General features: G+C 68.1%; 60 protein-coding genes and 1 tRNA gene (1 of these 61 cut by a window edge). 17 read left to right on the top strand and 44 right to left on the bottom strand.

The window, feature by feature from the left end:
• Nucleotides 1-7: 7 nt before the first annotated feature.
• From ASC66_RS13815 to ubiE, 7 genes are all read right to left on the bottom strand, one after another.
• On the bottom strand, nucleotides 8-994 hold the full coding sequence (locus ASC66_RS13815) for a TadE/TadG family type IV pilus assembly protein (RefSeq protein ID WP_082492347.1): 987 nt from the start codon (nucleotides 992-994) through the stop codon (nucleotides 8-10).
• Nucleotides 982-1,368, bottom strand: a complete 387-nt coding sequence (locus ASC66_RS13820; RefSeq protein ID WP_055840658.1) for a TadE/TadG family type IV pilus assembly protein — start codon at nucleotides 1,366-1,368, stop codon at nucleotides 982-984. Before ASC66_RS13820 ends, ASC66_RS13815 begins: the two co-directional genes overlap by 13 nt.
• Before the next feature lie 123 nt (nucleotides 1,369-1,491).
• Nucleotides 1,492-1,683 carry a Flp family type IVb pilin gene (locus ASC66_RS13825; RefSeq protein ID WP_055840660.1) on the bottom strand — a complete coding sequence of 64 codons (192 nt, stop codon included), beginning with the start codon at nucleotides 1,681-1,683 and terminating at the stop codon, nucleotides 1,492-1,494.
• Nucleotides 1,684-2,207: 524 nt separating this feature from the next.
• Entirely contained in the window at nucleotides 2,208-2,876 is a 669-nt protein-coding gene (locus ASC66_RS13830) for a prepilin peptidase (protein ID WP_055840663.1), read from the bottom strand.
• 1 nt (nucleotide 2,877) lies between these two features.
• Complete coding sequence (locus ASC66_RS13835) at nucleotides 2,878-4,275, bottom strand: FAD-dependent oxidoreductase (protein ID WP_055840666.1); 1,398 nt, start codon at nucleotides 4,273-4,275, stop codon at nucleotides 2,878-2,880.
• 18 nt (nucleotides 4,276-4,293) lie between these two features.
• Complete coding sequence (locus ASC66_RS13840) at nucleotides 4,294-5,397, bottom strand: polyprenyl synthetase family protein (RefSeq protein WP_055840669.1); 1,104 nt, start codon at nucleotides 5,395-5,397, stop codon at nucleotides 4,294-4,296.
• Between the two features lie 27 nt (nucleotides 5,398-5,424).
• Nucleotides 5,425-6,459 (bottom strand): bifunctional demethylmenaquinone methyltransferase/2-methoxy-6-polyprenyl-1,4-benzoquinol methylase UbiE, encoded by a 1,035-nt coding sequence (gene ubiE / locus ASC66_RS18580; protein WP_055840671.1) that lies wholly within the window; start codon nucleotides 6,457-6,459, stop codon nucleotides 5,425-5,427.
• 110 nt (nucleotides 6,460-6,569) lie between these two features.
• Here ubiE and ASC66_RS13850 point away from each other — a divergent pair, with 110 nt between their 5' ends.
• Nucleotides 6,570-7,850 (top strand): isochorismate synthase, encoded by a 1,281-nt coding sequence (locus tag ASC66_RS13850; RefSeq protein ID WP_055840682.1) that lies wholly within the window; start codon nucleotides 6,570-6,572, stop codon nucleotides 7,848-7,850.
• A 257-nt stretch (nucleotides 7,851-8,107) separates the two neighbouring features.
• Here the strand turns inward: ASC66_RS13850 and ASC66_RS13855 are convergent, their stop codons facing one another.
• From ASC66_RS13855 to ASC66_RS13865, 3 genes are all read right to left on the bottom strand, one after another.
• Nucleotides 8,108-8,968 (bottom strand): polyphosphate kinase 2 family protein, encoded by an 861-nt coding sequence (locus ASC66_RS13855; RefSeq protein ID WP_055840688.1) that lies wholly within the window; start codon nucleotides 8,966-8,968, stop codon nucleotides 8,108-8,110.
• A gap of 247 nt (nucleotides 8,969-9,215) precedes the next feature.
• Complete coding sequence (menD, locus tag ASC66_RS13860) at nucleotides 9,216-11,120, bottom strand: 2-succinyl-5-enolpyruvyl-6-hydroxy-3-cyclohexene-1-carboxylic-acid synthase (protein ID WP_055840691.1); 1,905 nt, start codon at nucleotides 11,118-11,120, stop codon at nucleotides 9,216-9,218.
• The gene (locus ASC66_RS13865; protein ID WP_082492348.1) at nucleotides 11,113-11,556 is read right to left on the bottom strand and encodes a PLD nuclease N-terminal domain-containing protein; all 444 of its coding nucleotides are present in this window, start codon (nucleotides 11,554-11,556) and stop codon (nucleotides 11,113-11,115) included. Before ASC66_RS13865 ends, menD begins: the two co-directional genes overlap by 8 nt.
• 95 nt (nucleotides 11,557-11,651) lie before the next feature.
• Between ASC66_RS13865 and ASC66_RS13870 the strand changes: the two genes are divergently transcribed.
• Nucleotides 11,652-11,942 (top strand): DUF4229 domain-containing protein, encoded by a 291-nt coding sequence (locus tag ASC66_RS13870; protein WP_082492349.1) that lies wholly within the window; start codon nucleotides 11,652-11,654, stop codon nucleotides 11,940-11,942.
• 168 nt (nucleotides 11,943-12,110) lie between these two features.
• Here ASC66_RS13870 and ASC66_RS13875 read toward each other — a convergent pair whose 3' ends face one another.
• The 3 genes from ASC66_RS13875 to ASC66_RS13885 are packed head-to-tail and all read right to left on the bottom strand — an operon-like array spanning nucleotide 12,111 to nucleotide 15,353.
• Nucleotides 12,111-13,112 (bottom strand): 1,4-dihydroxy-2-naphthoate polyprenyltransferase, encoded by a 1,002-nt coding sequence (locus ASC66_RS13875; RefSeq protein ID WP_502691620.1) that lies wholly within the window; start codon nucleotides 13,110-13,112, stop codon nucleotides 12,111-12,113.
• Between the two features lie 40 nt (nucleotides 13,113-13,152).
• Nucleotides 13,153-14,415 (bottom strand): AMP-binding protein, encoded by a 1,263-nt coding sequence (locus ASC66_RS13880; protein WP_082492350.1) that lies wholly within the window; start codon nucleotides 14,413-14,415, stop codon nucleotides 13,153-13,155.
• 11 nt (nucleotides 14,416-14,426) lie between these two features.
• Complete coding sequence (locus ASC66_RS13885) at nucleotides 14,427-15,353, bottom strand: 1,4-dihydroxy-2-naphthoyl-CoA synthase (RefSeq protein ID WP_055840695.1); 927 nt, start codon at nucleotides 15,351-15,353, stop codon at nucleotides 14,427-14,429.
• A gap of 36 nt (nucleotides 15,354-15,389) precedes the next feature.
• On the opposite strand from ASC66_RS13885, the gene ASC66_RS13890 reads away from it, so the two are divergent.
• Nucleotides 15,390-16,394, top strand: coding sequence for an o-succinylbenzoate synthase (locus ASC66_RS13890; protein WP_157509806.1), 1,005 nt, complete (start codon nucleotides 15,390-15,392; stop codon nucleotides 16,392-16,394).
• Nucleotides 16,395-16,499: 105 nt separating this feature from the next.
• Here ASC66_RS13890 and ccsB read toward each other — a convergent pair whose 3' ends face one another.
• From ccsB to ASC66_RS13920, 6 genes are all read right to left on the bottom strand, one after another.
• Complete coding sequence (gene ccsB, locus ASC66_RS13895; RefSeq protein WP_082492401.1) at nucleotides 16,500-17,498, bottom strand: c-type cytochrome biogenesis protein CcsB; 999 nt, start codon at nucleotides 17,496-17,498, stop codon at nucleotides 16,500-16,502.
• A gap of 46 nt (nucleotides 17,499-17,544) precedes the next feature.
• Nucleotides 17,545-19,287, bottom strand: coding sequence for a cytochrome c biogenesis protein ResB (resB, locus tag ASC66_RS13900; protein ID WP_055840705.1), 1,743 nt, complete (start codon nucleotides 19,285-19,287; stop codon nucleotides 17,545-17,547).
• Nucleotides 19,271-20,017 (bottom strand): cytochrome c biogenesis CcdA family protein, encoded by a 747-nt coding sequence (locus tag ASC66_RS13905; RefSeq protein ID WP_055840708.1) that lies wholly within the window; start codon nucleotides 20,015-20,017, stop codon nucleotides 19,271-19,273. Before ASC66_RS13905 ends, resB begins: the two co-directional genes overlap by 17 nt.
• 3 nt (nucleotides 20,018-20,020) lie before the next feature.
• Nucleotides 20,021-20,692 carry a redoxin domain-containing protein gene (locus ASC66_RS13910; protein WP_055840710.1) on the bottom strand — a complete coding sequence of 224 codons (672 nt, stop codon included), beginning with the start codon at nucleotides 20,690-20,692 and terminating at the stop codon, nucleotides 20,021-20,023.
• Nucleotides 20,692-21,345 (bottom strand): histidine phosphatase family protein, encoded by a 654-nt coding sequence (locus ASC66_RS13915; protein WP_055840714.1) that lies wholly within the window; start codon nucleotides 21,343-21,345, stop codon nucleotides 20,692-20,694. Before ASC66_RS13915 ends, ASC66_RS13910 begins: the two co-directional genes overlap by 1 nt.
• A 75-nt stretch (nucleotides 21,346-21,420) precedes the next feature.
• Nucleotides 21,421-21,924, bottom strand: a complete 504-nt coding sequence (locus ASC66_RS13920) for a hypothetical protein (RefSeq protein WP_055840716.1) — start codon at nucleotides 21,922-21,924, stop codon at nucleotides 21,421-21,423.
• On the opposite strand from ASC66_RS13920, the gene ASC66_RS13925 reads away from it, so the two are divergent.
• Together ASC66_RS13925 and aspS are read left to right on the top strand one after the other, a co-directional pair.
• Nucleotides 21,902-22,144: a hypothetical protein gene (locus ASC66_RS13925; protein WP_157509807.1), complete on the top strand. Its 243-nt coding sequence runs from the start codon at nucleotides 21,902-21,904 to the stop codon at nucleotides 22,142-22,144. The genes ASC66_RS13920 and ASC66_RS13925 overlap by 23 nt on opposite strands.
• An 87-nt stretch (nucleotides 22,145-22,231) precedes the next feature.
• A complete protein-coding gene (aspS, locus tag ASC66_RS13930) occupies nucleotides 22,232-23,611 on the top strand; it encodes an aspartate--tRNA(Asn) ligase (RefSeq protein ID WP_082492351.1) in 1,380 nt (459 codons plus the stop codon).
• Nucleotides 23,612-23,902: 291 nt separating this feature from the next.
• Here aspS and ASC66_RS13935 read toward each other — a convergent pair whose 3' ends face one another.
• Nucleotides 23,903-24,151, bottom strand: a complete 249-nt coding sequence (locus ASC66_RS13935) for a heavy-metal-associated domain-containing protein (RefSeq protein WP_055840726.1) — start codon at nucleotides 24,149-24,151, stop codon at nucleotides 23,903-23,905.
• A 97-nt stretch (nucleotides 24,152-24,248) separates the two neighbouring features.
• Between ASC66_RS13935 and ASC66_RS13940 the strand changes: the two genes are divergently transcribed.
• A complete protein-coding gene (locus ASC66_RS13940; protein WP_055840729.1) occupies nucleotides 24,249-25,238 on the top strand; it encodes a formylglycine-generating enzyme family protein in 990 nt (329 codons plus the stop codon).
• A gap of 868 nt (nucleotides 25,239-26,106) precedes the next feature.
• Here ASC66_RS13940 and ASC66_RS13945 read toward each other — a convergent pair.
• From ASC66_RS13945 to ASC66_RS13970, 6 genes are all read right to left on the bottom strand, one after another.
• The gene (locus tag ASC66_RS13945; protein ID WP_162243514.1) at nucleotides 26,107-27,045 is read right to left on the bottom strand and encodes an AI-2E family transporter; all 939 of its coding nucleotides are present in this window, start codon (nucleotides 27,043-27,045) and stop codon (nucleotides 26,107-26,109) included.
• Nucleotides 27,046-27,159: 114 nt separating this feature from the next.
• Nucleotides 27,160-27,831 carry a GAP family protein gene (locus tag ASC66_RS13950; RefSeq protein ID WP_055840732.1) on the bottom strand — a complete coding sequence of 224 codons (672 nt, stop codon included), beginning with the start codon at nucleotides 27,829-27,831 and terminating at the stop codon, nucleotides 27,160-27,162.
• A gap of 130 nt (nucleotides 27,832-27,961) precedes the next feature.
• The gene (locus tag ASC66_RS13955) at nucleotides 27,962-29,641 is read right to left on the bottom strand and encodes a SulP family inorganic anion transporter (RefSeq protein WP_235496931.1); all 1,680 of its coding nucleotides are present in this window, start codon (nucleotides 29,639-29,641) and stop codon (nucleotides 27,962-27,964) included.
• Between the two features lie 158 nt (nucleotides 29,642-29,799).
• Complete coding sequence (locus tag ASC66_RS13960; RefSeq protein WP_055840736.1) at nucleotides 29,800-30,630, bottom strand: mechanosensitive ion channel family protein; 831 nt, start codon at nucleotides 30,628-30,630, stop codon at nucleotides 29,800-29,802.
• Nucleotides 30,631-30,634: 4 nt separating this feature from the next.
• The gene (locus tag ASC66_RS13965; protein ID WP_055840739.1) at nucleotides 30,635-32,248 is read right to left on the bottom strand and encodes a SulP family inorganic anion transporter; all 1,614 of its coding nucleotides are present in this window, start codon (nucleotides 32,246-32,248) and stop codon (nucleotides 30,635-30,637) included.
• A gap of 47 nt (nucleotides 32,249-32,295) precedes the next feature.
• On the bottom strand, nucleotides 32,296-33,243 hold the full coding sequence (locus ASC66_RS13970; protein WP_055840742.1) for an HAD family hydrolase: 948 nt from the start codon (nucleotides 33,241-33,243) through the stop codon (nucleotides 32,296-32,298).
• Between the two features lie 281 nt (nucleotides 33,244-33,524).
• Between ASC66_RS13970 and ASC66_RS13975 the strand changes: the two genes are divergently transcribed.
• A complete protein-coding gene (locus ASC66_RS13975; RefSeq protein ID WP_055840745.1) occupies nucleotides 33,525-33,914 on the top strand; it encodes an SHOCT domain-containing protein in 390 nt (129 codons plus the stop codon).
• 84 nt (nucleotides 33,915-33,998) lie between these two features.
• Here ASC66_RS13975 and ASC66_RS13980 read toward each other — a convergent pair whose 3' ends face one another.
• The 5 genes from ASC66_RS13980 to ASC66_RS13995 form a co-directional block, all read right to left on the bottom strand.
• Nucleotides 33,999-34,310: a Dabb family protein gene (locus tag ASC66_RS13980; protein WP_055840748.1), complete on the bottom strand. Its 312-nt coding sequence runs from the start codon at nucleotides 34,308-34,310 to the stop codon at nucleotides 33,999-34,001.
• Nucleotides 34,307-34,576 (bottom strand): glutaredoxin family protein, encoded by a 270-nt coding sequence (locus tag ASC66_RS13985; protein WP_055840751.1) that lies wholly within the window; start codon nucleotides 34,574-34,576, stop codon nucleotides 34,307-34,309. Before ASC66_RS13985 ends, ASC66_RS13980 begins: the two co-directional genes overlap by 4 nt.
• Nucleotides 34,577-34,746: 170 nt before the next feature.
• Nucleotides 34,747-34,845, bottom strand: coding sequence for a 30S ribosomal protein bS22 (locus tag ASC66_RS17885; RefSeq protein WP_003792170.1), 99 nt, complete (start codon nucleotides 34,843-34,845; stop codon nucleotides 34,747-34,749).
• Between the two features lie 90 nt (nucleotides 34,846-34,935).
• Nucleotides 34,936-35,130, bottom strand: a complete 195-nt coding sequence (locus tag ASC66_RS13990) for a helix-turn-helix domain-containing protein (protein WP_055840752.1) — start codon at nucleotides 35,128-35,130, stop codon at nucleotides 34,936-34,938.
• Nucleotides 35,131-35,530: 400 nt separating this feature from the next.
• A complete protein-coding gene (locus ASC66_RS13995) occupies nucleotides 35,531-35,977 on the bottom strand; it encodes an ArsR/SmtB family transcription factor (protein WP_055840756.1) in 447 nt (148 codons plus the stop codon).
• 75 nt (nucleotides 35,978-36,052) lie between these two features.
• Between ASC66_RS13995 and ASC66_RS14000 the strand changes: the two genes are divergently transcribed.
• Nucleotides 36,053-37,495: a TrkH family potassium uptake protein gene (locus tag ASC66_RS14000; protein WP_055840759.1), complete on the top strand. Its 1,443-nt coding sequence runs from the start codon at nucleotides 36,053-36,055 to the stop codon at nucleotides 37,493-37,495.
• Nucleotides 37,488-38,153 (top strand): potassium channel family protein, encoded by a 666-nt coding sequence (locus ASC66_RS14005; RefSeq protein WP_055840761.1) that lies wholly within the window; start codon nucleotides 37,488-37,490, stop codon nucleotides 38,151-38,153. Before ASC66_RS14000 ends, ASC66_RS14005 begins: the two co-directional genes overlap by 8 nt.
• Here ASC66_RS14005 and proC read toward each other — a convergent pair.
• Nucleotides 38,150-38,989 (bottom strand): pyrroline-5-carboxylate reductase, encoded by an 840-nt coding sequence (gene proC / locus ASC66_RS14010; RefSeq protein WP_286145598.1) that lies wholly within the window; start codon nucleotides 38,987-38,989, stop codon nucleotides 38,150-38,152. The genes ASC66_RS14005 and proC overlap by 4 nt on opposite strands.
• A 22-nt stretch (nucleotides 38,990-39,011) precedes the next feature.
• On the opposite strand from proC, the gene ASC66_RS14015 reads away from it, so the two are divergent.
• On the top strand, nucleotides 39,012-39,980 hold the full coding sequence (locus ASC66_RS14015) for a cation diffusion facilitator family transporter (protein ID WP_055840767.1): 969 nt from the start codon (nucleotides 39,012-39,014) through the stop codon (nucleotides 39,978-39,980).
• 3 nt (nucleotides 39,981-39,983) lie between these two features.
• Nucleotides 39,984-40,697 (top strand): glutamine amidotransferase-related protein, encoded by a 714-nt coding sequence (locus ASC66_RS14020; RefSeq protein ID WP_055840770.1) that lies wholly within the window; start codon nucleotides 39,984-39,986, stop codon nucleotides 40,695-40,697.
• A 272-nt stretch (nucleotides 40,698-40,969) separates the two neighbouring features.
• On the opposite strand, the gene tadA is transcribed toward ASC66_RS14020, so the two are convergent.
• On the bottom strand, nucleotides 40,970-41,440 hold the full coding sequence (tadA, locus tag ASC66_RS14025; protein WP_055841695.1) for a tRNA adenosine(34) deaminase TadA: 471 nt from the start codon (nucleotides 41,438-41,440) through the stop codon (nucleotides 40,970-40,972).
• Nucleotides 41,441-41,503: 63 nt separating this feature from the next.
• On the opposite strand from tadA, the gene upp reads away from it, so the two are divergent.
• Nucleotides 41,504-42,136, top strand: coding sequence for a uracil phosphoribosyltransferase (gene upp / locus ASC66_RS14030; protein WP_055840773.1), 633 nt, complete (start codon nucleotides 41,504-41,506; stop codon nucleotides 42,134-42,136).
• Nucleotides 42,137-42,783: 647 nt separating this feature from the next.
• Nucleotides 42,784-43,488 (top strand): winged helix-turn-helix domain-containing protein, encoded by a 705-nt coding sequence (locus ASC66_RS14035; RefSeq protein WP_055840776.1) that lies wholly within the window; start codon nucleotides 42,784-42,786, stop codon nucleotides 43,486-43,488.
• 39 nt (nucleotides 43,489-43,527) lie between these two features.
• Here the strand turns inward: ASC66_RS14035 and ASC66_RS14040 are convergent, their stop codons facing one another.
• A complete protein-coding gene (locus ASC66_RS14040) occupies nucleotides 43,528-43,788 on the bottom strand; it encodes a putative antibiotic biosynthesis monooxygenase (RefSeq protein ID WP_055840779.1) in 261 nt (86 codons plus the stop codon).
• 38 nt (nucleotides 43,789-43,826) lie between these two features.
• Entirely contained in the window at nucleotides 43,827-44,762 is a 936-nt protein-coding gene (locus ASC66_RS14045) for an NAD(P)/FAD-dependent oxidoreductase (protein WP_055841696.1), read from the bottom strand.
• Between the two features lie 90 nt (nucleotides 44,763-44,852).
• Between ASC66_RS14045 and ASC66_RS14050 the strand changes: the two genes are divergently transcribed.
• The gene (locus ASC66_RS14050; protein ID WP_055840782.1) at nucleotides 44,853-45,446 is read left to right on the top strand and encodes a helix-turn-helix domain-containing protein; all 594 of its coding nucleotides are present in this window, start codon (nucleotides 44,853-44,855) and stop codon (nucleotides 45,444-45,446) included.
• 256 nt (nucleotides 45,447-45,702) lie between these two features.
• Entirely contained in the window at nucleotides 45,703-46,146 is a 444-nt protein-coding gene (locus ASC66_RS14055; protein ID WP_055840785.1) for a MarR family winged helix-turn-helix transcriptional regulator, read from the top strand.
• Nucleotides 46,147-46,577: 431 nt separating this feature from the next.
• On the opposite strand, the gene ASC66_RS14060 is transcribed toward ASC66_RS14055, so the two are convergent.
• Complete coding sequence (locus ASC66_RS14060) at nucleotides 46,578-46,937, bottom strand: hypothetical protein (protein WP_055840789.1); 360 nt, start codon at nucleotides 46,935-46,937, stop codon at nucleotides 46,578-46,580.
• Nucleotides 46,938-47,080: 143 nt separating this feature from the next.
• Here ASC66_RS14060 and ASC66_RS18585 point away from each other — a divergent pair, with 143 nt between their 5' ends.
• Entirely contained in the window at nucleotides 47,081-47,209 is a 129-nt protein-coding gene (locus ASC66_RS18585; RefSeq protein ID WP_286145599.1) for a hypothetical protein, read from the top strand.
• A 60-nt stretch (nucleotides 47,210-47,269) separates the two neighbouring features.
• On the opposite strand, the gene ASC66_RS14065 is transcribed toward ASC66_RS18585, so the two are convergent.
• From ASC66_RS14065 to ASC66_RS14085, 5 genes are all read right to left on the bottom strand, one after another.
• Nucleotides 47,270-48,970 carry an MDR family MFS transporter gene (locus ASC66_RS14065; RefSeq protein ID WP_055840792.1) on the bottom strand — a complete coding sequence of 567 codons (1,701 nt, stop codon included), beginning with the start codon at nucleotides 48,968-48,970 and terminating at the stop codon, nucleotides 47,270-47,272.
• Between the two features lie 36 nt (nucleotides 48,971-49,006).
• Complete coding sequence (locus tag ASC66_RS14070) at nucleotides 49,007-49,660, bottom strand: TetR/AcrR family transcriptional regulator (protein WP_157509809.1); 654 nt, start codon at nucleotides 49,658-49,660, stop codon at nucleotides 49,007-49,009.
• 84 nt (nucleotides 49,661-49,744) lie between these two features.
• The gene (locus ASC66_RS14075) at nucleotides 49,745-50,596 is read right to left on the bottom strand and encodes an aggregation-promoting factor C-terminal-like domain-containing protein (protein WP_055840798.1); all 852 of its coding nucleotides are present in this window, start codon (nucleotides 50,594-50,596) and stop codon (nucleotides 49,745-49,747) included.
• A gap of 502 nt (nucleotides 50,597-51,098) precedes the next feature.
• Complete coding sequence (locus tag ASC66_RS14080) at nucleotides 51,099-52,853, bottom strand: AMP-binding protein (RefSeq protein WP_055840801.1); 1,755 nt, start codon at nucleotides 52,851-52,853, stop codon at nucleotides 51,099-51,101.
• Nucleotides 52,854-52,857: 4 nt separating this feature from the next.
• The gene (locus tag ASC66_RS14085) at nucleotides 52,858-53,421 is read right to left on the bottom strand and encodes a PadR family transcriptional regulator (RefSeq protein WP_082492352.1); all 564 of its coding nucleotides are present in this window, start codon (nucleotides 53,419-53,421) and stop codon (nucleotides 52,858-52,860) included.
• A gap of 38 nt (nucleotides 53,422-53,459) precedes the next feature.
• Between ASC66_RS14085 and ASC66_RS14090 the strand changes: the two genes are divergently transcribed.
• Entirely contained in the window at nucleotides 53,460-53,837 is a 378-nt protein-coding gene (locus ASC66_RS14090) for a hypothetical protein (RefSeq protein ID WP_055840804.1), read from the top strand.
• A 47-nt stretch (nucleotides 53,838-53,884) separates the two neighbouring features.
• Here ASC66_RS14090 and ASC66_RS14095 read toward each other — a convergent pair.
• The 3 genes from ASC66_RS14095 to ASC66_RS18345 form a co-directional block, all read right to left on the bottom strand.
• A tRNA-Arg gene (locus tag ASC66_RS14095) sits at nucleotides 53,885-53,957 on the bottom strand.
• A 39-nt stretch (nucleotides 53,958-53,996) separates the two neighbouring features.
• On the bottom strand, nucleotides 53,997-54,401 hold the full coding sequence (locus tag ASC66_RS14100) for an MmcQ/YjbR family DNA-binding protein (RefSeq protein WP_055840806.1): 405 nt from the start codon (nucleotides 54,399-54,401) through the stop codon (nucleotides 53,997-53,999).
• Nucleotides 54,402-54,483: 82 nt separating this feature from the next.
• Nucleotides 54,484-54,612: the 3' portion of a hypothetical protein gene (locus tag ASC66_RS18345; RefSeq protein WP_200944830.1), read on the bottom strand. Its footprint extends 9 nt past the window's final position; the window shows 129 of its 138 coding nt (coding positions 10-138); its start codon lies beyond the right edge, outside the window; its stop codon occupies nucleotides 54,484-54,486.

Below are 54,612 nucleotides of genomic sequence, written 5' to 3' on the forward strand. Positions count from 1 at the left end.
GCTGCGACTACTTGATGAGTTTGACGAGGCTGCTGTTGGTTTCCGGGCCGCCGAGTTCGAACGCGGTATCGATGGATACCCATTTCTCGAAGTAGCCCTGGATGCAGCGGGCGTTGCCACCGCCGCACGACGGCGCTGCGGGATCCAGCGAAGTCTTCCCGCTGAACTTCCATCCCGTGACATGGAACGCGGCAAATGCGTAGATGCGATATTCACCGTTCTGCCCAGTGCCACGAGACGCGTCGTAGATCGGAATGAGGACGGTTGTGCCCTTGATGAGATCGAGCTTTGCGGAGCAGAGGCTGGGAACACTGTTCCCCGGATCATTGCCCAACCACAACTCGCCGACCGCATTGAGGTTGACGTACGCCTCACATTTGCCCGGGATCTGGTCGATCCAGCCGAACCCACCGGGAATGTCCGCCCCTGTCGGGTCCTTCTTGCAGATCTTGTTGGTGTCTGTGCGAACGCTCATTCTGGTGCCGGGAACCAGGGGTAACGACTCCTGGAATTCGCAGAATGAGAGAGCGAGCGGGAGCACCGGGCCGGCTCCGGGCGGGCCCCATTCCGCCGTAGCCGAAGCACCGACTGTGGTGGAGGTTGTGCCGATGAGCGCCGCGAAGGGATGCGAGATCGCGGAATCGTTGCTGCCGGCTTCGCGGGTACTGTCGCTCACGATCACGGTGTGGTTGTTCGGAAACACCGGCGTGAGCACATTGGCAGCACCATCGTTGGCATTGCTGTTGGTGTAGCTGGCGGCCAGTGCCGCCGAGTCACCGCAGCCAGTGGCGTCGGCGCAGTCCTGAGCGATCGCCAGCGCTGCGGCATCCGCGCCGTTCTGAAGCTGCGCGCGTTCCCAGTACAGTGCCCCGACGTCCACTGCGATCGCCACAAAGCCGATGAGCGGCACGAGCAGGATCGCGACGATCACGGCGCTTGCGCCGCGTTCGGAGCGGAGGCGGTTGGCTCGCAACCGCGTGATCATCCACCGCATCGCATGACTCCAATACTCGTAAGCGTGAACGTGTCGTCGAAGAAGCCCGTGATCAGCTCGAGCGGGTAGGTGATGGTCACGGTTGCCGTGCCACCTGTCGTGCAGTTTGCGGGGCTGACGGCGATCTGACCGGCGCTGATCGCGGGGTTGACCGATGGTGCCGCGTCAATGGCTGCTGCCTTCGCGGCGGCGACGTCATTGTGGATCGCCATCTCCCTGGCGCCCTCGCGGGCCGCCTGGCTGAGCGAAATCTGCACGTTGTAGGCCCGGCCGAACTCGACGATGCCGAGAACGAGGATCAGAAGCACCGGGAGGATGAGCGCGAACTCCACGGCCGCTGCGCCGCGATCAGTGTGGAAGCGCAATCGCTTCATGGTTCGGGTCCCTTCGAAGAGCGGGTATCGAAGTGTGGGAATGTCACGGTGTGTGCGGCGGCGGCATCCGTGGGTGAGGATGCCGCCGCCGAGCCAGGCAGGGGGACCTGCGATCTGCGGCGACTACGGCGTCGTCTTGATCTTGGTGCCCACGTTGTCGAACATCGTGTCGAGGTTCGTGCCGATCAGTGCGACGGCGGTGATGATGACCACGGCGATGAGCGAGACCATGAGGCCGTACTCAACGGCGGTCGCGCCGTCGTCCGTGCTGCGCATGCTGTTGATTCGGGCCTGGATGTCGGTGATGAACTTCATGTGCTTTTCCGTTCTGTGTGTGGCCGGCCTCTGTCGGCCAAGCGGGTGTCGGCAAAGCTAGGCCGGTGTGAGATATCCTCACTACTCCCCATTTCGGGTGGCACCTGATTAGGGGGTTACGAGCATGTAAATTCCCAGATGGCAGCACGAAAACTCGCGAGTCGGGGTGGTCGCGAGTCGGGTGTGTGCGGTGCGCGGCGGCCGGCGAAATACGGGCTCACAAGCGAGCCCCCGGAGGGCGCAACCGAGGTGCGCGGCGACGCTCGCGGCGGCGGTTGAACGCCGAGGCGAGCACGGCTCCGCGGTCACCCGCGGGCGTCGCGCCACGCATGCCTGGGTAGGGCTGGGAAGTAGGGTAGCGATCTGTTCGGGTCAGAATGTTGCTCGGGTAGGTGTGGCCGCTGAGGGCCACGGGCCACGCTGCACTGGGTGCCTCGTGACGCGGGCGCCGGACTCAATGTCGGCGTGGAGGTGACCATACTCGCAGCGGCTGACGCCTCGCGACCCCCGAAAGTGGGGGCACCTCAGCGCGAGTCAATCACGGCGCTCAGCAGAAATGCGAGGTATACGCCCGCGAGCATCGACGGCCCGAACGGCAGAGCGCCGCTCAGGGTGACCCGGCGCATCAGCAATGCGACGAGCGCGACCACGCCACCGACGACGAATCCCGCCAGAGCGCCGGCCAGCCACACTCCCCAGCCCGCCGAGCCGAGCACGAGTCCAACGAGCGCCGCGAGCTTCACATCCCCCATGCCGATCCCGCTCGGAGAGAGCAGTGCGAGCAGGAAGTACAGCGCGAAGAGCGCCGCCGCGCCGAACACCGCCACCAGAAGCATGCCCCAGTCCCCCATGACCGCGGCGGCGACGGCCAGCAGCAGCACGGTCGCGACGAGAGCGGGGAGTACGACGGCATCCGGAAGCCGTCTCTCGATCAGATCGACGGATCCGAGCACGACTGCGGCCGCGGCGAAGACCAGGAACGCCGGGAGAACGGGGGTGATTCCCACGAGCCACACCGTCAGGGCGAACAGCACGGCCGTCGCCAGCGCCATGATCCAGCGGGCGCTACGCCCAAGGCTCCGCGGCGGTCGCAGCGTGCGCCCGGCGATGGCGCCGAGAGCCCAGCCAAGCGGTGCCCCGAGCAGCGCGGCCGCAACGATGAACGTCGGCGCTGTCTCGGGGCCCGGTGTCAACTCAGGCTCGAGCCTGCGTGCCCGTCGAGATGTCGACCATCTCCTCGCGGGGAACGACCTTGATCCGCTCGCGGCCCTGACCGGCGCCGAGCGCCTTCTCGTGCTCGTCGAGGTTGTGCCAGCCGTCGAGGTCGGTGTAGCGGATGCCGCGCTCATCGAGCATCGTGACGACGCTCTCTTCGCTGGGCTGCTCCGGGCTCCACCAGTTGCCGACGTCGTTGATCAGGTGCCGCACGGTCTCCATCGCGTCGGACTTCGTGTGCCCGATGAGGCCGACAGGCCCGCGCTTGATCCAGCCGGTGGCGTAGACGCCGTACATCTGCTGGCTCGTGCCGGTCTCCGGGTCCTTGACGAGCACCTGGCCCTCGCGGTTCGGGATGACGCCGCGTTTCTTGTCGAACGGCACGGCGGACAGCGGCGAGCCGAAGTAGCCGACGGCGCGGTAGATCGCCTGGATCGGGATCTCGCGGATCTCTCCGGTGCCGACGACGCCACCCTCGCCGTCTGGCGCAGTGCGCTCGAAGCGGAAGGCACCGACACGGCCGGTGGGCTGACCGTTCTCGATCGCCTCGACGACCTCGACCGGCTTGGCGAAGAAGTGCAGGTGCAGGCGGCGGCTGGCCTGCCCGACCTCGCGCTGGCGCCACTGGTTCAGCACCTTGTCGATCACGAAGACCTGCTTGTTGCCGGAGACGGCGGCTCGGGCGGCATCGTCGTAGTCGAAGTCCTCGTCGTAGACGATAATGTCGACGTCGCGCAGCTCACCGAGTTCGCGCAGCTCAAGCGGCGTGAACTTGACCGAGGTCGGCCCGCGGCGCCCGAAGACGTGCACATCGGTGACGGGCGATTCCTTGAGACCGGCGTAGACGTTGTCCGGGATCTCGGTGACGAGCAGGTCGTCCGCGTGCTTGGCGAGGATGCGCGAAACGTCGAGGGCGACGTTTCCGTTGCCGATGACGGCGACCTCACGGGCCTCGAGCGGCCAGCTGCGCGGGTAGTCGGGGTGCCCGTCGAACCAGCTGACGAATTCCGCGGCGCCGTAGCTGCCATCGAGCTCGATGCCGGGGATGGCCAGGTCGGCGTCCTTGACGGCGCCGGTGGCGAAGATCACGGCGTTGTAGTGCCTCTTCAGGTCATCGAGGGTGATGTCGGTGCCGAACTTGACGTTGCCGAAGATGCGGATGTCGCCGCGGTCGAGCACCTCGCGCAGGGCGTTGATGATGCCCTTGATGCGGGGGTGATCCGGTGCGACGCCGTAGCGGACGAGGCCGTACGGGGCAGGCAGCGCGTCGAAGAGGTCGATGGACACGTCGAAGGCCTTCTCGGCCTTCAACAGGATGTCGGCAGCGTAGATGCCGGCGGGGCCGGCTCCGACGATGGCCAAACGCAGCTTGGTCATAGGTTCGTCCTCACGGGTCTAACTGGAGCGCTCGACGATGGTGTCGGCAAAACGGGTCAGTGCTTTCTTGACGCTGCCGTCGGGCAGCGGGGCCAGTGCGGCCACGGCATTGCGGGCCCAGAGGTGGGCCTCGGCCAGGGTTGCGGTCGTCACGGCGTGCTCGCGCAGCTCGTCGACGAGCGCGGCGCTTCGGGCGATCGCCTCGGCGCGCACGACGGGGTCGGCGTCGAGTTCCGGCAGTGGGATGCCGAGCACGTGCTGCTGCAGGCGCTCGAGCAGATCGGCCGCCCCGGCATCCGTCAGCGCCATCTCGCGCAGGCGGAGCAGCGGCAGCGTGACGACGCCGGCGTGCAGGTCGGTTCCGGGAACCTTGCCGGTGGCCTCTGGCTGCTCTGAGAGGTCGATCACGTCGTCGATCAGCTGGAACGCGACGCCGATGCGCTCACCGAACTCAACGATGGGGCGCTCGAACTCGCTCGGGGCCTTCGAGAAGATGATGCCGGCCTGCGCGGCGGCGGCGATGAGCGAGCCGGTCTTGTCTGCGAGCACGTTGATGTAGTGCTCCACCGGGTCGTCCTCTGGATTCGGGCCGACCGTCTCGTGCAGCTGGCCGAGGACCAGGCGCTCGAATGTATCGGCCTGCAGCCGGATTGCATCCTCGCCGAGTCTGGCCATGAGCTGGCTGGCGCGGGCGAAGAGCAGGTCGCCGGCGAGGATGGCGACGGAGTTGCCCCATACGGCCTGCGCGCTCGGAACACCGCGGCGCATGTCGGCGTCGTCCATGACGTCGTCGTGGTAGAGCGAGGCGAGGTGGGTGATCTCGATGGCCTGGGCCGCCGTGACGACGTCCTCTGTGACGCCGTCGCCGAGGTGGGCCGTGAGCAGGGTGAGCATCGGCCGCACCCGCTTGCCGCCGGCGTTCAGCAGGTAGCGCGTCGTGACATCGGCGATCGCATCGGCAAAACCGACCTCGCGCAGGAGCCCGGCCTCGACGAGCTCAAGCCCTGCATCGATCGATTTGGCGAGGCTGCGGTCGGCTGCGCTCGCAAAGATGCGATCGCTCAGGCCGAGCTGCGATGCAAGGGCACTGCCGCGACGCACAACGGGGACACTCGGTTTCACTGTTCCAGCCTAACGATTGCGATGTGCTCAGGATGCCGCGAGATCGGGCGACGCCGATGCCTCGGCGGAGGGGGCCGGCTTCGAGGCCGCGGGCTTCTTCGCCGCGGCGGGCTTCGCGGCGGTCGACGTCTTCGCTGCGGCCGGCTTTGCTGCCGTCGGCTTCTTCGCCGCGGCCGGCTTTGCTGCCGCCGACTTTGCTGCCGCCGACTTCTTTTCGGCTTCGGGCTTCTCGGCGGCAGGCTTCTCTGTTGTAGCGGCTGCCGCCTTGTCGACCGGGGTCGTCGGCCGGGCCGCTGGCTTGTTCGCCGAGGCCGGCTCTTTCGCGGCCTCCGGCTGTGCGGCCGCGGGCGTAACCGCATCGAGCGGTTTCACGCCGCGGTGCAGCGCGACAACGCCGAGCGTCAGGTTGCGGTGCTCAACCTGCGTGAATCCGGCGCGCTTCAGCCAGCCGGCGAGGGTCTGCTGGTCGGGCCAATCGCGAATCGACTCATTGAGGTAGTCATAGGCCGAGTCGTTGGAGCTGGAGAGCTTGACCATGGCGGGCATCACGAAGCGCTGGTAGCAGCCGTAACCCCAGCGCACGAAGCCGGCTGGCGGGGTCGAGAACTCGCAGATGACGACGCGCCCACCCGGCTTGGTCACCCGGAAGAACTCGGCGAGTGCTTTCTCGGGCTCGACGACGTTGCGCAGGCCGAAGCTGATGGTGACCGCGTCGAACTCGTTGTCGGCGAAGGGCAGCGCCGTGGCATCCGCCTCGACGAACTCGACATTCGCGAGGTGGGCCTGACGCCGGCGGCCGACGTCGATCATGCCCGGCGAGAAGTCGGCGGCAACGACGTGGGCGCCGCTGGCGGCGAGACTCGCGCTCGAGGTGCCGGTTCCGGCGGCGACATCCAGGATGCGCTCGCCGCGACGGGGGGCGACGGCCTTGGTCGTGGCAACGCGCCACAGGGTGGCGTTGCCCATGCTCAGGACGGCATTCGTGCGGTCGTAGCCCTCTGCGACCTCATCGAACATGGCGGCGACTTGCGCCGGGCGCTTGCTCAGGTCTGCTTTGGTCACGTGCTCAAGTCTATCCAGCACGGAGGCCCCTGCCTGAGAGTTGCCGCAACCCTCGCTGGGAGCCGCCACGCCGCACCTGCACGCTGCGTCGCGAGTCGTAGGCTGGGGCAGTGACTGTTTCGGATGTCGGCCTCCCCTCGCTGCATGTGGAGACCACTCCGCTGCCCGCTCAGCTCGACGATCTGGCGCAACTCGTGGCCCTCGTCGACCCCAGCGATCCCCTGCTCTGGCAGCGTCGCGGCGACGGTCTCGCCGGAATCGGCGAGCTGGTGCGCCTCGAGTTCCACGGGCCCAACCGCTTCAGCGACGCTGCGGCCGCCTGGCGTGAAATCGTGCAGCGCTCGACCGTGCTTGACCCGCTCGGTGTTCCGGGCTCCGGCCTGCTCGCGTTCGGCGCCTTCGCGTTCTCGGCTCTCTCGGAGCAGAGCAGTGTGCTCATCGTTCCGGAACTCATCGTCGGCAAGCGCGACGGCCGCTGCTGGGTGACCCGGGTGAGCCACGAGGATGCCGCGGCATCCGGCTCCGCGTCCGACTCGACCGACCGGGTGCCCTCCGCGCGGCCGTTCGGCCCCGAGTTCAGCGTGACGCTCAGCCCCGGGGCGCTCGACCATGCCGGCTACCTGGCGCTGGTCCAGGAGGCGATCGCGCGCATCAACCGACACGAGGTCGGCAAGGTCGTGCTCGCCCGCGATCTGGTCGGGCGGCTCCCGGAGGGCGCCGACCTCCGGCGGGTGCTGCGCGAACTCGCCGCCGGCTACCCGGACTGCTGGACGTACGCCGTCGATGGCCTCATCGGCTCCAGCCCCGAGACTCTGATCCGCGCCCACCATGGCGATCTCAGCGCCCGCGTGCTCGCCGGCACGATCTCCCGCGGGCCGGACCCGGCCAGCGACCAGGCCGCCGCCGTCGCCCTCGCCACCTCCGAGAAAGACAACGACGAGCACGAGTTCGCCGTGCAAAGCCTCCTCGTCTCGCTTCGCCCGCACGCCAGCCACGTCGCGGCCGACGAGGTGCCGTTCACGCTCAAGCTGCCGAACCTCTGGCACCTTGCGACCGACATCGAGGGCACGCTCAGCGACGGCTCGACCTCGCTCGACTTGATCGCCGCACTGCACCCGACGGCCGCGGTCGCGGGCACCCCGACCGATGTCGCGCTCACCGTGATCGACGAGCTGGAGCCCTTCGACCGCGGCCGCTACGCCGGTCCCGTCGGGTGGGTGGACGCCGCGGGCGACGGCGAGTGGGCGATCGCCTTGCGCTGCGCCCAGATCGACGGGCGCGGTGGCATCCGGGCATATGCCGGTTGCGGCATAGTCGCGGAATCCCAGCCGGAGCAGGAGCTCGCGGAGTCCCGCATGAAGTTCCGCCCCATGGTCGAGGCGCTGCTCTAACCGCTGCCCGCGCTGGTTGAGTAGGCCGTCTACGGCCGTATCGAAACCGAGGCCGTATCGAAACCGAGGCCAGCGCGAAAACGCCAGCCCGTGAGGCCTCGATACGCTCGTTCCTCGCTACTCGACCAACAACCCGTGCGCGACAACCCCGCTGGTTGAGTAGGCCGTCTACGGCCGTATCGAAACCGAGGCCTGCGCGAAACGCCAGCCCGTGGGGCCTCGATACGCTCGTTCCTCGCTACTCGACCAACAAGCGGTCAGGACGCCGCGAGGCGCGCCTTCTCGGCGGCGACGTCGAAGTCGGCGACCGGCCAGCTCAGCTTCATGTCACGCAGGGCGTCGATCAACAGCTGCTGTACGGCGATTCTGGTGAACCACTTCTTGTCGGCCGGGATCACAAACCAGGGAGCGGCATCCGTCGAGGTCCGATCGAAGACAAGCTGATACGCCTCATGGTATTTCGGCAGGAGCAGGCGCTCATCGATGTCGCCGGGGTTGAACTTCCAGTGCTTCTCCGGCCGGTCGAGGCGCTCCTGCAGGCGCGCCTTCTGCTCATCCCGGCCGAGGTGCAACATCACCTTGATCACCGTGGTGTCGTCGTCGACGAGCTCCTGTTCGAAGGCGTTGATCGCCTCATAGCGGCGCTCGAGCTCCTCTGCCGGAGCCAGCTCACGCACCCGGGCGATCAGTACGTCTTCGTAGTGTGAGCGGTCGAAGACGCCGATCATCCCGGCGCTCGGGGCATGCGGGCGCACCCGCCACAGGAAGTCGTGCTCGAGTTCCTCCGCGGTCGGCTTCTTGAACGCCGCGAGCTCAACGCCCTGCGGGTCGACCGATCCGACGACGTGGCGCAGGATGCCGCCCTTTCCGGCCGTGTCCATGGCCTGCAGCACCAACAGGATCTTGCGGTTATCGCCGAGTCGGCTGTTGGCGAAGAGCATCTCCTGCAGGCCGTCGAGCTGCGCCGCACCGGCGGCGAGGTGCCCGACCGCGGTCTTCTTGTCGCCCGAGTACCCCGGGGTCGAGCCGGTGTCGACGTCGGCCAGCACGAAGCCGGGGCGCACGCGCAGGCCCTCGCTCGGATCGACATCCCAGATTCCCTGTGCTGCAGTGCCCACGGTGGCTCCCCTCACAACGCTGTACCCCCATACTGTCGTGCCGGGCGGGCCTGCGCACCCCCGATCTGCGGATGCCGCGGCGCCAGCCTCCGCAAGCCATCCCCCCGAACGGTCCCTGCCGCGTTCCTGGCGCGGGCGCTCCGCCGGGGTTTCGGTCGGCGCGCCGCCGATTCCGGCCACCGTTACGGCGTGTCGACGGAATCTCCGGCCGAGCGTACGGGGCAGGCGGCCGGTTCAGTCGGCCGGCTCAGCGGGGCAGCGGAATCTCGATGATCGACGGGCCGGTGGTGGGCGCTGTCAGAGCCTCGCTCAACCCGCCGCGGGTGCTCACCAGCGTGTGCTGCCAGCCGGCCGCGGCGGCGATCGACGCGAAGTCGGCGCTGTGCGGGGTGAACTGCACTCGGTCGAAGGCGTCGCGCGGAGCGCGCTGTGCGACCTCGAGCGTGTCGAAGATCGTCCCGCCACCGTCGTTGCCGATGATCAGCTGCACCCGGGGGCGCGTCTCGCCGACGCCGAAGAAGAGGGATGACACGTCATGGATGACGGCGAGATCACCGAGCAGCACGCGCACGGTGCCCGTGCCCGCGGGGGCGGCCAGCGCGATGCCGATGGCCGTGGCGATCGTGCCGTCGATCCCGGCGAGACCCCGGTTGGCGTGAACCGGGATCTTCTTGCCCGGCACGACGCGATCGGCCTCACGGATCAAGCGGCTCGCGCCGAACACGAGGCGGTCCATGGGCCAGCTCGCCGCCCAGACGGCCTGCACGAGGCTGCTGCGCGTGAGGGGCTCGCGGATGGCGCGGAACTCCGCCGCGACGTACTCCCGCTGCGCGGCGAAGTTCTCGACGTGCCCGCCGAGTGCGACGCCGCTGCGAAGAGGCCCATGCGCTGCACCGGGATCCGTCGCGGAATCGGCGGCCGCACTCGAGTCGGCCAATCCCCCTGCGTCTCGTATGCTTCTGCTGGCATGTACCCAGCGACCGACCCAGCGGCGCTCCTCGGCACTCGGCGCACCGGCCGTCGTGGTGACCCGCTCGGCGCGCTGTGCGCTGCGCGATGGGTCGAACCATTCACGGCCGACGGCGTCGACCACGATGGTCGCGACACCCGGGCGGGCGATGAGCGCCGGTACCTCGCGGCTGAGCGTCGGGTGGCCGAACACGACGACACGCTCGACCGTGTCGCCGAACTCGGGTGCCCACTCCGGGGAACCGAGGAGTTCGCGGGCCGCGACGACGAGGTTCGGGCCGAAGCGTGCCCCGCTCGACACCTCGGCCAGCAGCGGCCAGTGACCGGAACGGGCGAACGCCTCGGCGTCGGCTCCCGCGCCGGCACCGGCGACGACAATGGTGCCGGGTCCGCGCGGGATCTCGGTGACCTCCGCGGCGGCCGCCCTCGCGGCGCTGGCACCGTCGGGCTGCGGGGCCGCACTGTCTAGTGTCGCGTCGCCGCCAACGCCGGCGGCACCGGTGCCATGGGAAGAATCGGTGGCGGCAGCGGCACGCTCAGCCCATTCGGCCGCGAACTGGGCGAGCGCGGCATCCGGGATCGGTGCGGAGAGCGGCTCGCGGAGCGCCAGGTTGAGGTGAACGGGGCCGGGCTCCGGGGCCCCGAGCGCCGCCTCCCAGGCGGCTCGGGCGCGGTCCAGCGCATCCGAGCGCTCGGCCGGATGGCCTTCGGGTGCGGGAACGTCCGCGCTGAGACGAGCGGCTGGCCCGAAGAGGCCGGTCTGCACCGTGGTCTGATTCGCCCGGATGCCGCGCATCTCGTCTGGCCGGTCGGCCGAGAGCACCACGAGCGGCACCCGGCCGTGGCTGGCCTCAAGCACCGCTGGCAGCAGGTGCGCCGGCGCGCTGCCGGATGTGGTGACGACGAGGGCGGGGGTGCCGCTCTCGACGGCGAGGCCGAGGGCGGTGAAGCCGGCGCTGCGCTCGTCGATGCGCACGTGCAACCGCACCGCGCCGAGCCGTTCCAGCTCGGCCGAGGCCAGGGCGAGCGCCTGCGAGCGGGAGCCGGGGCTCACGACGATGTGGCGCACGCCGAGGCGCACGAATTCGCTCAAGAGCGCCCAGGCGTAGTCGCTGGCCGGGCTGCCACTGGGCGCGTGGCCGTCAACGCCGTCGGCCGGGCGGGAGTCGTCGGCCTCAGGCATCCCGCGAACCGGGTGCGCCGGGGGTATCGCCGGTGCCGTCGGCATCGCCGGTTGGATTCGGCTTCGCGTCGGGGGTCGCCCTGTCATCCGCAGGCTTCTCAGAGGCGGATGCCGGGCCGCCGTCGAGGTCTGCGAGCTCTTCCTCGAGCTTGCGGATGCGCAGCTCCTGCTCGGCGTCGCGGCCGAGCTGGCCGAGGAACTCGAGGTCGTCGTCCGGTGCCATGGTTCGCGGCTGCCGGGCGACGGAGCCGCGGCGACCGCGGCCAACGACGATCCAGAGCAGCGGACCGATGATCGGGACGAAGAGCACGACCAGGATCCACGCGAAACGCGGCAGGCCCCGGATGCGGTTGCGGTCGAACAGCGCGGCATCGACAAGCGCGTACACCGTGAGCACCACGGTCGCGACTGCGAGTCCAACAAGCAGGCGGGTCATGCCCCCAGTCTAGGCCGGAAGGGTGGGAGCGAGCTGGCGGTCACCGCGGTTCTCACACGGCTCCTGCACAGCGCGCGCCGCCGTAGACTGAAGGGGTGAATAAGCGCTCATGGATCACCTTCACCGTCGTGCGGCTGCTGGCATTCTTCGTGCCACTGCTCGCACTGCTGTTCATTCAGGTGAACCCGTGGATCGCCACACTGATCGCGGCCGTCATCGGGCTCTGCGTCTCATACATCTTCCTGCGCAGCCCGCGCGAAGAGGTCGCCCGCGAGCTCTATGAGGTGCGTCACGCTGAGAAGCCGACCGTGCGCGAGGACGACGAGGCCGAGGATGCCGCGCTCGACGCGCAGCACGTCACCGACTCCGGTTCGGACAAGAACTAGTTCGGACAAGAACTAGTCCGGCCAGGATCTAGCTGCATCCAGTCGGCGGATGCGAGCGCCGAATCAGGCGATTCAGTCGCCGCAGCAGCTGCCGGAGCCCGCCGCATCCGCGGACTGGCTACCGATACGCGGCGTCACACGCGCCCGGGTTCGCAGCGTGCAGGACGCTCAGAACGCGAACGCGGCCCCGAGCGCCAGACCGTAGCCCAGCGCGACGAGGCTGGTGAGCTTGAGCGCCAGGATCAGCTCCTTCGCTGTCTTCGCCGTGAGCGTGATGAGCGCGGCAGGCAGCGCCAGCAGCAGCATGAAGAAGGTCAGCGGCGCGAGCGGGTAGATCAGGGCGAAGAAGCCGGCGATCAGGAACGGCACGAGCAGGAACACGCAGAACAGCACGCGTCCGGCGGTCTTGCCCACCAGAACGGCGAGGGTGCGCTTGCCCGCCGCGGTGTCAGGTTCGACGTCGCGCAGGTTGTTGACCATCAGCACGGCGCAGGCGATGAGCCCGATCGCGACGCCCGAGAGCCAGCTCTCGGTGTTGACCGCTCCCGCCTGCACCCACGTGGTTCCGCAGGTGGCGACGAGGCCGAAGAACACGAAGACGAAGGCCTCGCCGAGTCCGTAGTAGCCGTATGGGTGCTTGCCGCCGGTGTAGAACCACGCCGCAGCGATGGCGGCTGCTCCGACCGCAAGCAGCCACCACTGCTGGGTGATGATGACGACGGCGAGCCCGGCCAGGGCCGCGAGACCGAAGAAGGCCAGTGAGACCGCGAGCACCTGCTTCGCCTGTGCGGCGCCGGAGCCGGTGAGGCGGGCAGGGCCGATGCGGTGATCATCGGTTCCGCGGATGCCGTCGGAGTAGTCGTTGGCGTAGTTGACGCCGATCTGCAGGCAGAGCGCAACAACGAGGCAGAGCACGGCGAGCACGGGTTCCCAGTGGCCGTTGCCGTTGGCGACGACGGCCGCCCCGGTTCCGAGTGCGACGGGGGCGATGGCCAGTGGGAGCGTGCGCAGGCGCGCGCCCGAGATCCAGTCGCCGGCTGCCGCACGCGGCGCCGCACCGGCCTTGCCGTTTGCGGCCTTGCCGGAACCCGGCTTACCGCTGGCCTTGCCGATGCCCGCAGGGTTGAGTCGCTGTTGTTTGGGCCGCGAGGGCCGGGAGGATGCTGCCACGACTCCATCGTAATCGCGGCCGAGGGGCATCACGGCGGGGCTAGTCCCCGCGCCCGCCGAACAGTGCTGCCAGGCTCACCCGGTCGGGCTTGCCGGAGGCGAGTCGGGGCAGCGCGGCGAGCGTGTGCACTGCGCGGGGCCTGGCGGCGTTGCCGAGCGCGGATGCCACGTGCTCGCGCACCGCATCGAGCTCGCTCGCGGCGGCATCCGCAGCAGCAGAGCGCTCGCACGCCACCACGATCGACTGGCCCCACTGCGCATCGTCGACGGCGACGGCCACGGCACTCTCGAAACCGGGCAGCGTGTGCAGCACACGCTCCACCGCGTCGAGCGAGACTTTCTCTCCCCCGCTGATGATCACGTTGTCTGACCGCCCGAGCACGCGGAGGCGTCCGTCGACGATGTCGCCGAGGTCTCCGGTGCGGTACCAGCGCCGACCCTCGCCCTCGACGAAGGCCGCCGCGGTGCGCTCCTCGTCGCCGAGGTAGCCCTCTGCGAGTGTCGGGCCGCCGAGTTCGATCAACCCGCCGGCAATCCGCATCTCGGCGCCGTGCAGCGGCACACCGTCGTAGACGCAGCCGCCCGCCGTTTCGGAGGACCCGTAGGTGCGCGTGACGCGGAGCGCCAGCGCTTCGGCTCGTGCGATCAGCGCGGGGGGTGTCGCCTGGCCGCCGACGAGGATGCGGTCGAATCGGCGTGCGGCGGCCAACACGGCATCGTCACTCTCCGCGGCCTCGATCACGCGGGCGAGCTGCACCGGAACGAGCGAGACGAAACGCAGCGGCGCATCGAGGCGTGCGGCGTATTCGGCGAACAGCCGCGGGTCGAAATGGCCGCCCGGCAGGATCACCGGCTCCGTCCCGGCGGCGATCGACCGCACGAGCACCTGAGCGCCGGCAATGTAGTGGGTGGGCAGGGCGAGCAGCCACTGTCCCGCCCCGCCGAGGGCCGCTGCGGATGCCGCGGCCGAGGCCAGCAGAGCATCCGTGCTGAGCGCCACCCGCTTCGGTGCTCCGGTGGAGCCGGAGGTCTCGATCACGAGGGCGACCCTCGTCGGCACCGTCTCGCCGCTGGTTTCGACAGGCTCAACCAACGGGTGCGGCTCAACCAGCGCGCCGCGAAGCGGTGCGAAAGGCGACAGCCCCAAGTCCGGAAGACTCGGCGACCCTGCGCGATGCTTGTCGGTGTCAGCGGATGTTCCGAGGGGCAGCACCGCCGGCCCCGCACCGGAGAGCGCGGCGCGCAGCGCCTGCAGCACCTCGAGCGCCGAACCGCCGTCGATCGCGCGCAGTGGCCTGGTCATCGGGTCGCCGCCTAGAACTGCCAGGGGTACGGTGACCAGTCGGGTTCCCGCTTCTCGAGGAATGAGTCCCGCCCCTCGACGGCCTCATCGGTTCCGTAGGCCAGGCGCGTGGCCTCGCCGGCGAAGACCTGCTGGCCGACAAGGCCGTCGTCGACCGCGTTGAACGCGAACTTCAGCATGCGAATGGCCGTCGGTGACTTGGTGAGGATCTCGCGCGCCCACTCGAGCGCGACGACCTCGAGCTCGGCGTGGGGAACGACGGCGTTCACCGCGCCCATCTCGTACGCGCGTTGCGCCGAGTACTCGCGGGCGAGGAAGAACACCTCGCGGGCCGCCTTCTGGCCGATCTGGCGGGCGAAGTACGCGCTGCCGTAGCCGGCGTCGAAGCTGCCGACGTCGGCATCCGTCTGCTTGAACTTGCCGTGCTCCTCACTGGCGATGGTGAGGTCGCAGACGACGTGGAGCGAGTGCCCGCCGCCGGCGGCCCAGCCGGGCACGACGGCGATGACGACCTTGGGCATGAAGCGGATGAGGCGCTGCACCTCGAGGATGTGCAGACGGCCCAGACTGGTGGGCGCAGACACCCCCGGTTCCTGAGCTTGTCGAAGGGCGCCCTCCGCGTACTTGTAGCCGTCGCGGCCACGGATGCGTTGGTCGCCGCCGGAGCAGAAGGCCCAACCCCCGTCTTTCGGGCTCGGCCCGTTGCCGGTGAGCAGCACGACTCCGATGCGCGGATTGATGCGCGCGTCTTCGAGGGCGGCGTAGAGCTCATCGACGGTGCGCGGCCGGAACGCGTTGCGCACCTCCGGTCGGTTGAACGCGACGCGCGCGACGCGCCCGTCGGTGCTGTGGTGGTAGGTGATGTCGCTCAGCGCCTCAAACCCGGCAACCTCGCTCCACTCGCTCGCGTCGAAGATCTCGGAAACCGGGGCAGTCATGCTCCCAGCCTATGACCGCGGTGCAAGACTATGCACATGACCCTGTCGCCGCTGCCGGAGCTCGCCGAGATTCTCACCCATGCGCGAGTGGTGACGCTGCCCATGGTCACTCGCTTCCGCGGCATCACCGTGCGCGAAGCTGTGTTGCTCGAGGGCCCGGAGGGCTGGACCGAGTTCTCGCCCTTCGTTGAGTACGACGACGCCGAAGCCGCCAACTGGCTGCGCGCCGCCATCGACTTCGGCTGGCAGCCGACCCCGCCCGTGTTCCGCTCGAGCATTCCCGTGAACGCGACGATCCCCGGCGTCGACCCCGTCGAGGTGGGCGACATCCTGGCGCGCTTTCCCGGATGCCGCACGGCAAAGGTCAAGGTGGCCGCGAGCGACCAGACCCTCGCGGCCGACGTGGCCCGCGTGCGGGCGACCAGGGAGGCGCTCGGCCCTGAGGGGCGGATCCGCATCGATGCCAACGGCGGCTGGAACGTCGACGAGGCCGAGCATGCGCTGCACGCCCTCGCCGAGTTCGACCTCGAGTACGCCGAACAGCCATGCGCGACGGTCGAGGAACTCGCCGAGATCCGCCGACGCACCGCTTACATGGGCATCCCGATCGCGGCGGACGAGAGTGTGCGCCGCGCGGAGGACCCGCTCGCGGTCGCCGCGGCCGGGGCCGCCGATCTGCTCGTGATCAAGGCGCAGCCGCTCGGCGGCATCCGCCGGGCCATCTCCATCGTCGAGCGGGCTGGACTGCCCGTCGTCGTCTCGAGCGCCCTCGACACCTCGATCGGGCTGAGCATGGGTGCCCACCTCGCCGCCAGCATTCCCGAACTGGAATACGACTGCGGGCTCGGCACGGCCTCGCTGCTCGCCGCGGATGTCACGCTGGATCCGCTGCTCGCCGACGACGGTGCGATCGCCGTGCGACGGGTGCAGCCGGACGCCGCGCTGCTCGGCCGGTACGCCGCGGCACCGGCCCGGCGCGACTGGTGGATCGCCCGCGTCGCCCGCGCGTACACGCAGCTGGAGCGCGAGCGCGCCCTGTAGCCGAGCCGATCGGCCCGATCGGGCGAGGCGCTCAGGGCTTCGGGGGCGGCCTCGTTCCTCGGCTGCTCCCTCGAGCCGGCGTGGACGGCCGGCCCGAGCGGCGGCCTAGAGGCCGGAGTACGCGTGCAGTCCCTTGAAGAAGAGGTTGACGACCGAGTAGTTGAACAGGATCGCCGTGAAGCCGATGATCGAGAGCCACGCCGAGCGGGAGCCGCGCCATCCGCGGGTCGCGCGGGCGTGGATGTAGCCGGCGTAGATGACCCAGATGATGAACGACCAGACTTCCTTGGTGTCCCAACCCCAGTAGCGCCCCCAGGCGGCCTCGGCCCAGACGGCACCGGCCATCACGGTGAAGGTCCACAGGATGAAGCCGACGATGTTGACGCGGTAGGCGAGGCTCTCCAGCTTGTCGGCGGACGGCAGCGTTCCCAGGAAGCGGGTGGCCTTGGAGCGGGCGCCCTCCGCCTGTGCTTCTCGCCGGGCCTGCATGAGCTGAACGACGGAGAGCCCGAAGCCGAGGGCCATGAAGCCGGTTGCCGATGACGCCACGAAGACGTGGATGATCAGCCAGGCCGACTGCAGCGACGGCGGAAGCGGAACGACGCTCACGTAGAAGTTGACGGTGGCGAGCCCGAGCAGCACGAGCACCATGCCGGTGACGAAGGTGCCGAGGAAGCGCAGATCGAACTTGATGTTCACGATCAGGAAGACGGTGACCATGACCAGGGTGCCCGTCATGGCGAACTCGTACATGTTGGCCCACGGCACACGCCCAGCTGCGACGCCGCGCAGCACATCCGCGGTGAGGTGCAGCAGCCAAGCCACAACCGTGAGCGCCATGGCGACCCGCAGAATGGGCGAGCGGCCATAATCGACGCTGCCGAGGCCGACGCGCTTGGCGGCGGCCGACGGTGCGGCCGGAGCCGTCAACACGGTGGTCGAACCGGCCCCGGATGCCACGGCTCCCGCTGCGCTTCCGGTTGCCGTCCCGGCTGCCAGCGCCGCCGCTTCGGCGGCCGCGGCATCCTGCACGGCGCCGACGACGGCCGAGCGCTTGGCCAGGTCGATCGCGAAGGCGATGAAAGCCAGCGCGTACACGGCCATGGCCGAGTAGAGCGCGATGATGGAGAGTTCGTCAAATGCCACGGAGTCAGCCTAGATCGCTTGGCTCGTCAGTGCGAGCAGTCGGGGTTGCGGAGGGGGATGTCGCCGGCTTGGCGGGAGCCTCGGCCATGGTGGCCTCGTGCTTCTCGGCGATGGTCGCGACGGCCTCGTCGAGGCTTGGGTCTTCGCCACGGGCCAGGCCTGCGTACTCGAGTCGCAGCGAGCCGTCGCTCTCTTCGATGGCCTTCACCCAGATGCGGCGGCGGGGCACGAACAGCGAGGTGGCGAGGCCGAGCAGCACGAGCACGGCGAAGAGCGCCACCCAGAACTGCGTCGGGTCACGGTGGATGTCGAAGGAGGCGAAGCGGTGCACGCTGTGCGAGTAGTCGGTGACCTCCTCGCCGGCGGCCGGCGCGTTCGGGTCGACGTTGTCGAAACTCACGGTTCCGAGGCCGTTGGGCAGTTCGGCGCTCTGGCCGGGCATCAGCTCGATCGAGGCCACCCCGGTGTGTCCACGGGTGAGCTTCGTCATGGAATCGGTGTCGAGCGTGTAGACCGAGGTGGGCGTGCCGTCGTTGATGCCGAGGTCGCCGGAGTACACGTCGAGCGTGAGCATCGGGAACTCGAGGTCGGGATAGCTCGAGTAGTACGGCGGCTCGCTGTTGGCCTGCGTCGGGTAGAAGAAGCCGATCATGCCGATCTGCTCGCTCAGGCCGTCCGGCACCTTGACGACACCGAGCGAGGTGAGCTGGGCGTCCTGTGGCAGGAATGGGATCGAGTCGGTGAAGACCACGTCTCCGTCGGGGTTCTTCACCGTGATCGTCGGCGCGTAGCCGTTACCGAGCAGGTAGACGTCGGTGCCGCCGGTGCGCAGCGGCGCGTTCACCTTCACCTGCTCCTGCGTCGGCTCCTGGCCGACGTGCTCGACGGTGACGTTCGCCGCGAAGTCGGTCGGCTGCCCGAAGGCATCCTGGTTCTCGGTCTCGTAGACGACGTCGAAGCTGTCGAGTGTCAGTTTGTACGGGTCGAGGGAGTCCGGGTCGAAGAAGCGCCCGGGGTTGAAGGAGTCGAAGGCGAGCAGCGTGTTGACGAAGGTCTGCCCCTCCACGATCACGCGCTGCCCGGCGAATCCGAAACCGCCACCGAATCCGACGGTCACGAGCACCCCGACGAGGGCGGAGTGGAAGACGAGGTTGCCGGTCTCCCGCAGGTAGCCGCGCTCGGCCGAGACCGAGAACTCGCGCTTGCCGCCGACCGTTCCGCTGTAGAGCGCGGTGCGGTAGCCGGCGGATTTCAGCTGGGTGCGGGCCGCGTCAATGGCGGATGCCGCATCGGCCTGCTCCGCGGGAACCGTGCGTGCGGTGAAACCGGCCAGACGCGACAGCCGCACCGGCGTCTTCGGTGGCAGGGCGCGCAGCGCCTGGAAGTGGTGTTTGGTGCGCGGGATGACGCAGCCGATGAGCGAGATGAACAGCAGCAGGTAGATGCTCGAGAACCAGGCAGAGCTGTACACGTCGAACGCCTGCAGCTTGTCGAGGAACGGCGCGAGGTCCGGGTTCTCGATGAAGTACTGGGTGACGCCGTTCGGGTCGCTCGAGCGCTGCGGCACGAGACTGCCTGGCACGGCCGCGATGGCGAGCAGCAGCAGGAGGAATAGTGCGGTGCGCATGCTCGTGAGCTGGCGCCAGAACCAGCGCAGCCAGCCGACGAAGCCGAGCTGGGGCTGGTTGATCTCGTCGGGGGCCCGGTTCGGGGCACCCGCGTCAACGTAGTCAGATGGCCGGGACAAAGCCGAGGATCCCTCCTTGTAGCTGGTAGATCCAGAGGGTCCAGAGACCCGAGACCATGAGAACGCCGATCAGAATGAGCAGCGCGCCGCCGATGATGTTCACGGCACGAATATGCCGTCTGAAGAATGCAACCGATCCGGTGACCCAGCTGAGGCCGAGCGTGACGAGCAGGAACGGCACGCCGAGGCCGATGCAATAGGCCAGGCCGAGGATGGCGCCGCGCCCGGCGGAATCGGAATCAAGGCTCAAGCTCAGCACGACGGCGAGCGTCGGGCCGATGCAGGGCGTCCAGCCGAGCCCGAAGATGAGTCCGAGCAGCGGGGCGCCGGCAATGCCGGTCACGGGCTTCCACGACGGCTTGATGGTGCGCTGCAGAAACGTGAACTGACCGATGAAGACGAGGCCCATCAGGATGACGAAGACGCCAAGCACCTGGATGATCACCGTCTCGTAGGTCTTCAGCCACACGCCCAGCGCCCCGAACAGTGCGCCGTAGAGCACGAAAACGAGTGTGAATCCGGCAACGAAGAGCGATACACCCAGGAGCAGGCGACGGCGGACGGCACGCGCCTCTGCCTTGTCGTTCGGGATCTCCGAGAGGCCGCCGATGTAGCCGAGGTATCCCGGCACCAGCGGCAGGACACACGGCGAGAGGAAGGAGACGAGCCCGGCCAGCACGGCGATGGGGATCGCAAGCAGCAGTTGGCCGCTGAGGACGATCTCGCCCACGGGTTACTCGGCCTCGGCGACGGTGTCGCGCACGAGAGTGCGCAGAATCGACTCGTCCTTGATCTGGCCGAGGATGCGCGCGGCCACGCGCCCCTCCTGGTCGAGAACAAGGGTGGTCGGTACGGCGTTCGGCGGCACCTCGTTGCCGAAGGCCTGCTGCATGCCGCCATTGTTGATGTCGGCGACAGAGGGGTAGCTGATGCCGTAGCTCTCTTCGAATGCACGCGCGGTGTCGACCTGGTCGCGCACGTTCACGCCGAGCAGGCTGGCACCCTCGCCCGCGAAGTCCTGGTTGACGGCCTCCAGCGTCGGCGCCTCGGCGCGGCACGGAGCACAGCTGGCGTACCAGAAGTTCACAACGAGCACCTGGCCGCGGTAGTCCTCAGACGACACCGTGTCGCCGTCGAAGGTCTCGGCCTCGAAGCTGATCGATTCGCCGCGGTTCTCGAGCGCGATCTCCTTCACGACACCGGTGCCGGAGATGTAGTTCTTGTTGCTGCCCTCGCGGTACTGCTCGGCCAGAGGGTCGTTGGCGCAGCCGGCCAGCAGGGCGACAGAGATCGCGACGGCGACCGCTTTTGCTGGTCTTGTAGCGAGGAACGAGCGTATCGAGACCTGCTCACGAGGTCTCGATACGGCGCTGGCGCGCCTACTCGACCAACGACTGATGCCCATCACACGGCTCCCAGGTCCACGGCGTTCGCCGAGATCGATGCGGCCGGCTCTGTGTAGCCGGTCTCCACGAAGGTGCCACCGAAGCGGCTGAAGCTGGTGATGCTGGAGAGTGCGCAGCGTCGCTGCCGCGGGTCGTGCCAGAGGCGGTCGCCCGCCAGGAAACTGTGGGTGATCCAGATGGGCAACTGGTGGCTGACCAGCACGATGTCGCCTTCGCTGCCGTCATCCAGAAGCGGCGCGGTCTCCCACGCGTCGTTCATGGCCGCGATCATGCGAGCGGCGATCGAGCGGTATGCCTCGCCCCAGCTCGGGCGCATCGGGTTGGCGAGCGCCGGCCAGTTGGCGGGGTGCTTCAGCGCTTCCCGCATCCGCTTGCCCTCGAAGTGGTTGGCGGGTTCGATGATGCGCGGCTCGAGCTGCACGGGCAGCTGCAGGGCGGCGGCGATCGGCGCGGCCGATTCCTGCGTGCGCTGCAACGGCGAGGCGTACAGGGCCGAGTAGCGGATGCCGCGGCCGGCCAGATCGGCGGCTGCTGCCTCGGCCATCTGCTGGCCGAGTTCCGAGAGATGGTAGCCGGGAAGGCGCCCGTAAAGAACGCGCTCGGGATTGTGCACCTCTCCGTGTCGGACGAGGTGAAGCTGTCTGGCTACCACAGGCTCCAGTCTACGGAGCTGCTTGCTGTGAATCTGCCGCGTCTAGCGGGCACGGTGACCGCATGATCACTGCTGCTACGCGCCGAAGTTCGCGGCCGGCGCCGCAAAGTCTGTGACGCCGGCGTCGGGCGACGTGCTCCAGACGATCACCGAAAGCGCCGCCGGTTCATAGTCCGGGCTCGTCGAGGTCTCAACGGGCTGCTCCTCGAGCAAGAACATCTGGATCTCGGCACCCGTTCCCGTGTCGACCCAGTTGCGGTACGCAAGCGCCTCGACCTCCGTCAGTGGCATTCCGACGCGCACGCCGTCTGTGGTCCGAATCGTGATGCCGTTGCTCTCGGCGACGCTGACTTGTACCGTGAAGTTCGGGAAATCCGGGTGGACCGTTGCGGCCGTCCGATCGCGCAATTCGAACCCTGACCACTCCGAGATGACGGAGTTTGATTCGGGGTGGTTGGTCGATCCGAACGGCGCTTCGACCGGCGCCACACCGAAGGCCGCGGTCAGCGCTGCGATGGCCGGAGCCGCGTCCTCGTCGAAGTAGCCGAACTCGGAGATGGCTGCACCGTCCTCCCCCACGATCGTGATCCCGTCGACCGAGACCTCGATACTCGCGGCCTCGGCCGGGGCTTCCGCGCTCGCCTCTGGAGATGCGCTCGACTCGGGAGATGTAATCGGTGAGGAGCTCGGCTCGCTCGTGGCGGGCGGCGAACTCGGCGCCGTGCACGCCGTCAGCGACAGCGCCAACGCGGAAATGCACGCCGGAATCAGTCCCGATCGTTTCATGGCGTCAGATTAGCGTCGCGTCATCCGTTTTGTCTCGCCCTCAGAGCTGAGGGCGGTTGGCACTCAGGGAGGGCAGAGGAGCGAAGGTAGGATTGTCCGCGTGACTTCTCGTGTATTGATCAAGGACCTTTCCGCCCTGGCCGACGGCCCCGTTACGGTTTCGGGTTGGGTCGATACCGTGCGCGACCAGAAGAAGGTGCAGTTCATCGTGCTGCGCGACGAGTCGGGCGCGGCCCAGCTCGTGAACCCGGCGCTGCGCGCGCTGCCCGTGACGGATGCCGAAGCCGGCACCGTTGCGCTGGAAGGCGATGAGCTCGCAGCTGCCGAGGCCCGCCTCGCCACGACCGAGGCCATCTCGGCGCTCGCGCACGGCTCCTTCATCACCGTGACCGGTGAGCTGAAGAAGGACGAGCGGGTCAAGCTCGGCGGCCTCGAGGTCAAGATGGCGACTCTCACCGTTGTCAGCGAGGCGATTCCCGAGACGCCCATCGCCACCGACTCCGGCCTCGACAAGCGCATGGACTGGCGCTTCCTCGACCTGCGCCACCCGAAGCAGAACCTGATCTTCCGTATTCAGACCACCTTCCTGCACGCGCTGCGCAGCTACTGGGTCGAGCGTGACTTCATCGAGATCCAGACGCCCAAGCTCATGGCCAGCGCCAGCGAGTCGCGTGCGGAGCTGTTCGAGGTCGAGTACTTCGAGGGCAAGGCGTACCTCGCCCAGAGCCCGCAGTTCTACAAGCAGATGGCCCAGTCCGCCGGCTTCGGCAAGATCTTCGAGGTCGGCCCCGCCTTCCGCGCCGACCACTCCTTCACCAGCCGCCACGCCACCGAGTTCACCAGCATCGACACCGAGATCAGCTGGATCGAGAGCCACGAAGACGTGATGAAGCTGCACGAGGAGCTGCTCGTCGCCGGTTTCACAGCCGTCAAGGCCAAGCACGGCGCCGAGATCAAGGAACTCTTCGACGTCGAGGTGACCGTCCCGTCCACGCCGTTCCCCCGCATCCCCCTGGCCGAGGCCAAGGAGATCGTCAAGGAGCGCGGCTACGAGATCCCCCGCGCCGACGACGACATGGACCCGGAGGGCGAGCGCCAGATCTCGGCCTACGTCGCCGAGAAGTTCGGCCACGAGTTCGTCTTCATCACCGACTACGCGTCGAGCATCCGCCCGTTCTACCACATGCGCCACGAGGGCGACCCGAGCCTGACCAACAGCTACGACCTGCTGTTCAACGGCACCGAGATCTCCACCGGCGCGCAGCGCGAGCACCGCATCGACGTGCTTGTCGCCCAGGCCGAAGACAAGGGCATGGACCCGGAGGAGCTCGGCACCTACCTCGACTTCTTCCGCTACGGCGTTCCCGCCCACGGTGGATTCGGCATGGGTCTGGCCCGCGTGCTGATGCTCCTGCTGCACGAGTCGTCGATCCGCGAGGTCACCTACCTCTTCCGCGGCCCGACGCGCCTGGAGCCGTAACACGCGCCGCAACGCAGATACGAGAATGGCCGGCATCCAGAGGGATGCCGGCCATTCTCATGTAGTCCGCTGGTTGAGCTTGCCCCGTTGGTTGAGCTTCGAAACCGAGCCAGCATCGGTCGCCGTTCTTGAGCTTGCCTGAGTTGAGGCTGCCGCCTTTCGCGACGCTGCGCGTCGCGCTGGTTGAGCTTGCCCCGTTGGTTGAGCTTGTCGAAACCGAGCCAGCATCGGTCGCCGTTCTTGAGCTTGCCTGAGTTGAGGCTGCCGCCTTTCGCGACGCTGCGCGTCGCGCTACGCGTCAAGCAGCGCGTAACCGGCCTCGTCGATCGCGGCGGCGACGGCGTCCGCAGCCAGCGGCGCCGCACTCTGAACGGTGACGGTCGAGACACCGCCCTTGACGAGCGCGACGTCGACGCCGGTCACACCCTCGATGGCGCTGAGCTCGTTCGTGACGCTGCCGACGCAGTGGCCGCACGTCATGCCGGTCACGTGGAGCTCGGTCGTGGTGGCGGGGGTTGGGGCGGCAGTTGCATTAGTCATGGTTTGATAGTACCCCTAGGGGGTATGGGTTCGCAAGCACGGCCTCCTCCGTGCCGGCCAGGACGCCTAGGCTCGAAGGGTGAGCGAACCGAGTCAAATGATCAGCATTCCCGGCGGCACGTTCCGGATGGGCTCCGCCGACTTCTATGCGGAAGAGGGACCGGTGCACGAGCGCACGGTCGCGCCGTTCGAGCTCGATCTGCACCCGGTGACCAATGAACAGTTCGCCGCCTTTGTCGCCGCGACGGGCTACGTGACCGTCGCCGAACGCCCGCTCGATCCGGCCGACTTCCCCGGCGCCGACATCAGCGACTTCTCGCCGGGCGGCCTCGTCTTCACGCCGACACCCGGCCCGGTCGACCTGCGCGACTGGCGGCAGTGGTGGGCCTGGGGCGAGGGCGCCAGCTGGCGCCGCCCCTTCGGCGCCGGATCATCGATCGAGGGGCGCGAACGGCACCCCGTCGTGCAGGTCTCGTTCGAGGACGCCAACGCCTACGCGGCGTGGGCGGGCAAGCGCCTGCCCAGCGAGGTCGAGTGGGAGTTCGCGGCCCGCGGCGGCCTCGACGGCGCAACCTACGCCTGGGGCGAGGAACTGCGGCCGGGCGGCGTGCTCATGGCCGACACCTGGCAGGGAGCGTTCCCCTACGACAACACCGGTGCAGCCGGTTGGGTCGGCACAGCGCCCGTCGGCACCTTCGCGCCGAACGGCTACGGGCTGCTCGACTGCATCGGCAACGTCTGGGAGTGGACGAGCGACTTCTACTCGGCCCGGCACGTGGTGCCGGCCACTGCGCGACCGAATCTGCTGGCGGCGCCGAGTGCCGACGCGGCGTCCGCCCCGGATGCCGCAGGCGGCTGCGGCGACGCGTGCAGCTGCGGCCCGAGCGATTCCGGCCGCACCTCGGCCGCCGAGCAGGCGGCGGCCGCGGCATCCGCCGAGCCCGGCTCGGCGATCCCCCGGCGCGTGCTGAAGGGTGGCTCTCACCTGTGCGCACCGGAGTACTGCCTGCGCTACCGCCCGGCGGCCCGCTCACCGCAGGCCGAGGACACGGCGACCACCCACATCGGTTTCAGGTGCGCGCGCTGAAAAACGCGCGCGATGCGAAGCGTCGCGAAAGGCGGCAGCCGACCCCAAGGAAATCTCGGGAACCGTCAGCGATGCTTGGCAGCCATCCGCCAATACCCACGCTGGCTCGAGGGAGCAGCCGAGGAACGAGGCCGCCCCCGAAGCCGAGTACCGGGCGTGACCCGGGCGCAGCGACTGCCGGGCAACCGCGCTCGCAGACCCCGCCCCCGAAGCCGAGTACCGGGCGTGACCCGGGCGCAGCGACTGCCGGGCAACCGCGCTCGCAGACCCGCTCAGGGCTTCGCGTGCGTCGCTGCTCCTTCGTCGCGGCGCCGCTCGCTCAAGCCAGCGTGGATTCTCCGCTCGGTGAGCCTCGTGGGTTCTCCGCTCGGTGATCCTGTCGAAACCGTACCGCCCGATGACCCACGCTGGCTCGAGGGAGCAGCCGAGGAACGAGGCCGCCCCCGAAGCCGAGTACCGGGCGTGACCCGGGCGCAGCGACTGCCGGGCAACCGCGCTCGCAGACCCGCTCAGGGCTTCGCGTGCGTCGCTGCTCCTTCGTCGCGGCGTCGCTCGCTCAAGCCAGCGTGGGTTCTCCGCTCGGTGAGCCTCGTGGGTTCTCCGCTAGTTGAGCCTGTCGAAACCGTACCGCCCGATGACCCACGCTGGCTCGAGGGAGCAGCCGAGGAACGAGGCCGCCCCCGAAGCCGAGTCCCGGGCGTGGCCCGGGCGCAGCGACTGCCGGGCAACCGCGCTCGCAGACCCGCTCAGGGCTTCGCGGGCGTCGCTGCTCCTTCGTCGCGGCACCGCTCGCTCAAGCCGGCGTGGAAGTGAGCGTGCCCCGACGCGTACTGCGTGGAGTGCGGAGCGTTCAGAGTGAGCGAGGCCGCTACGAGGCCGGCGCCGTGTCGCCGCTGAGCGCCCGCAGATTCGTCGCCCGCTTGTCCGGCTCCAGCAGCAGCGCCCGCACCAGCAGCGTCAGCGGGATGCAGAGGATCGCGCCGATCGGGCCGATCACGAGCGCCCAGAACAGCACGCTGAAGAAGGTCAGCGTCATGCTCAGCCCGACGGCGTCGCTGACGAACTTGGGCTGCACCATCACCTGCAGCACGACGTTCACCACGCTGTACGCGGCGATCACCAGCAGCGCGAGCGGCCAGCCGCCGATCACCAGTGCGAAGATTGCCGGCGGGATCACGCCGATCACGAAGCCGATGTTCGGGATGAAGTTCGTCACGAACGCCAGCACCGCCCAGACGATCGGAACGGGGATCCCGAGCGCCCACAGGATGAGTCCGTCGACCACCGCGACGAGCAGTCCGAAGCTCGCGTTGACGACGTAGTAGCGCCGCACACCGCTGAAGTAACGGGTGGCGATGACCGCGGGGCGCGGTGCGAACGCCTGCCCGCGGCGGCCGAGCGATGCGGCATCCGCCGCCATGAAGATCACGTAGGCCAGCACGAAGAAGAACGCCGTCGCGAGGCCGAGCACCGAGTCGGCGACCGAATACGCTGCGCTGACCAACACCTCGGGGGTCAGCCAGGTGAACGCACCTGCTGCCGTCTCGGGGTGGAAGCCCAGCGAGCCGAGAGCCGCGACGAGATTGTCGACGACGGCGGCGAACTCGTCGGCGTAGTCGGGCAACATCGTGATGAATTGGGTGGATGCCACGACGAGCAGTGCGCCGAGCGCCGCCAGGATGGCGAAGCTCACGGCGATCACGACGGTCGTCGCGGCCCAGGCGGGCCATCCCCGCCGTTCGAGCGGGCGCCGCACGGGGTGCGCGATGATCACGACGACGGCGGCCACCGCGACGGGGGCGAGCACGTCCTTCGCCAGCTATACGCCCACGAGCGCGACAACGGCCGCCGCGATGGTGATGAGCATGCGCGTTCCGGGCGCGAGCCCGACTGTGCCGTTGTCAGTGCCAGTTGCGGCCATTTAGAAGCTTCCGATCCCCTTGCCAATCATGACCACGCCGATCACCAGCAACAACACTGCCATCACCGTGGCGTTGTTCTGCACCAACCACACGCGCAGGCTTTCGAGCGGGGCCGCCATCTTCGACGAGGCAAGCAGGTAGGCGATCACCGGAATGGCCACGGTTGAGGCGGCGATCAGCACGAAGATCCCCACCGCCAGCACGATCTCGCCGCCGCTCAGCTCGGAGTCGCCGACGATCACACCGGCACCGGCCGCCATCAGCAGGTTCTTCGGGTTCACGGCCGAGAGCAGGAAGCCGAGGATCATCCCTCGCCCTGCCGTCATCGTGTCGATGGCCGACATCCACTTCGGCAGCGCCGCCGCCTCACCGGTCGCCGGCCGGCTGCGCCACTGCTTGACAGCCATGAACAGCAGGAGCGCGCCCAAGGCGATCTTGATCCAGCCGGCTATCGGCGAGGACGCATCGGGGTCCTTCTCGGGCAGCACACTGGAGAGCGCCGTGAACACGCTGATCGCGACGACGATTCCGAGCACCCAGCCGATCAGGAAGCCGACGCTCGTTCCGCGTGCCTTCGGCGACAGCAGCATCAGGATCGCCGCGATGATCGGGATCGGGCTGATCGCGACTCCGAGCGCGAGTGGAAGGATGTCGCCGATTACCGAACCCATTGTGTTCCCCCTTGGCGCCGACGGCGCATCAGTGTTGTGAAGCCGACGGACCGACTGGTGCCGTCATGGTACTGCCGACGATGATCATCGGTGGCTGTCTGGTCACCATGAGCCGGCGAAGCGGGGGCGCTCATTGCTTCGCCGATTCCAGCGCAGCGATCGCGGCGCGGTTGGTGTCGAAGATGCGGGCGTCACCCAGCAGGTCGAGCTGCCGGAGCCTGGAGAGGGCCGGCAGCCGCACCCGGCTGAAACTGAGCTCGATCTGCTTGCTGTCGAGCCAGTCGTGCAGGCTGGCGAACGCCTCGGCCGCGGTCACGTCGATGTCGGTCACGGCCTCCATGTCGACAACGAGGTGACGCACGCTCCCCTCAGGGACGGCGTGGATGGCGCGTTTGACGGCATCGCTGAAGACGGTTCCATTGGCGAAGAACAGCGGTGCGGCCAGACGCACGACGATCACGCCCTTCGCCGTCGTCTCGCCGAGTGGCACATCGCCGAGCAGCGACTCCGACGGGTCGTCGTTCGCGGCGAGCACGTCGATCGCCGGGTTCGACGCCCGCTTGGCGAGGTTGATCAGCGCGAGCACGAAGGCGACGAGGATGCCGGGGATCGAGCCGACGAAGAGTGTGACGAGGAAGCAGACGGCTCCGATGATGAACTCGAAGCGATCCGTGCGCCAGAGCATCCGGAAGTCGCGGATGCCGAGCAGCGGGAGGATCGCCATGGCCACGATCGCGCCGATCGCCGGCGAGGGGATGTCTTCGAGCAGCGCCGTGCCGAAGACGAGCAGCAGCAACGTTCCGGCCGCCATGACGAGGCTCGGCAGCTGGGTGCGCGATCCGGCCTGGTCCATCGCCGCGGTGCGCGAGGTGGAGGAGCCGACCGAGAAGCCGCCGCTCGCACCGGCGGCGAGGTTGCCGAGACCGAAGGCGAAGAGGTCGCGGTTCGGGCTGGTCGGGTAACCGCGCTTCTCGCCGTACGACCGGGAGACCAGCAGACCTTCGGCCGTCGTGATCATCGTCAGCGCGATCGCCGAGGGGATCAGCGCACCCCACATGCTCCACGAGATGACGGGCCACGTGAGCGTCGGCGGTCCGGCCTCCACGGCGCCGAGCACCGCGACGCCGGCCTCCTCAAGCCCGGTGGTCGCCATGACGATCGTGCCGAGCACGAGCACGACGAGCGCCCACGGCACGGCCCTGGCGAAGCGTTTGCCGAGCTGCAGGATCAGGATCGAGAGCACGGCGATCAGCGCAGACCACCAGCCGATGTCTCCCAGGCCGCCGATCAGGCCGCTCATCTTCTCGATGAACTCGCCGCCGGAGTTGATCGAGATCCCGAGCATTTTCGCGACCTGGCTCACCAGGATGTCGAGCGCGAGGCCGCCGACGAAGCCGACGAGGATCGGCTTGGAGAGGAAGTTCGCCAGGAACCCCAGCTTGAACACGGCGGCCGCGATGAACATCACGCCACAGAGGATCGCCTGCGCCAGCGCCAGCGTGAGGTAGTCGGCGCTGCCGGCCACGGCGAGCCCGCCGATCGAGGAGGCAACCAGGGCGGCCGCGGCGGCATCCGGTGAGGCGACAACCTGCCGGGACGAGACCGCGATGGCGTAGACGATCGCCGGCAGCACGAGCGCGTAGAGTCCGGCCGTCGGCGGCAGCCCGGCGATCTGCGCGTAACCGATGTTCAGCGGAACGGCGATGGCCAACAGCGTGACGCCCGCGACCACCTCGCGGAGTGCGTTCTTCGCGGTCAGGCCTGCGAGTGGCCTCTGCATCCGCGCTCGCTTCGCCGTTGCACCGGGCATCTCATCCTCCTCCGAGCGGGGCGCTGAGCGCCTTCTGCAGCTGCATCGCACCGATCAACAGGAGCAGGCTTGCGTTCACCGTACTGCTGGGACCGGCGATCCCCGTGCGCACACGCCTCAGCACGGCATCCGCCGCCCGAGCTGCAGTGCCGTCACGCTCACGGCTCCTCCGCCGTGGTGAGCGGCGGGTTCGGCAGCGCCGAAGTGACGCTCGCCAGAAGCCTGTTCTCGGCGCACACCGCCGCCAACGCCACCACAACGGCCGAACGCACGGCCACTCCGTGCAGCGGGTGATGCCAGAACTGCACCCGCGCCGTGATCCGCTGTGGGCTGATGGCCGTGATGAGCGTGTGCGCCGGTTCCCTGCTGTGCACGCCATCGAGGGAGGAGACCGTGGCAACGAACAACTCGCCGATGCGCTCGGGCGGCAGCGTGCCTGCGCCGACGCGCACCTCGACCTCGCTGCGCCTGGCACCCGCCTGCGAGTTGTTGACGAGCGGGTCCTGCAGCAGCAGCCCATTCGGCACATGCACGGTGCGGCCGTCGACGGTGCGCAGCACGACCGTGCGCCCGTTCAGTTCGAGCACGGTGCCGACATAGTCGCCGGCCTCGATCTCGTCGCCGGGCTTGAGCGGATGCCGTGACTGCAGCACGACGCCGGCCGCGAAGTTGTTCGCGACACCGCGCAGCGCGATCACCAGGATGACCCCGACGATGATGGCGATCGCAATCAGCGGCTGCACCGACGCACCGAGGAAGCTGAGTCCGATGCCGATGCCGAGCAGGATCACGACGTACTTCGCGATGCGGGCGATCAGCAGCCCGACGGCCGGCGACACCCCCGGCGTGCGCGCGAGCACCGCCACCACACCGCGCTTGACGAAGATCGACGCGACCCAGCCGGCGAGACCGACGAGCACGGCGATCAGCAGGTCCCAGCCGGTGATGTCCCCGGAGGCGAAGAAGTCACTCAGAGCGCTGCCGTCCATCCCGCTACCTCATCCCCGACTCGACGTCGTCGAACGCCCGGCCGCCGGCCTCGAGCCCGCTGAACCAGCTCGTACGCCTGGCGATCAGGAGCGCGGCATCCGGCACGGCGGCGATGCGCAGCTGCACGCCCTGCGTGGCCAACTCGCGGTCGAGGTCGGCGAGCGTGTCGAGCACGGTGACCGAGGTCGTCGCCATCCGGCCGAGATCGAGGACGACCACACTCGGCCGGTCCGTGCCGCCACCGGCGCTCTCGACGGCGGCGAGCACAGCCTGCTCCGTCTCCAGCACGTTCGCGGTGTACAGCGGCCCGCCGACGGTGATGGCGAGCACAGGGCCGCGTCGCTCCCCCACCGTGACCCTGACCTTGCTCAACTCGGTGAGGATCAGCAGCAGCGTCAAGGCGACGCCGACGGCGACGGCCGCGAGCAGGCCGGCGGTGAGGCCGACGACGGCGGTCGCGATGGCCGTCCAGAAGTCGGGCCGATTGACCCGCCGCAGCCGCAGCAGCGCCGGCACGTCGATGAGACCGACGACGGCGACGAACACCATCGCCGCGAGCGTCGCCTCCGGCATCAGGCTCAGCACCGGCCCGAGGAACAGCGCGACGAGCACCGCGAAGGCCACGGTGACCAGCGTCGACAGCTGGGAGCGCGCCCCCGCCGAGAGGTTCACGGCGCTCTGCGAGAAGCCACCGGCGGCCGGGAGCGCGGTGAAGAACGACCCGGCGATGCTCGCCGCCGAGGTGGCCAGCAGCTCCTGGTTGCTGTCGATCTGCTTCTCGCCGGGGGCACGGATGCCGCGGGCCACCGCCGCAGACTCGAGGAACGCCATGACGGCGATGGCGAGCGCGCCGGGGATCAGGTCGACGACGTCATCGAGCGCCGGCAGGCTCGGCATCGGGAGGCCCTGCGGCACCGGCGCGATCACCGCAACGCCCGCCTCCTGCAAACCGGCGAAGGCGACGAGCAGAATGCCGGCCGCCACGACGATGAGGGGCCCGGGAATGCGCGGAGCGAAGCGCTTGAGCCCGAGCAGCACCGCGATCGAGCACACGGAGAGCACCAGCGTCGGAACATTCACCGACGGCAGCGCCTCGATCACGGCGTTGATGGAGCGGATGAAGCCATGACCGGTGAAGTTGCTGTCGACTCCGAGCAGCGTCGGCAGCTGCCCGACGGCGACGGTCGCCCCCACCCCGATCTGGATGCCGAGGATCGTGGACTTGTTGATGTTCTCGACGATCGCGCCCAGCCGCACCAGGCGGGCCAGGAGCAGGATCACGCCGACGAGCAGTGTGAGCGTGGTCAGATCGCGCACGGCATCGTCGGAGCCGGCGGCCACCCCGGCGCTCACGAGTGTGGTCGCGGTGAGGGTGGCGATCGTCGACGTGGTCGAGACGCTCATGGCGCGCGAGCCGCCGAGCAGTGCGTACACGAGCATCGGCACCATGCAGCTGTACAGGCCGATCTGCACGGGCAGACTGGCGATCGTGGCGTAGGCCATGCCCTGTGGCACGACGACCGCCCCGGCGGCGAGACCGGCGAGCACATCCGGCCCGAGCCATTCGCGCCGGTAACCATGCAGTGTCGGGGCGAACCAGTCCCGCCGTTTCGTCACGGAGGGCCGCGGCGTGGATGCCGATGTCACGGTGTGTCGGGGCCCCGTCACGCGGTGTCCGCAGCGCCCTGCGGCACGAACACGCTCGACCAGTCGTCGCACACGCTGACGACAGTGAAATCGTGGTCAGAGGCTGCGGCCAGCGCGATCTCCGCTCCGGCATCGTAAGGCGCGTCGCCGCGGCCTGAGTCATCGTCGTGGTGGATCAGCAGGGCGAGCGAGTCCGGGCTGCCCTGGGTGTACCGCAGCATCTCGATGTCCCCGTTGGAGTTGCCCGCGGCGAAGATCGGACGCCGGCCGATGCGCGACCAGATGCGCACGGGCTTCATCGGGCCGTCGTCCATGAAGTCGAATGTGCTCCCGTAGCGCACCTCTGCGCTGTCCGCGTCGTAACTCAGGCCGACCGCGGAGCCGATGACCCGCTCCGGCGGGATGCCGTAGTACTCGCCGGTGATCGGGCGCATGAAGTCGCGGTCACCGCCGGAGACGATGTAGCAGCTGAAACCATGCGCCTCCAGGTAGCGCAGCAACTCCACCATGGGCTGGTAGACCGCGTCGCGGTATGGCGTGCCCAGGGTCATGTGCTGTGCGCTGCGATAGAACTCGGCGACGGACTTCTCGTAGTCGAGCACGTTCATGTCGGCGGTCGAGGCGAGGATCGCCCCGATCATCAGCTTCAGATCGCGGTCGTCGCCGGCATAGTGCTTGGTGACCGCTCCGCCCAGCCAGGCGAAGTCGCCATTGACCGCGGCCGCGTACGGCTGGCGCTCGGCCAGTGTTGGGTCGGCTGCGGCCGCCGCAGCCCACTGCTGCACGATGTAGTGCAGCTGCGTCGGCATCGGCTTCTCGGTCCACAGGGTGCCGTCGTTGTCGAAGACCGCCACCCTCTCCGCGGCGGGCACCGTCCCGTCTCCCTCACCGCACACGCGCTCGACGAAGTCGATGATCCGCGCTCTGGTCTCTGTTTCGGCCCACGAGGGCAGCACCCCGGTCATATCTCCCCCACCACATCGCGCGGTCTGTGTGCGAGCCGTTCCGCGTCGCCGTTCCGACGCCGTCAGCGCGGCGCACTGCTCGCAAATCTAGACCGGGCCGCTCATGGCTCGCTAGAGCCATCGGCGAAAATGTGGGCGTGTGAATCGGTTCGCACCCGGGCACGTGACGGTGGCGCGACGCGCGAAACTCCTCGACTTACTAGCGTTGGCTGGGAAAACGGCGCTAGCGTGTTCACAGCGACCTCCCATCTGGGTTGTCGACAAGCAATGAGGGGAATCAAATGAGCATCTGGGAAAACTTCTGGAACGTACTGTGGGCGATGTTCTGGGTATTCGCGTTCGTCGCCTACCTGTTCGCGATCTTCGCGATCATCGGTGACCTGTTCCGCGACCACAAGCTCAACGGCTGGTTGAAGGCGCTCTGGATCATCTTCTTGATCTTCGTGCCGTTCCTCACCGCCCTGGTCTACCTGATCGCCCGCGGCAAGAGCATGGCCGAGCGCCAGGCCAAGGACATCGAGGCCGCCCAGAAGGCGAGCGAGCAGTACATCAAGCAGGTCGCTTCCAGCTCGACTCCCGCCGAGGAGATCCACAAGGCCAAGGCGCTTCTCGACTCCGGCGCCATCACGCCCGCCGAGTTCGAGGCGCTGAAGACCAAGGCACTCGCTTAAACATCTAAACATCGCTTTCGACAACACAGAACGCGCATGCTCCCAGCTGGGGGCATGCGCGTTCTTCGTGTCTGACGTGCGTGGCTAGAGGGCGGCGAGCTCGAAGTCGACGCAGCTGCGCTCGGCCACCAGGCCGCGGATGACGCCGGTCACCGCGACGTGCGCCGGGTGCACCTGGTACGCCGCCAGTGCGGCCTCGTCGGCGTAGTCGGCGATCAGCACGACATCCCAGTTCGTCTCGGGGCCGATCGTGTTGATCCCGACGTCGAGCGCGCTCATGCCGCTGATCTGGCCGCGGAGGGACTCCAGCCCGGCCTTGATCTCGGCGGCCTGCGCGGCCTTCAGCGCTGGGTCGCTCTCGGCGAGCCTCCACGATACGACGTGACGAATGGTCATTGTGCCTCCAAGATGGCCGTCTTCAGACGCACCGGGTCGATGCGCCAATAGTTGTGCACCGCGCCGTTGATCAGCACGACGGGGATCTCTTCGACGAATCGCTCGTGCAACGCGGCATCGTCGAGGATCGATTTCTCCTCGAACACGACCACGGGGTCGGATGCCGAGGCGGCGAACTCGGCCAGGACCGCGCTCACCACGTCTCTGGCATCGTCGCAGAGGTGGCATCCGGGCTTGCCGATGAGTGTCAGAACGGGAACGGTCACCGATCAAGCCTAGGCCTCACCGCTTGAGGCACAGCCCCGTCGGTTGAGCCTGCGCCGCCCTGAGCCCATCGAAGGGTCGAAACCGGCTTAACAGCAATAAGCGCTAGACCCAGGGGTCTAGCGCTCGCTGCCTGTTGAACTCACCGCAGAATCACGGCGAGCTCTCCGGCTTACTTCTTGTTGCGACGCTGGTGGCGAGTCTTACGAAGCAACTTACGGTGCTTCTTCTTCGCCATACGCTTGCGGCGCTTCTTAATTACAGAACCCACACAAACCTCACAAGATTTTGGATGACTGCGAATGCAGCCGACACGAAGTGCCCAGTCTACCGGATTCGGCGGCGTTCTCTCACCGATTGTTCACGCGCTGTCTGCGACGTGGTGTTTCACGACGTCTTCGACGGCTGATTCGGGCACGCGAAACGAGCGTCCGAAGCGGATCGCGGGCAGTTCTCCCGCGTGAACAAGGCGGTAGACCGTCATTTTGGACACGCGCATCATCGCCGCGACTTCGGCCACGGTCAAAAAGCGCACATCGGAAAGATCACGGGCCATGATTCCTCGTTCGTCCCCCAGGCGGGCTCCCGGGTGAGCCCTCGCGCACTCTGCTCGTGTGACGGGTGTGACTCGAGTGACGCGTGCGCGTGACGAAACTATAGGCCCCGGCCCCCACGATGTCTAGGGCTAGGGCGGGATACGAAGCGTTGCGACAGGCTTGCCGCGCCAGCGGCAAGAAGGGCGGCAGCCCAAACCCAGGCAATCTCCGTCAGAGTTGCCGGTTCACGTCGGGGTTTCGACAGGCTCAACAAGCGGAGCTGTTTCGACAGGCTCAACAAGCGGAGCTGTTTCGACAGGCTCAACCAGCGGAGCTGTTTCGACAGGCTCAACCAGCTGGGCTCAAACAGCGGGGCTCAACCCGGGGCTCAACCAGCTGGGCCGTGCCTAGCGCTGGACCCTACTCGTAGCGGCGCCACTTCTTGGGCGCGACGTCCTTGACGGCTGCACTGACCTTGACGGAGGTATCGGCGAATGCCTTGCCGAGCGCGGTGGCGAAGGCCCGCTGCTCGTCCTTGAGGCCGGCATCCGCAAAGTCACCCTCGCGCACCACGGCGTCGAAGTCGACGCTGAGGAACGGGATCAACCAGTCTTCGATCGCCTCGAGCGGCGAGTGGTCGAGGTGGTAGTAGCGGTGCTGCCCCTCTTCGCGCACGGCGACCAGCCCGGCTTCGCGCAGCACCTTGAGGTGCTTGGAAACGGTGGGCTGGCTCAGCCCGAGTTCGGCGACGATCTCCGAGACGCTGATCTCCCCGGCCGCATCTGCGCTGGTGTTGTGCTTCTCCAACAGGATGCCAAGAATGTCGCGTCGGGTTGGGTCTGCTACCACGTCAAAGATGTCCGCCATGGCTCAAGGGTAGTCACTCCCCGTGGGGAGTACCATGACCATTCGACACAGAGCGTGTCTGGCGGAGGGATTTCGATGGGGACTGCGGTGCGCCGACAGCGTGCCCCGCTCACGTTGCGCTCTCTTCCGGGGCGTCTTCGCGAGGGGCTGGACGCTTTTGCCGGGCATTCGCCGTCCCGTTTTGCGATCCTGATCTTCACCGCACTGGTGCTGCTCTTCACGCTGCTGTTCTCGCTGCCGATCGCCGCGGAGAACGGCAAGATGACTCCGCTTCCCGACGCCCTCTTCACCGCCGTCTCGGTCATCTGCGTCACGGGGCTCGCGACCGTCAACATGGCGACGCACTGGTCGGACTTCGGCGACGTCCTCGTCTTCATCGGTGTGAACATCGGTGGAATCGGCGTGCTCACGCTGGCATCCATCCTGGGCATGATCATCAGCCGCCGCCTCGGGCTCCGGGCCAAGCTGATGGCCGCCAGCGACACGAACCCCAGCCGTCTGCACGTCGGCCCGGTCAACGAGGGCCAGACCGTGCGCCTCGGCGAGGTCGGCAATCTGTTGGCGACCGTCGCGGTGAGCGCCCTGGCCATCGAGGCCATCGTCGCGCTCGTCCTCTTCCCACGGATGCTCGCCGTCGACGTGCCTCCCGGCGAGGCGGCCTGGCACAGCCTGTACTACGCGGCGATGGCGTTCACGAACACGGGCTTCAGCCCCAACGCGGCGGGGCTCACCCCGTGGGCGGAGGATTACGTCTTCCTCAGCGCACTCATGTTCGGCGTGATGCTCGGAGCCATCGGCTTCCCCGTCATCTACGCGCTGGCGCGGGGCTGGCGCAGGCCTCGCCGCTGGTCGGTGCACGTGAAGCTGACCCTGGTGACCTTCGGGCTGCTGCTCGTCGCCGGTGCCGCGCTCTACATCCTGCTCGAGTTCGACAACCCCAAGACCTTCGGCAAAGACGACGTTCTCGGCACGATCTTCCAGGCCTTCTTCCTCTCGACGATGACGAGATCGGGAGGGTTCTCCACGATCAACATCGCCGATCTGCACGGATCCAGCCTGCTCGTCAGCGACATGCTCATGTTCATCGGCGGTGGCTCGGCCTCCACGGCCGGCGGCATCAAGGTGACGACCCTCGCCGTCCTGTTCCTCGCGGCATTCGCCGAGGCACGCGGAAATGAGTCGATGGAGGCGTTCGGGCGACGCATCCCCCGCGACATCCTGCGCCTGGCCGTCAGCGTCGTGCTCTGGGGTGCGACGATCGTCGCCGTGTCGAGCATCGCGATCCTGCAGATCACCAAGGCGCCGTTCGACTACGTGCTCTTCGACGTCATCTCCGCCTTCGCCACCTGTGGCCTCTCGACGGGCCTCACCGCCGAGCTGCCGCCCGAGGGCGTCTACGTCATGGCCCTGACCATGTTCATGGGCCGCATTGGTACAGTGACACTCGCGGCAGCGCTGGCTTCCAGCGTGCGCCGCCAGCTGTTCACACGCCCTGAAGAGAGGCCCATCGTTGGTTGATCGCAATAAGCACGACGCCCCGGTGCTCGTCATCGGACTCGGCCGTTTCGGTGCGGCGACCGCCGGCCAGCTCGACCGGCTCGGCCGCGAGGTGCTCGTCGTCGACGACAGTGCCGCCCTCGTTCAGAAGTGGGCGGAGCGCGTCACGCACGCCGTCCAGGCCGACGCGCGCTCCATCGACGCGTTGCGCCAGATCGGTGCCCAGGACTTCTCCGTCGCCGTCTGCGCCGTCGGATCCTCGGTGGAGGCCAGCGTCCTGATCACGGCGAACCTCGTCGACCTCGGCATCCCGCAGATCTGGGCCAAGGCGATCTCGCAGTCGCACGGCAAGATCCTCGAGCGTATCGGCGCCAACCACGTCATCTACCCCGAGGCGGAAGCCGGCGAGCGCACAGCGCACCTGGTGAGCGGCCGCATGCTCGACTTCATCGAGTTCGACGACGACTTCGCGCTCGTCAAGATGTACCCGCCGAAGCCGATCCGCGGCATGTCGCTGACGGATTCCGGAGTGCGCACCAAGCACCGCATCACCGTCGTCGGAGTGAAGAGCCCCGGCCGCCCGTTCACCTACGCGACGGCCGACACCGTGGTCTCCAACCACGACCTCATCATCGCCTCCGGCACCGAGGGCGACCTCGAGCGTTTCGCCGCGCTCTAGCCGGCAGCGAGCTCGCGGGCGCGGGCGAGCGCGGCATCCGTCGCCTCGTCGAAGAGCGCGCTGATGCCGGCGCCCTCGAGCACGGCGATCGCGCGCTCTGTCGTGCCCTTGGGGCTGGTCACGCGGCGGCGCAGCTCTGCCGGGTTCTCGCCGGATGCCGCGAGCAGCTCGCTCGCACCGAGGAAGGTGTCGTTCACCATCAGCGCGGCCTGCTCGGGTGTGAAGCCCTTGGCGACCGCCGTGGCCGTGAGCTGCTCGATCAGGTAGAAGACGTAGGCGGGCCCGGAGCCGGAGATCGTGCTGAGGGCGTCGATCTGCTCCTCGGGAATCACGAGCACAGAGCCCACGGTCTCGAACAGCGCAACGGCGAGCGCCAGCTGCTCCTCGCTCGAACGGGTGCCGGCGGAGAGCCCGGTCACTGCCCGGCCGACGACGGCGGGCGTGTTCGGCATCGAGCGGATCACCGCGACGCTCGGCGGCAGCAGCGATTCGAAGGTCGAAATCGTGACGCCAGCAGCCACACTGATGACGAGGGTGCCTGGCTCCAGCGCATCCGCGATCTCGCCGAGCAGATCGGGCACCATCGCCGGCTTGACGGCGACGACGACGATCGACGCACCGCGCACGGCTGCACGGTTCGCCTCCGGGTCGTTCTCGGTCGCGAAGGCCGTGACGCCCTCCAATGCGGCGAGCTCGGCCGCCTTCGCGGCGCTGCGGTTGGTGGTGCGTATGCCGCCGTCGACGACGACCTCGGGCTTGAGCAGCCCCGCGAGGACGGCACCGGCCATCGATCCGGCACCAAGAAACGCGATTGCAGGCAGGTGTGTTGTAGTCACGCCACCATCCTAGGATTGCTCCATGAGTGCATCGGGTGGAAACAAGGCGATCATCGCGGCCTTCCTCGCTAATACGGGAATCGCAATCACCAAATTCATTGCGGCGGCCCTATCGGGTTCGTCCTCAATGCTTGCCGAGGGTGTGCACTCGGTCGCGGATGCCGGCAACCAGCTGCTCCTGCTGCTCGGCGGCCGCAAGGCCAAGCGCAAGGCCAACGCCGAGCACCCGTTCGGCTTCGGCCGCGAGCGCTACGTCTACGCCTTCGTCGTCTCGATCATCCTGTTCTCGGTCGGTGGCGTGTTCTCCCTCTACGAGGGCTTCAGCAAGCTGCAGCACCCGCACCCGCTGGACCCGGCCTGGTGGTGGCTGCCGATCGTCGTGCTTCTGGTCGCGATCGTGCTGGAGTCGTTCTCGCTGCGCACCGCCGTCAAGGAGAGCAACCTCGTGCGCGGCAAGCAGGGCTGGGTCGCGTTCGTCCGCCACGCGAAGGCGCCGGAACTGCCCGTCGTTCTGCTGGAGGACGTGGCCGCCCTCGTCGGTCTGGTGTTCGCGCTCATCGGTGTCGGGCTGACGGCGATCACCGGCAACGGAATCTACGACGCCGTTGGAACGCTGTTCATCGGCGCCCTGCTCATCGTGGTCGCCATCGTGCTCGGCATCGAGACGAAGAGCCTCCTGGTCGGCGAGGGCGCGAACCCTGCAGACGCCGTCGCCATCGAAGACGCCATCCTCGCCGGCACCGAGCACGAGGGCATCATCCACATGAAGACGCTCTACCTCGGCCCGGAGGAGCTCATGGTCGGCGCCAAGATCGCGTTCTCCGCCGACAAGCGCTTCGCCGATGTCGCCACCGCCATCGACGCCATCGAGGCCCGCATCCGCGTCGCCGTGCCGACCGCCAGGGTCATCTACCTCGAACCAGACGTCTACTCGAAGTTCAACGGCCCGAACCCGCCGACCGACACCTTCGTGATCAAGGGCCTCGAGTAAGCCATGGCTGAGAACGCCGGCCGCACCGCCCTGGTGTTGCGCCACGACGAGACGATCCACCTGGGCAACCTGCTCCCCGTTCTGACTGAACACGGCTACTCGGTCGTCGTCGTCGACACCCCCGGCGCGGACTTCGACGCAATCGATCCTGCTGCGGCCGATCTGCTGGTCGTGCTCGGCGGCGACATGGGCGTGTACGAGAGCCAAGAACACCCGTACCTCGCCCACGAGATCGCCCTCATCCGCGCGCGGATCGACGCCGAACGCCCGGTCTTCGGCGTCTGCCTCGGCGCCCAGCTGATGGCGGAATCGCTCGGTGGCCGGGTCTACAAGGGCGAGAGCAACGAGATCGGCTACCGCAGCGTCGAACCGACGGCAGAGGGAGCCGACTCCCCGCTCCGCCACATCACGGGCGTGCCCGTGATGCAGTGGCACAGTGACACCTTCGAGCTGCCAGCCGGTGTCACCCGCCTCGCCGGGTCGAGCGCCTACGGCAACGAGGCATTCGGCATCGACAACTGGGCGCTGGCCGTGCAGTTCCATCCAGAGGTCACGGCCGAGATGCACGATCAGTGGGTGGATGCCAGCGCCGGCGAGTTGATCGCGGAGGGAATCGACGCCGAGGCACTCCGCGCCGACAACGCGCGGCACAACGCCGCCATGCAGCTGGCCTCGCGCAAGCTCTTCGGCGAGTACCTCGACGGCCTCCCCCGCTAGGGCTCCGGCCTCGCCTCTTCCCGTTGATTGAGCTCACCTCCCGCTGATTGCGCCACCTCCCGTTGATTGAGCTTGTCGAAATCTGGGTTTCGACAAGCTCAACCAACGGGCGCGCTCACGGAGCGGATGCACAACGAGCGGCGCGCACAACGAGCGGGCGAGGTAAGAAGCTGCACCAGCATCAGCCACAGTTCCTGAGGCTGCCTTGGAACGGGCTGCCGCCTTTCGTGACGCTGCGCGTCGCGCTACTCAACCAGCGGACGCGCAGTGCCTCAGGGGCGCCGGGCTGGATCCGCGAAGAAGTCGGTGAGCAGGGCAGCGCAGCTGGCCTCCTCCACCCCGGCGAACACCTCGACGCGGTGGTGCAGCCGACGATCGCGCAGCACGTCGTAGACCGAGCCTGACGCCCCCGCCTTGTCGTCCCAGGCGCCGAACACGACGACGGGCACCCGTGCCGCGAGGATCGCGCCCGCGCACATCACGCACGGCTCCAGGGTGACGACGAGGGTGCATCCCTCGAGCCGCCAGTCGCCGCGCGCCGCCGTGGCCGAGCGGATCGCCACGATCTCGGCGTGCGCCGTCGGGTCGCTCAGCAGCTCGCGTTCGTTGTGTCCGGTGGCGATCACGGCGCCCGTCTCATCGATCAACACAGCCCCGACGGGCACGTCTCCCGTGGCCAGTGCCGACTCCGCCTCGGCGATGGCGCGCTGCATCCACTCGCTGTGCTCGGTGCGTTGACTCATGATCTCCTCCGGAACGACGGATTGCGCCTCACGGGAGGGCATGGCCGAACTAGGATTGAGCCTATGCGAGTCCACGTTGCAGACCACCCGCTCATCACGCACAAGCTGACGGTGCTGCGCGATAAGAACACCCCATCGCCGGTGTTCCGCTCGCTCACCGAAGAGCTCATGACCCTTCTGGCGTATGAGGGCACCCGCAATGTGCGCGTGGAGCCCGTCACCATCCAGACCCCGGTCGCCGAGACCGAGGGCGTGCGGATCGGCGACCCGAAGCCGCTGATCGTTCCCATCCTGCGCGCGGGGCTCGGCATGCTCGAGGGCATGGTCAAGCTGGTTCCGACCGCGGAGGTCGGCTTCCTCGGCATGGCACGCGACGAAGAGACGCTGGAGCCGACGACATACGCCGAGCGCCTGCCGGAGGATCTCTCCGACCGCCAGTGCTTCGTGCTCGACCCGATGCTGGCCACGGGCGGTTCACTCGCAGCCGCCATCGAGTTCCTCTTCGCGCGCGGCGCCAAGGACATCACCGCCATCTGCATCCTGGGCACCCCTGAGGGCCTGGAGGCCGTCGAGAAGGCCATGGCGGGCCGCGAGGTCACCATCGTCCTCGGCGCGCTCGACGAGCGCCTGAACGAGCACGGCTACATCGTCCCCGGCCTCGGCGACGCCGGCGACCGCCTCTACGGCACGGTCTGATCCGCGCCCTGAGCTCCTGTTCCGATACTTCTGACGGGCAGCGCACTCCGGTGCGCTGCCCGTTTTCATTTGCCTGAAGCGTGAAGCTTCTTCGACCTGCGACTCGCCGCCCCCGCTTTGTTTCACGGAAATCCGATGAAGTCGCCATTAGTCGAGGATAATTTGACGAACGGGCCCCCTGTCACGGATCATGCCACCTGCGCACTGCCCGGGCGCACGCTGTGCGTGACGAATTGCGTCTTTTTGCGTCACTGAATTGACACCCGCCGTAACACTCGCTTGACTACACCACATGACAACGAACGCTCACCCCCTGACCTCCCCCGAGGCCCAGAGGACTACCGGGATGATGATGCCCGGTGGTGCAGCCATGTGTTGTCGAATGTGCCGCTGATCCGCGAACCATTGCCGAGATCGCGCTGACAGGGCCGAGAGCCCGGAAGACGACCTCCCGAAGCCCCGCACACGGACAGCTTCTCCCCCGCTCCGACATCTGAGTGTCGGAACGACAGCAGCAGCGCTGCACATTCATCGAACCTCCAGCTCGACGTCATCCGTCGACCGCTGACCGACCCTCGCTCTGAGGCCGGCGGCGAGAGCGTACCCGCTCGGGGTTCCCCAGCCTCACATCATCCAAAGGACCCCTCATGTCGATCGCACAGCTCGCCCCCGCCCCCATCCAGACCACTCGCCCGGCACTGAGCCTGGCCCCCGCCCCGAGCGCCGCCCCCCGCATTCGCGCCGTCCCAGAGGGCACAGAGGCCCGCGGCTTCGTGCTCTACGTCGGACTCGACGAGGCCAAGGCCGCCGCAGCCGGCACGAGCCTGCACCGCATCGTCGAGGCCATCAAGGAGCTCACCGGCGAGATCGCCCCGAGCGCCCAGACCTACGCAGCCGTCGCCCTGGCCCCGGCCGGTGCAGGCGGACGTGACGTCGACGTCGTGCGCCTGGCACTGCAGGACCCGGCGGCGCTTGCGAAGCACCGCCAGCTCGACGACTCGGATGCCGACCGCCACCCCGCCGGCGTGATCGTCGACATCAGCCGCAAGCGCGTGCTGCTCGACGGCGACGCCGCGGCGCTCACCTACAAGGAGTTCGAGCTGCTGCAGTACCTCGTACTGCGTGAGGGCCGCACGATCGACCGCGCCGAGCTCATCAGCTCGCTCTGGAACGCGGATGAGGACGAGGTCCCCAACGAGCGCACCATCGACGTGCACGTGCGTCGCCTGCGCTCCAAGCTCGGTGGCTACGAGGACATCGTGCGCACCGTGCGCGGCGTCGGCTACCGCTTCGACCGTCACGCAGACGTGTCGATCCGCCAGGCCTCGACCCCGAGCCCCGACTTCTTCTAGGCGGTTTCGGCCGGGCCCGGCCTCGGCCCGGCGAGTTCCTCAGCTCCGGCGGTGTCGCCGGATGGCCTGGTACGCGCGCATGAGCTGCGGAACCACCAGGTACACGGCGAGCGGCACGACGACGATCGAGAGCACGAACGCGCGGGCGATGGGGTTCCAGTCGCCCGCGAACGGCTCGATCACGTAGAAGCCGATGGTGACGAGCGGAAAGATCGCCAGCCAGGTGATGAGTGCCCGCGCGTGAACCGACGGTGGGCGCTGGGTTCCTGCCGGAGCCTGCTGGGAAATGGACTGAGTCATGGTGGGTTCCTTTCGTGGTGTGTACGGGGTGATGTCGGCTACGGCCGGGCCGCGGATGCCGCGTCGAGATCCTTCTCGAGAAGCCAGCCGTTGATGGCGATCGCCGCCGTGCTGCCGGCCCCGGCCGCGCTGATCACCTGAGCACCCGGCGTGACGACGTTACCGGCAGCCCAGACGCCGGGGACGCTGCTCTGCCCCGCCGCGTCGACGGCGATCAGCCCGCTCGTCTCGTCTTCTGCGCAGCCGAGCGAGCGCAGGAGAGAGTCGTGGGCGCGGGGCACCGGCGCGACGAACGCCGCATCGCACGCGACCGTGCGGCCGTCGACGAGGGCGACCCCGTCGAGCGCGCCCGGCCGCCCGAGGAACCCGGCGACGGCGCCGACCACGACCTGCACGCCGACGGACTCGAGGCGGGTGCGCTCGGCATCCGTGAGCTCGATGCCGTTGCTGACCACGGTCACGCGCTCGCTGTACCGCCGGAGCAGCCCGGCCTGTTTGAGCGACATCGCCCTGGCCGCGCCGCCGATCACGACGAGGGCCTGCCCGCGGACCTCGTAGCCGTGGCAGTACGGGCAGTGGTGCACGAGCGTGCCCCACCGCTCGCGGAGACCGGCGATGTCGGGGACCTCGTCGTGCAGCCCGGTCGCGACGAGCACCGCTCGCGCCTGGACGGTGGATCCATCGGCCGTTGTCACCGTGAAGCCGTGTTCGGCGTCGCCCGTGAGCGACGTTGCCGAGGCCGCGAGCACGGCGCCTCCGGCATCCATCACCTCACGGCGCCCCACCTCGGCGAACTCGGCCGGCGGCATGCCGTCGCGCGAGAGGAAGCCGTGCATCACACGCGCCGCCGCATTGCGGGGCGCGCCCGAATCGAGCAGCAGCACCTGTGCCTGGGCGCGGGCCAGCACGAGCCCGGCACTCAGACCAGCGGCTCCTGCCCCGAGAATGATCACATCGTGGTGCGTTGTCGTCATGGTCACCACCTCCGCATCCACGATGACACCAGGACGCTGTGAAATGGGAATCTTGTTGCCAAAACTGGAACAGGCTGCTTCGATGGGAGCATGAGCGCCACCCTCCGAGTCACAGCCGAGCTGGAACAGATCGCCCCGCGCCTGCGCCGCATCCGACAGAAGAAGAACCTGACCCTGGACGAGCTCGCGGCCGCGACCGGGATCTCGAAGAGCACGCTCTCCCGCCTGGAATCCGGGCAGCGGAAGCCGAGCCTGGAACTGCTGCTGCCGATCGCGGCGGCGCTGGCCGTTCCACTCGATCAGATCGTGACGGCCCCGCGGATCGAAGACCCCCGGGTACAACGGACATCGACGCGATCCGACGGCCGGGTGCTCACCCCGCTCTCGCAGCACCAGGGTGAGCCACAGGCCTACAAGGTCGCGATCCCCGCGTCAGAACAGGAGGTCGACCTGAAGACACACAGCGGCTTCGAGTGGCTCTACGTGCTTGACGGCCGCCTCCGGCTCGTGCTCGGCGAGCACGACATCGTGCTCGGGCCGGGTGAGGCCGCCGAGTTCGACACCCAGAATCCACACTGGTTCGGGTCGACGGGAGCCGGCCCGGTTGAGATCCTCAGCATGTTCGGCAAGCAGGGCGAGCGCATTCACCTGCGCGCCCGCAGCACGGGATCCGGGCACGGCTGAGGGCCCGGACCGCGCGGAGTGGCGGGCCATTTCCGCCCCACGGAAACTCGCAGAAAAATAACGATCAGATAACTAGCGTTCGTTACCGCTTCGTTATATATTCAAAGAGCGCCAGTTGTTTGCTGTGGCAGCTGGCGCAGAATGTGATTGCAGGACACTCTTGGTGCAAAGGGAGAGGGTCGGTCGTTAGCCTCAACGACCGGCCCTCAGTCACGTTAACGGCCCCGAATGCCTATTCTTAGGCTGGGGAGGCGCAATGAGCCAGAGGACAGAGGCGGTCGCCGCCTGGGAATCACTTTTCCGTGCCCAGGTAAGCGTCATGCGTACCCTGGCGGCGGAGTTTCCCTCGCGCGAGATCTCACTCAACGAGTACGACGTGATGTTCAGCCTGAGCAGGCAGCCGGGGCGGCGCTCGCGCCTGCGCGAACTGACCCGGCACATGCTGCTCACCCAGCCGAGTGTCAGCCGCCTGGTCGACCGCATGTGCGCCCGCGGACTGCTCGAGAAGGAGCACGACCCCGATGACGGCCGCGGGGCCGTGATCGTGCTGACGGATGCCGGCTACGCGCTGTTCCGCGAGGTCGCCGTCTCGCACATGGACTCGATTGCGCGCCGGGTCGGCGGCGCACTCGATGCGAGCGAGATGGCCCAACTGGCCGCTCTCTGCGACAAGCTGCGGGGCAACGGCAGCACCGTCTGAGCACTGCCGATGGCTGCGCGAGCGCACCCCGGCAGGCAGGACAATGGGACGGAGGCCCTACCCCCCGCCCCATCGCGGCGTCCCTCGCAGGATGCCTCTCAAACAGGCGACCCGAACATTGCCTGCCGAGCGCGAATACACCGCATCCCCGAGGGTGAACGGTGCCCGGCCCAGGGGCGAGAGGCTGCGGGCAGTCCGTTTCGTCGAACGTCAGACGGAACTGGGGAATGCTGCGCGCGGCAGGCGCGCGCGGTCACCGCGCGTGCTGACGTGTGGAGTTCGGGCTCCATAGCCTGTTGCCTTTCGGGTCGGCGACAGTGGCTCGGCACGCCGCCGAAGGCGGCGCGTCAGGTCAACTGCGTGCGCGATCTGGGTGGATCAACGCACACTGCGATGATAAACCCCACGTGCCCCATTCGGGTAGCACCGATTCAGCGGCTGCCGATGAGCGCTCTCTCGGCCTCGGCCATGCCAGCGCGCCACGCCGAGTCGAGCGCCTCGCGCTCATCGGCGCTGAGTTCGGTGCGGAAGGCTGCGGCGAGACCGGCCCAGCGCACGGCCGACTGGGCGCGCACCTTCTCTCCCGTGAACCCGGACTCGCGCACGGCGGCGAGGAAGCTCTCGTCGATGCGAGCCGCAACGGCACCGCCCTCATCGAGCCGGGCGACGTGCTCTCGCCCCTGGCGATAGGCCGGACCGCGAGCGGTGCGCTGGGCCGCGGCCTGTGCTGATGCGATCAGCGCGATCTCCTCGGCGGTGAGCGACTCGACCTGCTTCAAAAATGCGTCCACAACGAACTCCTCTCTCGTGAACCGTAACCGCCCACCCTAGCAAGCTTCGATCTTTTTTTCCTGATCAGGTACGAGATGCTTTCCGGCGGGGAATGGGCTATGGTCTTCGGAAGCTCACCGCACGATGAGAAGGAGTGATGTTCATGGCCGGGAAATCCCCCAAGGGCAACAACGCAAAGAAGGCCCCGCAGCTCTCGCTGAAAGACAAGAGAGCAGCCAAGCGCGAGGAGAAGTCCGACACCGGATTCATCAAGGCCCGGAAGGGCCACTAGACACGAACGACCGGGGCCGGCGCATGTGCGCCGACCCCGGTCTGTTCCGCTCTGAGCGGGTTACGCCCGCGGGGCGTCCCCGCCCTCCGACCGGCCGCTCGAGGCGTCGTGGGTCGGCACCGAGCCGGTGCTTGCCCCAATGAGATCGGCGGCATCGTGCTCGATGGACCCGCCTGCACGCTGTGCGGCCTCGAGCGCCTCGGCCTCCGGCCCGGAGATCGCCTCACCGCGGGCCACCATTCCGGCCTGGTCGGAGAGTGGGATCTGCTTGAGGAACAGCGCGAAGACGAACGCGATCAGGATGAACGGGATCAGGTACCAGAACACCGGCGCCAGCGATTCGGCGTATGCGTTCACGATCGAGTCGCGCACGGGCTCAGGCAGTTGCGAGAGCGTCTGCGGGTCGAGCGTGGCCGTGGCATTGCCGACATCCGTGGCCCCGGCCTCGGTGAAGATGGCCGTGAGGTTCTCCGAGAGGCGCGTCGTGAAGAGCGCGCCGAAGATCGCGACGCCGAGCGACGCACCCACCTCACGGAAGTAGTTGTTCGTGCTCGTGGCCGTGCCGACGATCTCGGGGTCGACGGCGTTCTGCACGACGAGGACGACGACCTGCATGATGAGGCCGAGACCGGCTCCGAAGACGAACAGGTAGACGCAGATCAGCCAGATCGGCGTCGACGCGGCGAGCGTGGTCATCGCCGTCATCGCCAGCGCCGTCACAAGCGCGCCCACGATCGGGTAAATCTTGTACTTGCCCGACTTCGTGATGGCGATACCGGACCAGATCGACGTACCCATCATGCCGACCATCATCGGCAGCATGAGCAGACCGGATGCCGCAGCCGAGGTGCCAGACGACATCTGGAGGAAGGTCGGCACGAAGGCGATCGCCGAGAACATGCCGAGGCCGAGGGTGAAGCCGATGGCCGTTGCATTGACGAAGATCGGGTTGCGGAACAGGGCGAGCGGGATGATCGGGTCCTCTGCACGCGCCTCGATCCAGATGAACGCGGCAACCGCGGCCAGGAAGCCGGCACCGAGCATCCAGGTCTCGAGCGCGTCCCAGCCGTAGTCGGACCTGCCGCCGAAGTCGGTGAAGAAGATGAGCAGCGTCGTGGCGAACGAGAGAGCGACGACACCGGCGATGTCGATGCGCTTCGTGGCCTTCTTGTTGGGGATCGTCAGCGCGAACCAGGCGATGGCGAAGGCCGCGATGCCGATCGGGATGTTGATGTAGAACGCCCACTGCCAGGTCATGTGGTCGACGAAGAAGCCGCCGAGCAGCGGACCGGCGATGGCCGAGAGGCCGAAGATGCCGCCGAGCGGTCCGAGGTACTTGCCGCGCTCGGAGGCGGGCACGATGTCGGCGATGATCGCCTGCGAGAGGATCATGAGGCCACCGCCGCCGAGGCCCTGCATGGCGCGGAAGGCCACGAACATCCAGAAGCTGTCTGCGAACGCGGCACCGATGGAGGCGAGCGTGAACAGCGCGATCGCGATCAGGAACAGGTTGCGACGGCCGAGAACGTCACCGAACTTGCCGTAGATCGGCATCACGATGGTGGTGGCGAGCAGGTAGGCGGTGGTGATCCAGGCCTGGTGCTCGACGCCGCCGAGCTGCCCGACGATCGTCGGCATTGCGGTGGAGACGATGGTCTGGTCGAGGCTGGAGAGCATCATGCCGGCGATGAGCGCCGAGAAGATGATCCAGATTCGTCGTTGGGTGAGCAGCAGGGGCTGCTCTGTTACTGCGGCGGTCATGCGCTTCTTTCGTTGGGGGTTCGTGTGCGTTCGCGGCTACGCGCTGAGCGTCGCGGCAAAGAGTCTCTTGGTGGCATCCGCCGAGCTCATCAGGTGGCTGGAGAAGGATGCCGTGTTCTCCGGGCGGAAGTAGAGGCCGGCCGCGCGGCGCACCATGACGCCGACGACGCCGACGGCCATTTCGGCGATCGGGTCGCCCTCCGGCAGGCCCTCGCGTTCGCAGATGATTCCGGCGAGCAGCCGTTCCATCTCGGCGCCCTCCCGGAGGAACTTGCCGAGCAACTGTGGCTCGCGGGCGATCACCGCCTCCGGGGTCGTCAAACCCTGCCCCTCGGCGGCGAGCTCCTCGAGCGTGACGATGACCATGGCGATCAGGTCGTCGATCAGGCTCGGCGATATCCCGACGCAGTCGGCCGGGCGGGCGTTGATGAACACGGTGAGGTGCTCGATGGGGATGCCGTCGTCGCGGTGGCCGAGCACGGCGTCTTCCTTCGCGGCGAAGTAGTTGAAGAAGGTGCGGCGGGAAACGCCGACGATCTCGCAGAGTTCCTCGACGGTGAAGCCGTGCAGCCCGCGCTCGACGGTCAGGCGCCGTGCGTGGCTGGTGAGCTCCCGGCGGGTGCGCTCCATGCGGCGCTCACGCGGGCCGGGCGCGGGGGCATCCGCCACCGTCTTTGCACTCTCAATCACAAAGTGCAATTATGCACGATCTTGCCCGGAGTGCAAAAACAGCCCCCGGAGCGAACTCCGGGGGCTGCCACGTTGCGGCGGGACTCAGTACCAGTTCATCGACTGCGAATGCGCCCAGGCCGCGGAGGGGCTGCCGTATCCGCGGGCGATGTAGTCGAGGCCCCACGCGATCTGGGTGGCCGCGTTGGTCTCCCAGTCGGCGCCGGCGGTGGCCATCTTGCTGCCGGGCAGCGACTGGGGAATGCCGGTGGCACCGCTGGAGGCGTTGTAGGCGGTGTACGACCAGCCGGACTCCTTCTGCCAGAGCTTCTCGAGGGCGGCGAACTGGTCGGCACCCCAGCCGTACTTCTCGGCGGCCATGGTGCGCGCGACCTCACGGGCGCCGGCCGGCGTGTTGTTGGCGGCCAGCTGCGCGGCCTCGGCGGCAGCCGCGGCGATGGCAGCCTCGTGCTCGGAGACGGCGGCCTGCACGGCGCTGATCTCCGACTGGGTCTGCTTCGTGAGGGTTGCCACGTCATCAACCGGGAGCAGCTCGAAGCCCTCCAGCGAGGCGACGGATGCCGCGAGCGGCGCCGCGTCGACCTTGCCCTCTGCGCTGGCCAGCGTCACCGCGGCAGCATCGATCGTCGCCTTGGCCGAGCTCGCGGCGTGCGCCTTGGCGATTCCGGAGTAGACACCGGCCCTCTCGCTGCGGTCGGCCGCACTGGCGTTCAGCGCAACCGTCTCCTGCAGAGCGGCGGTGTGCATTGCGACCCCGTTGATGGCGAATCCCGAGCCTGCGATCGCACCGATCGCGAGCACGCCACCGGCGAGGAGCAGCTTGCGACGCGAGCGTCGGCGCCGGGTGAGGCGATGGCGGGAGAGTTCCGCGGATTCGGCCTGGGCGGGGCTGGTGGGGTTGGCGGTTGGCGATGTCGAGAGCGAGTCGGGCTGCATAACTGGAGAGAAGTCTTTTCGTTTGGCGGCGGCGCCGGGCGGCGCAAAGCACCAAGCCTGAACCACAAAAATGTACGAAAGCTCATCTTTTGCTGGATAAAGCATCCAAACGCATGGACTTCGGAGGCCGGCGCGCAACCGGTCGAGCCGCCCGACAGCGCCCGCTCCGCCCGGCACGCTGATCGAGTAGGCCGCCCGCGGCCGCCCCAGCTGCTGATCGAGTAGGCCGCCCGCGGCCGCCCCAGCTGCTGATCGAGTGGGCCGCCCGCGGCCGTATCGAGATCCCGGCGACCTTGATCTCGATACGCTCGTTCCTCACTACTCGATCAGCGGGGTCCGTACGGAACGCACGCCGATGGAGCCACCCATGCCCGTTGATTGAGCCTGTCGAAATCCGTTGGGACGGTTTCGACAGGCTCAACCAGCGGAGGTTCTCAACCAGCGGGGTGAGGGCACGGTTTCGACAGGCTCAACCGGCGGGGGCGCTCAACCGGCGGGGCGCTCAGCGCTTGAGGCCGGGGAAGTCCTCGTCGCGCCACTCCCCGGGCGAGCGCACGCCGGCGTCTGCGGCATCCACCTCACGCTGTCGAAGCTCGACGCGGCGGATCTTGCCCGATGCCGTCTTGGGCAGCTCGAAGAACTCGATGCGGCGCACCCGCATGTACGGCGGCAGTGAGGTGCGGGCGTGTGCGAGCACCGCGAGGGCCGTCGCCTCATCGGGCGCCACGCCCGCTGCGAGGGCGATGTAGGCCTTCGTGATGTTGAGCCGCGTGGCATCCGGTGCCCCGACGACCGCGGCCTCGGCAACGGCCGGGTGCTCGATCAGGATGCTCTCGACCTCGAAAGGCGAGACCTTGTAGTCGCTGGACTTGAAGATGTCGTCGGTGCGGCCGATGAAGGTCAGCGTGCCGTCATCGGCCCGGCTGGCGACGTCGCCGGTGTGGAAGTAGCCGCCGCGCATCGACTCGCGGGTGCGGGCGTCGTCGCCGAGGTAGCCCGTCATCAGGTTCAGCGGTCGGGTGCTGAGGTCGAGGCAGATCTCGCCCTCGCCGGTCGTCGAGGGCGCGCCGGTGATCGGGTCGACGATGGCCACGCTAACACCGGGCAGCGGGTGTCCCATCGCTCCGGGGGTCAGCGGGGCGCCGGGGGTGTTGCCGATGAGCGCCGTCGTCTCGGTCTGGCCGTAGCCGTCGCGGATGTCGAGCCCCCACCACTCTCGGATGCGCGCGATCACCTCGGGGTTCAGCGGCTCGCCGGCCGAGAGCAGCTCGCGGAGCCCCCGTGGCTTCTGCCGCACCTCGCTCTGGATCAGCATGCGCCACACGGTCGGCGGCGCACAGAAGGTGGCGACGCCTGCTCGGTCGAGCTGGGCGACGAGGGCTGCCGCGTCGAAGCGCGAGTAGTTGTACACGAACACCGTCGCACCGGCGATCCACGGCGCGAAGAGGCTGCTCCAGGCGTGCTTGCCCCAGCCGGCCGAGCTGATTGCCATGTGCACATCACCGGGCTGCACACCGATCCAGTACATCGTGCTGAGGTGACCGACCGGGTAGGAGAGGTGGCTGTGCACGACCATCTTGGGCACGCTCGTCGTTCCCGAGGTGAAGTAGATCAGGGCCGGGTCCTGACTGCCGACCGTGTTCGGGATCGCGGATGCCGGCGCCGAGGCCGCGTCGGCCATGTCGAGCCAGCCGGCCGGTGCTGCCGCGCCGTCACCTGGCGCTCCGGCCGCGCCGACGCAGATGCCGCGGTACTCGCCAGACACGTCGGCGAATTTGGCGGCATCCGTCGGATCGGCGATCACGAAGCGCACGGCGGCGCGTTCGACCCGATCGGCCAGCTCGGCCGGGCCGAGCACGACCGAACTCGGCAGGATGACGGCGCCGAGCTTCAGCACGGCGAGCATCGAATCCCACAGCTCGACCCGGTTGCCGAGCATGAGCATGACGGCGTCACCGGGGCGCACACCCTCGGCCCGCAACCAGTTGGCGAGGCGGTTGGATCGTTCGCGCATCTCGGCGTAGCTGTAGCTGGCCTCGGTGCCGTCTTCTTCGACGATCCAGAGCGCGGCCGCGTCGTTGCCATCGGCGAGCACGTCGAACCAATGCTGCGCCCAGTTGAAGTCGGCGCCGACATCCGGCCAGCTGAATTCGGCGCGGGCCCGAGCGCCATCGGTGCGGAGGCCGAGGAGTTGGTCGCGGGCGGCCCGCAGTGCGATCGTTCCGGCGTGTTCGCGAGTGCTGTCGATGGCGGCCATTGTTCTATCTTGCCGCCGATTCGGGGCCCGCATCACTCGCGGGCGACGCGGGTGGCGCCGCGGCCAGGGCGATGCGGCTCTCGGCGATCCAGGCCAGGGTGGCGCGCCCGTTGTGTTCCCCGGCACTGACCGTGATCAGGGCGAAACGCTCATCGGGGTCACTGGGATCGAGCTCGGCCCTGATCTCTGCGAATGTGCGCATCTTCAGGGCCACGTCGTGCTCCATGCGATCGAGGAGCTCGAGGCATCCGTCGACGCCGAGCTTCCTGCCGAAGAAGAGTCGCAGCAGCACCCCGTTGCGGGGCGGCGCGCTCTCTGGCGCTTCTCGGAGCAACTCCGCGAGGCGCAGTCGGCCTCGATCGGTGAGCAGGTAGCGCCCGCTGTCGTCGCGCGACACCAGAGCGGCGGCCTCCAGGCGGGCGAGCGCCGGGTAGATCTGCCCGAAACTCTCGGCCCAGAAGTGGCCGACCGTCGAGAGGATCTCCGCGCGCACACGGTATCCCGACATCGGCGCGAGGGAGAGAGCGCCGAGGACGGCGAGTTCGGTCTGTGATCGCTTGGGCGCCATGCCTTGAGCATATCTGCCAGATACATTACGGTCGAGGCATGCCCATCATCGCAGCGGTCGTGGCGACCGCGATCCTCGCCGCCCTCGCCGTCTTTCAGGGCATGCTCGCGGCCGGGGCTCCGATCGGCCGATTCGCGTGGGGTGGGGCGCACACCCGGCTGCCGACCGCGCTGCGCATCGGCAGCGCCGTGTCGATCGTGCTGTACGCGCTCTTCGCCGTGGTACTGCTCGATCGCGCCTCCGTCATCTCGGTTCTGCCCGACGCGGTGAGCGTGGTGGGAACGTGGGTGCTCTTCGGCTACTTCGTGATCGGCGTCGGCATGAACGGGATCTCGCGCAGTCGCTCGGAGCGGCTCACGATGACGCCGTGCTGCCTGGTTCTGGCCGTGTTGACGCTCATCGTCGCGTTGGCCTGAGCGGGAAACAGACAAGGCCCCATCCGAGGATGAGGCCTTGTACTCTGTGCGCCCGAAGGGATTCGAACCCCTAACCTTCTGATCCGTAGTCAGATGCTCTATCCGTTGAGCTACGGGCGCATGTCAGCAATCTGGGCGAGCTAGGCGCTCAGAAGCAACTCAGTTACTATAGCCCAGCCCTCGTGGTCGCGCCAACTCGAGCAGGTTCAGCTGGCGTGTCGTGGCCACCTGACGGTACGAGGTCTCGATCAGTTCGGCGAGAAACCGCCAGTCGACGCCCGGCCCGTCGAAGTCGATTGCGAGCCATCTGGCGCTGTCGTAATAGGGCGCGTGGAAGAAGCGGGCGTCCTGCTCCAGGGCGGGGTGTTCGTCGGGGTCCGTCTTGATGACGATCGAGTACGGCCGCGTCATCGACGAGCCGGTGTGCACGAAGATCGGCTTGCGCGCTCGGAACGTCGGCCTCCCCCAGGCCTCGACCTCGACCGCCTCGGGCAGGTCCAGGCAGAGTTCGCGCACCCGCTGCACCAGCGGATCGCCCGGTTCGAAGAGCCTGGGGTGCTCCATGGCGACAGGCTAGCCGATGCCGGGGGTGACGGCATCCGTCGGCGACCAGGATCAATCGGTCGACGGATGCCGGTGTTACTGACTAGCGCTTCTTGACGTTCGTGACGGCATCGCTGTCGCGCGATGACGCGCCACTCTTCGCGCGCTTGTCGGCACGCTTCTCCTTGAGTGACCGTTCTGCCTTCTTGGCAGTGTCTTTTCGTTGAGTTTT

The organism is Leifsonia sp. Root4 (genome assembly GCF_001425085.1).
Classification (GTDB): domain Bacteria; phylum Actinomycetota; class Actinomycetes; order Actinomycetales; family Microbacteriaceae; genus Microterricola.

Bases quoted from the DNA above. Each gene is read 5' to 3' on its own strand.
- ASC66_RS13815 (WP_082492347.1), bottom strand. From the start codon at position 994: ATGCGGTGGATGATCACGCGGTTGCGAGCCAACCGCCTCCGCTCCGAA.
- ASC66_RS13820 (WP_055840658.1), bottom strand. From the start codon at position 1,368: ATGAAGCGATTGCGCTTCCACACTGATCGCGGCGCAGCGGCCGTGGAG.
- ASC66_RS13825 (WP_055840660.1), bottom strand. From the start codon at position 1,683: ATGAAGTTCATCACCGACATCCAGGCCCGAATCAACAGCATGCGCAGC.
- ASC66_RS13835 (WP_055840666.1), bottom strand. From the start codon at position 4,275: ATGACCAAGCTGCGTTTGGCCATCGTCGGAGCCGGCCCCGCCGGCATC.
- menD (WP_055840691.1), bottom strand. From the start codon at position 11,120: ATGCCTGAGGCCGACGACTCCCGCCCGGCCGACGGCGTTGACGGCCAC.
- ASC66_RS13865 (WP_082492348.1), bottom strand. From the start codon at position 11,556: ATGACCCGCCTGCTTGTTGGACTCGCAGTCGCGACCGTGGTGCTCACG.
- ASC66_RS13880 (WP_082492350.1), bottom strand. From the start codon at position 14,415: ATGACCAGGCCACTGCGCGCGATCGACGGCGGTTCGGCGCTCGAGGTG.
- ASC66_RS13885 (WP_055840695.1), bottom strand. From the start codon at position 15,353: ATGACTGCCCCGGTTTCCGAGATCTTCGACGCGAGCGAGTGGAGCGAG.
- ASC66_RS13890 (WP_157509806.1), top strand. From the start codon at position 15,390: ATGACCCTGTCGCCGCTGCCGGAGCTCGCCGAGATTCTCACCCATGCG.
- ccsB (WP_082492401.1), bottom strand. From the start codon at position 17,498: ATGGCCGTGTACGCGCTGGCTTTCATCGCCTTCGCGATCGACCTGGCC.
- ASC66_RS13910 (WP_055840710.1), bottom strand. From the start codon at position 20,692: ATGGGCATCAGTCGTTGGTCGAGTAGGCGCGCCAGCGCCGTATCGAGA.
- ASC66_RS13925 (WP_157509807.1), top strand. From the start codon at position 21,902: ATGGCTGCACCGTCCTCCCCCACGATCGTGATCCCGTCGACCGAGACC.
- ASC66_RS13935 (WP_055840726.1), bottom strand. From the start codon at position 24,151: ATGACTAATGCAACTGCCGCCCCAACCCCCGCCACCACGACCGAGCTC.
- ASC66_RS13940 (WP_055840729.1), top strand. From the start codon at position 24,249: ATGATCAGCATTCCCGGCGGCACGTTCCGGATGGGCTCCGCCGACTTC.
- ASC66_RS13950 (WP_055840732.1), bottom strand. From the start codon at position 27,831: ATGGGTTCGGTAATCGGCGACATCCTTCCACTCGCGCTCGGAGTCGCG.
- ASC66_RS13955 (WP_235496931.1), bottom strand. From the start codon at position 29,641: ATGCCCGGTGCAACGGCGAAGCGAGCGCGGATGCAGAGGCCACTCGCA.
- ASC66_RS13960 (WP_055840736.1), bottom strand. From the start codon at position 30,630: ATGGACGGCAGCGCTCTGAGTGACTTCTTCGCCTCCGGGGACATCACC.
- ASC66_RS13970 (WP_055840742.1), bottom strand. From the start codon at position 33,243: ATGACCGGGGTGCTGCCCTCGTGGGCCGAAACAGAGACCAGAGCGCGG.
- ASC66_RS13975 (WP_055840745.1), top strand. From the start codon at position 33,525: ATGAGCATCTGGGAAAACTTCTGGAACGTACTGTGGGCGATGTTCTGG.
- ASC66_RS13980 (WP_055840748.1), bottom strand. From the start codon at position 34,310: ATGACCATTCGTCACGTCGTATCGTGGAGGCTCGCCGAGAGCGACCCA.
- ASC66_RS13990 (WP_055840752.1), bottom strand. From the start codon at position 35,130: ATGGCCCGTGATCTTTCCGATGTGCGCTTTTTGACCGTGGCCGAAGTC.
- ASC66_RS13995 (WP_055840756.1), bottom strand. From the start codon at position 35,977: ATGGCGGACATCTTTGACGTGGTAGCAGACCCAACCCGACGCGACATT.
- ASC66_RS14000 (WP_055840759.1), top strand. From the start codon at position 36,053: ATGGGGACTGCGGTGCGCCGACAGCGTGCCCCGCTCACGTTGCGCTCT.
- ASC66_RS14015 (WP_055840767.1), top strand. From the start codon at position 39,012: ATGAGTGCATCGGGTGGAAACAAGGCGATCATCGCGGCCTTCCTCGCT.
- ASC66_RS14020 (WP_055840770.1), top strand. From the start codon at position 39,984: ATGGCTGAGAACGCCGGCCGCACCGCCCTGGTGTTGCGCCACGACGAG.
- tadA (WP_055841695.1), bottom strand. From the start codon at position 41,440: ATGAGTCAACGCACCGAGCACAGCGAGTGGATGCAGCGCGCCATCGCC.
- upp (WP_055840773.1), top strand. From the start codon at position 41,504: ATGCGAGTCCACGTTGCAGACCACCCGCTCATCACGCACAAGCTGACG.
- ASC66_RS14035 (WP_055840776.1), top strand. From the start codon at position 42,784: ATGTCGATCGCACAGCTCGCCCCCGCCCCCATCCAGACCACTCGCCCG.
- ASC66_RS14040 (WP_055840779.1), bottom strand. From the start codon at position 43,788: ATGACTCAGTCCATTTCCCAGCAGGCTCCGGCAGGAACCCAGCGCCCA.
- ASC66_RS14045 (WP_055841696.1), bottom strand. From the start codon at position 44,762: ATGACGACAACGCACCACGATGTGATCATTCTCGGGGCAGGAGCCGCT.
- ASC66_RS14050 (WP_055840782.1), top strand. From the start codon at position 44,853: ATGAGCGCCACCCTCCGAGTCACAGCCGAGCTGGAACAGATCGCCCCG.
- ASC66_RS14055 (WP_055840785.1), top strand. From the start codon at position 45,703: ATGAGCCAGAGGACAGAGGCGGTCGCCGCCTGGGAATCACTTTTCCGT.
- ASC66_RS18585 (WP_286145599.1), top strand. From the start codon at position 47,081: ATGGCCGGGAAATCCCCCAAGGGCAACAACGCAAAGAAGGCCCCGCAG.
- ASC66_RS14065 (WP_055840792.1), bottom strand. From the start codon at position 48,970: ATGACCGCCGCAGTAACAGAGCAGCCCCTGCTGCTCACCCAACGACGA.
- ASC66_RS14075 (WP_055840798.1), bottom strand. From the start codon at position 50,596: ATGCAGCCCGACTCGCTCTCGACATCGCCAACCGCCAACCCCACCAGC.
- ASC66_RS14080 (WP_055840801.1), bottom strand. From the start codon at position 52,853: ATGGCCGCCATCGACAGCACTCGCGAACACGCCGGAACGATCGCACTG.
- ASC66_RS14085 (WP_082492352.1), bottom strand. From the start codon at position 53,421: ATGGCGCCCAAGCGATCACAGACCGAACTCGCCGTCCTCGGCGCTCTC.
- ASC66_RS14090 (WP_055840804.1), top strand. From the start codon at position 53,460: ATGCCCATCATCGCAGCGGTCGTGGCGACCGCGATCCTCGCCGCCCTC.
- ASC66_RS14100 (WP_055840806.1), bottom strand. From the start codon at position 54,401: ATGGAGCACCCCAGGCTCTTCGAACCGGGCGATCCGCTGGTGCAGCGG.